Genomic DNA, 57671 nt, shown 5'->3' with positions numbered 1-57671 from the left:
ATTTGCGCCCTTCTTCACGGTTCGCTTAGCCCCTCTCCCCTATCCTTTGCGCGATATGGAACATTGGGTCGTACGGAAGTTTCGACCGTTCCCGCCAAGCGCCTCAGGGCGTCAAAAAATAGATAAACCGCGCCATTGGAGGCCAAATGCTAAGTATTTTTAAGCCAGCTGCGCACCAGCCACGGGTAGATAAGAAGCAAATTGATCCGCTATACCGCAAACTGCGCTGGCAAATTTTCCTGGGAATTTTCTTCGGCTATGCCGCCTATTATCTGGTACGTAAGAACTTTGCGCTGGCAATGCCTTATCTGGTCGATCAGGGCTTCTCGCGCGGCGATCTGGGTTTCGCCCTGTCAGGCATCTCCATTGCCTACGGCATCTCAAAATTCATCATGGGGTCCGTCTCTGACCGTTCCAATCCGCGCGTTTTCCTGCCTGCGGGGCTAATCCTGGCCGCCGCCGTCATGCTGTTTATGGGATTTGTCCCCTGGGCCACCTCCAGCATTATGGTCATGTTTGTGCTGCTGTTTCTCTGTGGCTGGTTCCAGGGAATGGGATGGCCGCCGTGCGGAAGGACCATGGTGCACTGGTGGTCACAGAAGGAGCGCGGGAGAGTGGTTTCCGTCTGGAACTGCGCCCACAACGTCGGTGGCGGTATTCCGCCTCTGCTCTTTCTGTTGGGGATGGCCTGGTTTAACGACTGGAAAGCGGCACTCTATATGCCAGCATTCGGCGCCATCGTCATTGCGATTTTTGCCTTTGCCCTGATGCGCGATACGCCTCAGTCCTGCGGGCTGCCGCCGGTGGAAGAGTACAAAAACGACTATCCCCCTGACTACAACGAAAAGCAGGAGCAGGAGCTGACCGCCCGGCAAATTTTTATGCAGTACATTCTGCCTAACAAACTGCTGTGGTACATCGCGCTGGCGAACGTATTCGTCTATCTGCTGCGTTACGGCATTCTCGACTGGTCGCCCACCTACCTGAAAGAGGTGAAGCATTTCGCCCTGGATAAGTCCTCATGGGCCTATTTTCTCTATGAGTATGCCGGGATCCCTGGCACGCTGCTGTGCGGCTGGATGTCAGACAAAGTCTTTAAAGGGAACCGTGGCGCGACCGGCGTATTTTTTATGGTGCTGGTGACCATTGCCACCGTGGTGTACTGGATGAACCCGGCCGGTAATCCGGGCATTGATATGGCCTGCATGATTATCATTGGCTTCCTGATTTACGGCCCCGTCATGCTAATCGGACTCCATGCGCTGGAGCTGGCACCGAAGAAAGCGGCGGGCACCGCAGCCGGCTTCACCGGCCTGTTTGGCTACCTTGGCGGGTCGGTCGCGGCCAGCGCCATTGTGGGCTACACGGTAGATTACTTCGGCTGGAATGGCGGGTTTATCATTATGGTGGGCGGCTGTGTGATGGCGGTACTTCTGCTGGTGCTGACCATGCTCAGTGAAAAAAAACACAAACAGCAGCTCAGCCAGGCTGACTAACAGCAAAAGGAGAAGCAGATGAAACTGAATACGCTACTGGCCGCCGTGATGATGAGCGCCGCCTTCTGTGCTATGGCTGCGCAGGATAAGGTGGTGATTGCCCATCGCGGCGCAAGCGGTTACTTGCCCGAACACACGCTCCCTGCCAAGGCGATGGCCTACGCGCAGGGTGCCGATTTCCTTGAGCAGGACCTGGTCATGACGCGGGACGATCGGTTGGTGGTGCTGCACGATCACTACCTTGACCGCGTTACCGACGTTGCCGAACGCTATCCTGACCGCGCGCGCAGCGACGGGCGCTATTATGCTATCGACTTCACCCTTGCTGAAATCAAAGGCCTTAAATTTACCGAAGGCTTTAGCATTAAAAACGGCAAGAAGGCGCAGACCTTCCCCGGCCGTTTCCCTATGGGCAAGTCAGATTTCCGCGTACATACCTTTGAAGAAGAGATCGAATTTATTCAGGGACTGAATCACTCAACCGGCAAAAATATTGGCCTCTACACCGAAATCAAAGCCCCCTGGTTTCACCGCAAAGCGGGTAAAGATATCTCCGCGAAGGTGCTCGACGTCCTGAAACAGTACGGCTACACCCGCAAGAGCGACAACGTTTATCTGCAATGCTTTGATTACAACGAAGTGAAGCGGATTAAAACCGAGCTGGAGCCTGCCAGAGGGATGAATCTGCGCATGGTACAGCTGATTGCAGAAACGGCGGATAAAGAGACGCAGGAGCAGCAGAATGGAAAATGGGTGAACTACAGCTACGACTGGATGTTCAAGCCCGGTGCGATGAAAACCATTGCGCAGTATGCTGACGGCATTGGCCCCGACTACCATATGCTGGTGGCAGAGGGGTCAACGCAGGGCCGCGTGCGCCTGACGGATATGGTGAAGGAAGCTCACGAAAGCAATATGGTCGTCCATCCGTATACCGTGCGGGCAGATCAGCTCCCCACCTGGGCCGGTAGCGTCAACGAGCTGTATGACGTGCTCTATAATCAGGCGAACGTCGACGGTCTGTTTACCGACTTCCCGGATAAAGCCGTTAGTTTCCTGCATCGCTAACGCGGTTCGTCGTTAATCCTCTTTCCGCCCCGTCACCGGGGCGGAAAACCGCGCGGCTTAAACCTGATGTAGCTGACGCAGATAGTGGCATACGGCGTTGTCGGCGTTGCTGCCAATCACTTCCAGTTCCGGCAGCAGATCCTTCAGCCGCTGGTGAGAATTGCTCATAATGCAGCCCTTGCCCGCCATACTCAGCATCTCTTTATCGTTCATGCCGTCACCAAACGAAATGCACTCTTTCAGTGAATAGCCCAGAGAGCGGGAAACGGCGTCCAGCGCGTGACCCTTTGATACGCCACCCGCCATCACTTCCAGGCAGGTCGGCAGCGAAAAGCTGACGTTCACGCGATCGCCCCAGCGAGCAATCAGCGCCTCTTCAAGGGGGATCAGCAATTCCGGTTTACCACAGGTGAAGAAGACCTTGCTGATGCCATCCGAGGGCAGTGCGCCAGGCTGATAAACCTGATAGTTGAAGTCTGACTCACGAAAGAAATCCATCTCTTCCGGCCGGTGCCGGTTAAGAAACCACTCTTCATCACGGTAGATATTGGTGAAAATGTCCTGGTGATCGTGGTGCATTGCAAACAGCTCACGGGCGATATCCTCATCCAGATTCTGGCTGAAAACCAGCTCGCCCGCGGTGTTATGTACCCGTGCACCGTTAGAGGTGATCATGAAGGCATCAATACCCAGGCTGTCGCGCATCTGCGCCACATCAATATAATGACGGCCGGTAGCAAAGATAAAATGCACGCCTTTCTGCGTCAGAAGCTGAAGCGTTTCGCGGGCGAAAGAGGATAAACGGTGGTCGGGCGACAGCAGGGTGCCATCAAGATCGGAAGCAACAATAGGGTACATAAAACCTCTGGTTAATCGGTTAGCGGACAGCGTTACCTGTCGGTTAAAAGTGATATCTGAGTGGGGCAATCAGGGATGCCGGGCAAAAAAAGCCACGATGGCATCCAGTGCTTCGGCACGCATGCTGTCTTTTTCAAACAAGATCTCATGACGCGCACCGACAATAACCTTCGGTTTTCCCCCTTCGCAGGGTTGACCCGCGGCAGTCATGGCCCGGCAAAACAGATCCTGGGCCCGGTTATCAACCACCTTATCCTCGCCGGCCTGCAGCAGCAGCAGCGGCGTTGAGATTTCTTTGGCTTTACTGAGAATACTTTTACCGGCCTGAATGCCTTCGCGCACCCAGTGCCAGGTGGGTCCCCCGACGCGCAGTTGGGGATCGTCGGCATAGAAGCGCAAATTTCGCCGGTAGCGTTCGCGGCTATGGGTCAGGTCGTTGATGCCAAACGGCCGCGGCCGCCATTTTCCAGTGCCGGGCGCATAACCTTCGCGCAGACCGGGATGCTTATCCGTCCAGTTCAGAATACGCTGAGCTACCCAGTGAGGCATCGACAGATAGATGCCGAACATCGGCGACGCCAGCGCCACCGCATCAAAGGCTTTGGGCTGGCGGGCCAGCATCAGCGTCAGGATAGCACCGCCCATCGAATGTGCCAGCGCATAGCGATGCCGATAGTGGCGGCTGACAATCTCTTTCAGATAGAGCGTTTCCAGGTCGTCAACATAGTGTTCAAACGCGTCCACATGTCCACGATGGGGATCCGACAGCAGCCGCCCGGATCGTCCCTGACCACGATGATCGGGGATCAGCACGTCATAGCCGCAGTGAAAAAGATCCCAGGCCAGCTCAGGATACTTCACGTAGCTCTCGATACGTCCGGGACAGAGTAAAATAACCTTGTCGTGGTGCGCCGCATGAAAGCGAACGTAGCGGATAGGGATGTTATTTACGCCGGTAAATTCACCCTCTTCACGCGTCTGCCAGAACGCCAGCAGCGGCCCGGTAGCAAATGCCGCAAACGCTTTTTCCCGCGTTGGCCAGCCGTTACGATGGTTTTTCATCCGCTCATCGCTCACATCTTCAAACGCTCTGCATGACCCCGTGTCAGCCCGTAGCGCAACCCTTTAATATGTCGTATTGTGTCATACTTCTGCCTGTCCAGGGAGCCTTAACCAATGACCGTTGAATGGTGGATGACCTACCTTTTAACCACCACTGTTTTAAGCTTGTCGCCGGGTTCCGGCGCGATAAATACCATGAGCACCGGCATCAGCCACCGCTTTCGCGGGGCCGCCGCCTCTATTTCCGGTCTTCAGGTGGGTCTGTCGCTGCACATTCTGCTGGTTGGGATCGGGCTGGGCGCGCTCTTCTCCCATTCGGTACTGGCGTTCGAAATACTCAAGTGGGCCGGTGCCGCTTATCTGGTGTGGCTGGGCATTCAGCAGTGGCGTGCAGGCGGTGGCATCGATCTTCAGGCGGTAGCGAAAGCGATGCCGCGCCGCAGGCTGTTTAAGCGGGCGATCCTCGTCAATCTGACTAATCCGAAGAGTATCGTTTTTCTGGCCGCGCTGTTTCCCCAGTTTATCATTCCCCACCAGCCGCAGCTGATGCAGTACCTGATTCTGGGCGTCACTACCGTGGTGGTCGATATCATCGTGATGATTGGCTACGCCACGCTGGCAACGCGCATTGCGGGCTGGATTAAGGGCCCCCGACAGATGACGCTGCTGAACAGAATTTTTGGCGGAATGTTTATGGCGGTGGGTGTCCTGTTAGCTTCTGCGCGACGCATGGCATAAAGCGAACAGGCTGAACCCGATTGACCTTTTCGTTCCCCGGGTACGCAAACCCGATTAAGCGTCAGTCCTCATCATCAATATGCTCTTTGATCATCATCAGAAAAGACTTTCCAAAACGCTCCAGTTTTCGTTGCCCCACGCCGTTGATACTGAGCATTTCCGAGGCGGTAACGGGCATCTGCTCCGCCATCTCGATAAGCGTGGCATCGTTAAAGACCACGTAGGGCGGGATATTCTCTTCGTCGGCAATCGCTTTGCGTAGCTTTCGCAGTTTGGCAAACAGCTTGCGATCGTAATTACCGCCGAACGACTTCGGACTGCCGCTGCGTGGTTTCACGCTGACCAGGCGCGGCACGGCCAGCATCAGCGGCGTTTCGCCGCGTAACACGGGCCGGGCCGCTTCGGTAAGCTGTAGCGCAGAGTGCATAGCGATATTTTGCGTCACCAGACCCAGATGGATAAGCTGACGCAGCACGCTGACCCAGTGCTCGTTGGACTGCTCCCGCCCGATGCCGTAGACCGGCAGCTTGTCGTGCTGCATGTCGCGGATCCGCTGGTTATTCGATCCGCGCAGCACCTCAACAATGTAGCCCATGCCAAAGCGCTGCCCGACGCGGTAAATCCCTGAGAGGGCTTTCTGCGCCTCTACCAGACCATCGTAGCGACGCGGCGGATCGAGGCAGATATCACAGTTATCACAGGGCTGCTGACGGCCTTCACCAAAATAGTTGAGCAGCACCAGGCGGCGGCAGGTCTGCGCCTCGGCGAAGGCCCCCATCGCATTGAGCTTATGACGCTCAATGTCCTGTAGCGGCCCGGGCGCTTTTTCGTCCAGGCAGCGACGCAGCCACGCCATATCTGCCGGATCGTAAAGCATTAGCGCTTCGGCCGGCAGGCCGTCCCGCCCGGCGCGACCCGTCTCCTGGTAATAGGATTCGATATTGCGGGGGATATCAAAGTGCACCACAAAGCGCACGTTGGGTTTATTGATGCCCATGCCAAAGGCAACCGTTGCCACCACGATTTGCAGATCGTCGCGCTGGAAAGCCTCCTGGACCTGCGCGCGGTGGGCGTTGTCCATACCGGCATGATAGGCACCTACGCTCATACCCCGGCTTTGCAAACGGGCCGCGGTATCCTCAACCTTGGCGCGGCTGTTGCAGTAAATAATCCCGCACTTGCCGCGCTGATCCTGCACGTAGCGGATCAGCTGTTCGGTGGGCTTAAATTTTTCTACCAGCGTATAGCGGATGTTGGGGCGGTCAAAGCTACTGACCTGAATCAGCGGATCGTTAAGCTGAAGCAGCCGGGCAATATCGTTTCTGGTGGTTTCATCGGCGGTGGCGGTCAGCGCCATCACCGGCACGTCCGGTAGCCGCTGGCGCAGCTGCCCCAGCGCGCCATACTCCGGCCGGAAATCGTGCCCCCACTGGGAGATGCAGTGCGCTTCATCCACGGCCAGCATCGCCGGATTCCAGTGCATCAGGCCGTCGAGGAAGTTATCCATCATCAGACGTTCGGGCGCAATATAGAGCAGCCTGATCCGCCCGGTGCGACAGCCCGCCATCACTTCCTGCTGCTCTTCACGCGTCTGCGTTGAATTCAGACAGGCCGCCGCTACGCCGTTGGCCAGCAGCTGGTCCACCTGATCTTTCATCAGTGAAATAAGGGGGGAGACCACCAGCGTCAGGCCTTCGCGGACCAGCGCGGGGATTTGATAGCACAGCGACTTCCCGCCGCCGGTAGGCATGACCACCAGGCAATCTCGCCCTTTCAGCGAGGCCTGAATAATCGTTTGTTGTCCGGGGCGAAACTGCTGGTAGCCGAAGGTATCCTGTAGTACCTGTTCCGCCAACGCTTCCTGATTTATTACTGCTGCCGTAGACACATATTCCCCAAATCTGATGATGAGCGGGCCAGCGCCAGGCGGCCCACCCCGAGAGCATTAAAACAGGTCGTTCAGCATCACGCCGACGCCAATACGCGTCTGGCGATGATTGTAGTCAATCAGTGATTCACCGTAGCCGCTAAACAGCTGGGTGTAGAAGCGCATATGCTCACTGAGTGGATAACTCCAGCCCATCTCCGCGCCGCCGTAACCGGTGTTCCAGTTATAGTTGCTCTTCACGCTGAAGATGCTTTCGCCCCACTGATAGCCTACCGTCAGGCGATAATACCCCATGTACTTAGTGATATCTGGGTTATCATCATTATTTTCACTTTCTGGAATGCGGTACCAGGGTTTCGCTTCCACCATCCAGTTGCCGTTTTGCGCCATCAGCCGGGCGTATACGCGGTTCCAGCTGCGGGAGGTTGGATCAGAACGCCCGTTGGACTCATGGTTCAGGCCCGTTTCCACATCGCGCAGCGTCCAGCCCGCAAACGAATAATCCGTTGCCCAGCCGATGAAAATCTGCGGCTGATAGTTCGTTTCGCGGAAGGGGGATGAGCCGCCCCGGTTGGAGATCTGCCACCAGGAATCCTGAGTATAAGAGGCCGCCAGCACCGAGTTGTCGCCCGCAATTCCGCGCCACAGCGGAAACGCCAGGCTCAGCTGGAATTTCGCCTCATCGTGCTTCGCCTTATTTGCCCAGTTATAAGACTTGATCGCCTCTTTATTGATGCTGCTGGTATCGGTATAAATGATGTAATTACTTTCATAGGGATAAAGCACAAAGGGGTTGTCATGCTTTTCCAGCAGGTTAGCAATGATACTGCCGCGCACGGCTGGCTGGTCATGTACTTCCGTGACCGTCGCTTCCTGTGCCAGCACTAACGAGGGAAACAGGAGTGCTGTCATCAGCAATCCTTTCAGCATAGCCATATGTGTTCTCCAGAATTGAACGTAATGTGGGTAAAAAGCACGCCATTCTACACAGAAACGTCGGGGGGCATTAGTGCTGATTGTGTAAAGTAAAACGCGGCAGGGGCTGAGCGTAAAACAGTGATGCCGTTGCCCTCTCTCTCTGTGCCATTTTGCCACAAAGGAAACGCCTTATGACCTCAGCTGTCTCTCTGCCTCAGGACGCTGCCCGCCGCCTGATCGGAGATATATTTGTCTATGATATGCCGTTCAATCAGGCACTGGGCCTGCGGTTGGATCGTCTGGAACCGGACTATGCCGAACTCAGTTTTGACAACCAGACAAAGCTGGTGGGCAACGTGGCACAACAGATTCTGCACGGTGGGGTGATTGCCGCCGTACTGGACGTTGCCGCAGGGCTAATCTGCGTGAGCAGTGCCCTCACCCGTCAGGAGAGCATCACCGAAGATGAGCTGCGCCAGCGACTTTCGCGCATGGGCACCATTGATATGCGCGTGGATTATCTGCGGCCGGGCCGGGGAGAGCGTTTTATCGCCAGCAGCAGCCTGCTACGCGCGGGGAACAAAGTGGCCGTTGCCCGGGTGGAGCTGCATAACGACACGGGGGTCTACATCGCCAGCGCGACGGCAACCTATCTTGTCGGCTAATAAAAAGTAAACCTTGTCTGCCCGTACAGCTTTTACCAACAAAAACTGCCTCTTATCCACTCATTTAACGGAGTAAATTTTCATGGACGCGCAACAAACGCGACAGGGCGTACTGTTCGCCCTGGGTGCCTATTTTATCTGGGGTATAGCACCCGCCTACTTCAAGCTGATTCAGGAGGTGCCGCCCACTGAAATCATGACGCACCGGGTTATCTGGTCATTTTTCTTTATGCTGCTGTTGGTTAGCCTTTGCCGGAACTGGGAGAGCGTAAAGCTTACGCTTCGTCAGCCGAAGAAATTGCTGCTGCTGGCGCTTTCCGCCACGGTGATAGCCGGTAACTGGCTGCTGTTTATCTGGGCGGTTAATAACCAGCATTTGCTGGAGGCCAGCCTGGGCTATTTCATTAATCCACTGCTCAACGTGCTGGTGGGGATGGTGTTTCTGGGGGAGCGTTTCCGGCGGGCTCAGTGGCTGGCGGTGATGCTGGCCGCCTGCGGCGTCCTGCTTCAGCTGTGGAAGTTTGGCTCGGTACCGGTCATTGCGCTGGGCCTGGCGGTGACCTTTTCCTTTTACGGCCTGCTGCGCAAGAAAATTGGCGTGGATGCCCAGACCGGCATGCTGATTGAGACCACCTGGCTGCTCCCGGCGGCTGCCATTTACCTTTTCGGCGTGGCCGACAGCCACACCAGCCATTTGAGCCAGAATACCTTACATCTCAACCTGCTGCTGATTGCCGCAGGGGTGGTGACCACCGTACCGCTGATGCTATTCACCGCCGCCTGCACGCGCCTGCGCCTCTCCACGGTCGGTTTTTTTCAGTATCTTGGCCCGACGCTAATGTTCCTGCTGGCCGTTATTTTTTACGGCGAACAGATGACGCCCGATAAAGTCCTCTCCTTCAGCTTTATCTGGGCCGCGCTGGCGGTGTTTATTTTTGATGCGATATGGACGTTCAGGCGCAGGCAGCCGCTGCCTGTCTGACAGATGCCATTCACCCTGACCGTCGGGGTGAATGGCATCCGCATGGCGGCGTCAGAGCCAGTTTTTGCGCTTGAAGTAGGCGTAAGGCGCCAGCCCCGCCAGGATCATCAGAGTGATGGCGCCGGGGTAGCCAAAGCTCCACTTCAGCTCAGGCATAAACTCAAAGTTCATGCCGTAGCTGGAGGCCACCAGCGTTGGCGGCAGGAACACCACGGAGACCACCGAGAAGATTTTGATGATGCGGTTCTGTTCGATATTAATAAAGCCCATCGCCGCCTGCATCAGAAAGTTCACCTTCTGGAACAGGGATTCGTTATGCGGCAGCAGCGATTCAATGTCGCGCAGAATTTCCCGCGCCTGTTCCAGCTGATTGCCCGGCAGGCGGGCCTTACGCACCAGGAAGTTAAGCGCGCGCTGGGTATCCATCAGGCAGAGGCGAACCTTCCAGCCGATATCTTCCAGTTCTGCCAGCGTTGACAGCGCAGAGTCAAACTCGTCGCCCTGCTGTCCTTCCATAATGACCCGGCTGAGCTTTTCCAGATCGCTGTAGATGTTTTCAATTTCATCCGCCAGCTGTTCGATTTTCGTTTCAAACAGGTCCAGCAGCAGTTCATACGCATTACCGTCAATCAGCACCTGATTACGCGCGCGCATGCGGTAGAGGCGAAACGCTGGGAGCTCACGTTCACGCAGGGTATAGAGGCGGCCTTCGCGAACGGTAAACGCGACCGTGGAGTTGCCGGCGTGGTCTTCTGCATCTTCATAAAAGAAAAAGGAGTGGATGTGCAGTCCGTCTTCGTCCTCGAAGAAACGTGCGGAGGCCTCAATATCTTCCAGCTCAGGGCGGGTAGCCAGGCTCTGGCCCAGCTCGGACTGGACGCGTGTGCGTTCCTGATCGTCAGGCTCGATCAGATCAACCCATACGGAACTGATCAGTTGATCGTTGGGCTCCTCAAGCTCAAGGCGGGTTAAGCGGCTTTGATCCAGTTTAAATGCGCTCAGCATAGCTGTACTCCCAATCTGCAGTAACATGGGACTAGCGTTGGAACACGGGAAACAAGCGTTTCGGTCAGCGAGTGAATCTGACTCAGAGCGACGGGAGGGCGGTCGCCAACAACCACGAAGGCTATCGGCAGAAGAGGATAGCCTTAGGAGTTGTACCTGTTATCCAGGTCAATGAGCCAGTATCTACTGGGTGTGTCCAAGGCGAATGTCCTCTTAGGGTAATGGTGCGCGCATGTTACGCTGTGCTGAAAATGCCGTCAACCTGTCGCCCACAATCATAGAAGGATCAAAATGAAACAAATTACGCATGCAGACCTGGTGAAAATGAGCGGGCAAGCCGCCAGCGTTCCGCGCCTTCGCGCGCACCGTACGCTGCACGAAGAGCTGAGCGATCCGGTTCAGCGTCTGGCAATTGCCATGGAGCCCGGCACTTACATTCGCCCGCACCGCCACCCCCAGACCTGGGAGCTGCTGACCCCGCTGAAGGGGCGCTTTGTGATGTTGCAATTTGATGATGAAGGCGCGGTGACCCATCGTACCGTGCTGGGTGAAGAAGTCCTGCTACAGGAGATCCCGGCATTGACCTGGCATGCGGTTTTGTCGCTGGATGCGGGCGGCGTTATCTTTGAAGTTAAGCACGGACCGTATCAGCCATTAACGGAAGATGACTGTATGCACTGGGCACCGCCGGAGGGCGCTGAGGGCACGGAAGCGGTGATGGCATGGTATGCACATGCCCAGCCGGGCGATCGGTTCGCCGGGTAAGCTACACCTACAGGTAAGTCGCTGAGATTCGTCGGGTAAGCCACACCTGGGAGTAAGTCGCTGATATTTAACCGTTAAGCAGACAGGCTCGCCCAACGGACAGGGCGCAGAGACTCGCCTTGTCCGTTAAAGCATAGGAGGCAAAGGGAACGTGCAAATCAGACCGTTTCCAGCTTCGCATAGGCGGCCACCAGCCACTTAATACCCTGCCCCTGAAACGCCACCTGGAGACGGCTGTGATCGCCGCTGCCTTCCAGGTTGACGATGGTTCCTTCGCCAAACTTAGCGTGGCGTACCCGCTGGCCCAGCGCAAACCCGCTGTCATTTTGCGTGACCGGCGTCCCCATGCGCTGATGGCTGACCGGACGGCTGATACTGGCGCGCAGGCGAACCTCTTCCACACACTCCTCAGGCAGTTCGCCAACGAAGCGAGAGGGACGGTGGAAAACCTCTTTGCCGTACAGGCGGCGGGTTTCCGCAAAGGTCAGCGTCAGTTTCTGCATGGCGCGCGTGACGCCGACGTAGGCCAGCCGACGCTCCTCTTCCAGCCTGCCGCCCTCTTCCAGCGACATCTGGCTGGGGAACATGCCCTCTTCCATTCCAACGATAAACACCTGCATAAACTCCAGGCCCTTCGCGGCATGCATGGTCATCAGCTGCACCGCGTCCTGCCATTTATCTGCCTGACCTTCGCCCGCCTCCAGCGCGGCATGCGAGAGAAAAGCCTGTAGCGGCATCAGATCTTCATCTTCATCCTGATAGCTGTACTGCCGGGTGGCGTTGACCAGTTCCTCAAGGTTCTCAACTCGCGCCTGGCCTTTTTCGCCCTTCTCCTGTTCGTACATTAACCACAGGCCCGAATCCTTAATCACCCGGTCGGTTTGAACGTGCAGCGGCAGCTCGCTGGTTTCCTGGGCCAGCGAATCCACCAGCTCGCTGAAGCGCTGAAGCGCCGAGGCGGCGCGTCCGGCCAGCGCTTTCTCCTGCAACAGCGCGCGCGTACTCTGCCACAGCGTTAACTGCCGTTCACGGGCGGTCTGTCTGACAACATCAAGTGTGCGATCGCCAATGCCGCGCGTTGGCGTGTTCACCACGCGCTCAAAGGCCGCATCGTCATTACGGTTAGCGATCAGCCGCAGATAGGCCAGCGAGTCTTTGATTTCCTGACGTTCAAAGAAGCGCATTCCGCCATAAATCCGGTAGGGCATGCTGGTTTGCAGCAGGGCTTCTTCCAGTACGCGCGACTGGGCATTGCTGCGATAGAGAATGGCGCAGTCGTTCAGCGCACCGCCGTTTTCCATCCACACCTTGATGCGGTTGACCACAAAGCGGGCTTCATCCAGCTCGTTAAAGGCGCAGTAGAGGGCAATCGGCTCACCGTCGCTGTCGTCGGTCCACAGCTCTTTGCCCAGCCGACCGGTATTGTTGGCGATCAGGGCATTGGCTGCCTTCAGTATGTTATTGGTCGAGCGGTAGTTCTGCTCAAGGCGGATTGTTTCCGCACCCGGGAAGTCGTTGAGGAAGCGCTGGATATTCTCAACCTGCGCGCCGCGCCAGCCGTAGATCGACTGATCGTCGTCACCCACGATAATCACTTTGCCGGTATCGCCCGCCAGCATGCGTATCCAGGCATACTGGATATTGTTGGTATCCTGGAATTCGTCCACCAGAATATTGGTAAAGCGCTCGCGGTAGTGATTGAGGATATGCGGCTTGTTGAGCCACAGCTCATGCGCGCGCAGCAGCAGTTCGGCAAAGTCCACCAATCCTGCCCGATCGCAGGCTTCCTGATAGGCCTGGTAGATGCGCAGCCAGGTCTGTTCAACCGGATTCCCGTAGCTTTCAATATGCTTTGGTCGCAGCCCTTCATCTTTTTTGCCGTTGATGTACCACATCCCCTGACGGGCAGGCCACTGCTTTTCGTCCAGATTCATCGCCTTGATCAGACGCTTGAGCAGGCGCATCTGATCCTCACTGTCGAGGATCTGGAAGTCCTGCGGCAGACTGGCATCCAGATGGTGAGCGCGCAGCAGGCGGTGCGCCAGGCCGTGGAAGGTGCCGATCCACATGCCGCCCTGGCTGGTGCCAATCAGCTGCTCGATGCGGTGGCGCATTTCGGCTGCCGCTTTGTTGGTGAAGGTCACCGCCATGATTGAATAGGGAGAGCAGTTCTCTACCGCCATCAGCCAGGCGATGCGGTGCACCAGCACGCGGGTTTTACCGCTGCCTGCCCCCGCCAGCACCAGTAAGTTGCTGCGCGGCGCGGCAACGGCCTCGCGTTGTTTGTCATTCAAACTGTCCAGCAACTCAGAAACGTCCACAGGCACCACCAGAAAAAGAGAAAAGGAGCGTCACGCGCCCCACTGGATATTTAACCAGCATATTATATCAGCGTGGTCAGCGATGCCAACCGTGAAATTTCCAGCGTGGGCAGCAATCGGGCATCATCAATATGCATCAGATTGCCGCCGTGCAGGTTAATCCAGCAGGCCTGCATGCCGCTGCGCACCGCGCCCGCCACGTCCGTGGTCAGGTCGTCACCCACGTGCAGAATGCTTTCCAGCGGCAGATTAAGCCTTTCTGCAGCCAGGTGATACATGTCCTGGTACGGCTTGGCGCGCCCGTGCGGGCCGGCTCGCAGAATAAAGGTAAAATAGTCTTCCAGGCCAAACAGATGCGGATCGGCATTGCCGTTGGTGATCGCTATCAGCGGCAGCTTTTCCGCCAGTGCGGCAAGCGTGGTGTGGGTTTCGTCCGGCACCGCAATCTGATTTCGCCAGTGGGTGAAATGCGTCATCACCACCCGCGATCCCTTATCCGCTTCGCTGTCGCTCAGTCCTGCCTGGCGCATCGCCAGCTCAATGGCCCGACGACGCCATTCGCTGACGTCATGATAGATGTCCGGCTCCTGCTCGCGCAGGCTGTCGCGCAGCTGCTGGTAGTTCTCTACGCTGAATCCGTTAAGCGCGGGATGATACTGCTGTAAAAAAGCGTGGGATTCCTGGGTCGTACGACGGATAACCGGGTGATTATCGTACAGCGTGTCGTCGAGATCGAACGACATCGCCGCCACAGGTCGCAGCGGGCGGTAAAAGTGCATCAGGATTTTCCTCGTTTCGCACGGGGATGGGCAGCATCGTAGACCGACGCCAGATGTTGGAAGTCGAGATGGGTATAGATTTGCGTCGTGCTCAGGTTGGCGTGTCCCAGCAGCTCCTGTACGGCGCGCAGATCGCCGCTGGACTCCAGCATATGGGTCGCAAAGGAGTGGCGCAGCTTGTGCGGATGAATATGGCTGGAGATGCCCTGCTTTACGCCCCATTCGGCAAAACGCTTCTGCACGTTGCGCGTCGAGATGCGCTTGCCCTGCTTTGACAGGAAGACCGCGCCGTCTTCGGGGGCAAAGAGTTCACGCAGCGCCAGCCAGTGTTCCATCCAGGTTACCGCCGTCCGGCCTATCGGCAGGCGGCGCTCTTTACTGCCCTTGCCCACCACCCAGACTTCACCCGATGCCAGATCAAGATGGCCGGTGTCGATCCCGACCAGTTCAGAGAGACGAAGCCCGGCGCCGTACATGATCTCCAGCATGGCCCGATCGCGCACCGCCAGCGGATCGTTAATGTCGATCTCCAGCAGGCGATTTACATCGTCCACGTCAATATTCTTAGGCAGGTGACGCGGCGCGCGCGGTGTCGCAACGCCTTTTGCCGGGTTGGCTTTTATCACCCCCTGCGCGACCAGCCAGTCGAGAAAGCTGCGCAGCGCGGAGAGGCGAAGCGCCAGGCTGGCAGGCTTTAAACCGGCGCGGCGGCTGTGTGCCGCCAGCGAACGAACCCGGGCGGCATCAAGCTGCTGCCAGTCGGGCAGTTTCATCTCTTCCAGCAGGGCGATGCAGGCGGCCAGCTGGCGCTGGTAGTTGATTTGCGTCAGCGGACTTAGCTGGCGTTCAACCTTAAGATAACGCAGAAAGCCCTCTACGGCGTTAAGTAGAGGCGCGTCGCTACTCATACGCGCTCAACCCACCGCGCCAGCAGTTCGGGCAGCATCAGGGAGAGATGCTGGAGCAGTACCGTCCCCATGCCTGACTGGTAGTGTTGGGTGTCGCGACTGCTGAAAATGAGTACGCCCAGATCGCCCTGCTCGCCCATCAGCGACAGGGCAACCGAGCCAATCGCCTTCGCCTGAGGCAGCAGCAGCAGCAGCTCGGGGCCATTCAGGCTGCCTAAGAAGTGCTGCTTATTGCCGAGCCGCTGAATACGAACGGGTTCAAACGCCTGGCGTGACAGCGCAAGCTGGGTAAAATCCGAAGGTGCGCCTATGCGCCACTTTTCGCTGAACAGACGCACATTCGCCCCGGCCAGTCCCAGTTCACGCGCCCAGCGATGCAGGCGGTTAAGCATCTCATGCAGGTTGGGGGCAGAGGCCAGACGGGCCTGGAGCGTCAGCAGACGATCGAACAGCTGCTGATTGGCGCTGGCCTGCTCCATCAGCAGGGTGATCTCTTCTTCCAGCTGGCTGATATGATGCCGCTGACGGCCCAGCTGCCATTCCACCAGGGATACGCTGCCGCGTACGGGGTGAGGCACCAGCATCTGCTCAACCTGCCGCGCATTGCGAATAAAGAAGTCCGGATTTTGCAGCAGGTAATCGCTAACGGCACGATCGTCCAGCATCAGTTCGCTGGTAACCCGTTGTTCCCCGACATTTTTCATAAGTGGATAAGCCCGTCATAAACGTGAGTGGCAGGGCCGGTCATATAGAGTGGATGACCGGGACCTTTCCAGGCAATATTTAAGCTGCCGCCGGGCAGATCGACCCGAACCTGTTCTGCCAGCAGCGCCTGCTGGATGCCAACCGCCACGGCCGCACAGGCGCCGCTGCCGCAGGCCTGCGTCTCACCCGCGCCGCGCTCATAGACGCGCAGGCGGATATGCCCGCTGTCAACAATCTCCATAAAGCCGACGTTAACCCGCTCGGGAAAACGCTCGTGGCTTTCGAGCACCGGCCCCAGTATCGCAACCTGCGCGGTTTTAACGCTGTCGACCTGGAGCACGCAGTGAGGATTTCCCATCGACACCACGCCGCACATCACCGTCTGCTCGGCCGTGCGCATCAGGTAGAGAATTTCGGCTTTATTGGCGCGAAAAGGCACCTGCTGGGGTTCAAAGTTGGGTTCACCCATATTCACGCAGACCCGTTCATCCTGGGTCACGCTGAGCACCATGCGCCCTGACTGCGTACTGACCTGGATATCTTTTTTATTGGTCAGCCCCTTCAGGCGAACAAAGCGGGCAAAACAGCGCGCGCCATTGCCACACTGGGCGACTTCACTGCCGTCAGCGTTGAAAATGCGATAGTGGAAATCCAGATCGGGATCGTAGGGCGGTTCAACGATCAGCAGCTGATCAAAACCGATCCCCAGATGACGATCGGCCAGACGCCGGATCAGCTCGGGCGAGAAATAGACGTTTTGTGTAACGGCATCGACCACCATAAAGTCATTGCCCAGACCGTGCATCTTCGAGAACTGCATTTTCTGCTCCGACGAATATGTCATAGTTTACTGAGCCGACGTCGTGCCCGATTCAGTGGTCTCTGACGACGTACTGGTCTGCGTCGGGTCGGTGGTGGTTGTCTGCTTCTGCGCATCGGCGCGGGTTGGCTTATAGTCGCTTGCGCTGGTTTGCTTTTTTGGCTGTTCCTGAGGAGGAAAGTAGAGTGGCCCTTTTAGTCCACATCCCGTCAGGCTGGCCACAGCCAGCACCAGCGCCATCCGGCAAATCACTTTGTTCATGCTTATTCTGCTCGTTATCAGTGCCTGTTGGATGTCTATCATCGCAGGTGAAGTGCTAAAAGCAACTGAAATGGTGATCCTGTTTCTCAATTGGCGAAGCGAAGCAGGTTTGGCTTAGTGCATCTGAATGTGCTGGGCGTAATCCCCGCCGGAGGCATTATCTGATACGTTGGCGCAGAGCTGCGCCAGGGTCTGACTGCGGAAGGGGATCACCTGAAAACGATCGTCGACCTGCACAATCTGATAAAACTGCGGCAGATTGAAATTGATAAAGCTGGAACCGTAGGTGAAGCGATCGTGTGAGGAGGAGTAGAAGCGACTGACATCGCGCACCAGCTCCTCTTTGCTGCCTTCACAGTGGTGGTAAATCTCGACCCGGTTGGTTTCATCCAGAATATAGATGTTGAATCCATGGTCGTCTTTGGTGTCCTCAAAGAAGAACTGAATGATGCCTTCGCTGGCATAGCCATTCACCACCGAGGGCAGGCGCGACTGATCCGTTTCCACCTTAATAGACAGGCCGTGCAGCTTGTTGTTGGAGATGGCGCCATAGAACTCCACCGCATTCTCCAGCTTTTGCACCGAGACACTCATGCGCTCGAAGAACAGCCCCCACGTCTGGCCTGCCACGCGGACCGCTTTGAAGCGGCCCGGTTCCTGACGCGTACTGGAAAGACGAAGCTCGATACATTCCGATACCAGCTGCTGAACGCGGGTGCGGATCAGCCCCCTGAGATGCTGGCTGTAGCAGAAGACCTCCACCGCATCCGGCGGGGCCGCATCCTGATGCATTTTGCCCAGAATGGTTTTCAGCGCCTCAATCATCGCCTGCTCGCCGTTAAAGTGCAGCGTACGCACCTCATTCCACGAGTTGCGATAGAGCAGATCGATACTGCCAATTAAACACTGCTGCTGCTGGCCGAAGCTAAACACGTCGAGCTTGCGGAAGTCGAAATGCACCACCTGATTACGGAACGCGGCGGTCGGGTCATATTCCAGATTCACGATAATCGCCAGATGGCGAATCTCGCAGGGGCTATAGAGCGCTTTCGCCGTGGGGGACGGCAGGCGCAGCGGGAAGTGATGGGAGACATCCGCCACCAGCTCCTGCAATCGCGCCAGATCGCATACGGCATTGCCTTTAATGTGCAGCCGCGTATCGCGGGTCAGCAGGCCGTTAAACCATGCCCAGGCCACCAGTTTGTTGAGGTAGCGGTTATATTCCAGCGGCTGGGGGCTGATAATAGACTGCATATCCGGCGACTGATTGTAGAGATACCAGCCAGCACGATTGGCGCGCCCGTTAGGCACGTGAATAAAGGTCAGATGCGCTTCGGAAAGGTCGGGCGAAATCTGCGGGTTGAGCAGCGTCACCTTGCCGGGCAGCGCTTCAAAAGCCGCATAGAGCTTACGCGTCAGGACGCCGATATCCTGCGGGCTGGCGCTAACGCTCAGGTTATTGCGCCGCGCAAAGCGAATCAGGTTGCGATAGCTCTGCATCATCGCATCCAGCAGTTCGTTATGGGCCTCGCGCACGCGGCCAATTTTCCAGTTGGCACGGTTATCAAGAATTTCCAGACGCGCGTCGTCCCAGCCCCACTCCTTCACCAGCTGGCTCAGGATCTCGCGCCGCCAGCCGGACTGCTCTCCCTCAATGGAGAGCTTTTCGCACACCTTAAGGTAAAAGCAGCGGCGCACCAGGTCCAGCCGGGCAGTATCATCAATTTTGGTGAGGTATTGCGTGACCCTTTCCAGCATCATGCAGTAGGGATCAAGCCCGTAAGAGACGATTTCGCCATCATGCAGGCGCTGCTTAATATCCATCGCCAGCAGCCGGGTCGCCGGATACTCCCAGGAGTAGGCTTCCAGCAGCAGCGTTTTCAGCACCGCTTTATACGGGGAATCAATGCTTTTATAGAGCTGCCACAGGCTGGCACCAAAATACTCTTCCGCGGACAGCGTGCCCAGACCACCCAGATCCAGCCACTCATTCGGCGTCAGTACGCCTTTCTGATAAAGCGACATGACATAGTCGTCGTAGTGCTCTTCCTCTTCGCCCGGCACCATATTCCACAGAATACGCTTGCCTGCCATGCGGACGGCAGTACGATAAAATTCGTCCAGCAGCAGTATATGCTGCGTAGAGCCGCAGTCTTCGCCGCCCAGACTGCCGCTTTCATTATGGCGGAAGCGGTTTTCATCAATCAGGAAGAAGCTGACTTCCACGCCCATCGCCGCACACCAGGTTTGCAGCAGGGTGCACTTTTTCTGTAAGCACAGGCGCTCTTCGTTATCCAGCCATGACTGGTGGCACACCCAGATATCCAGATCCGAGGTAAAGTTCTGCCCGACGGAAGAGGTGCTGCCCATAGAGTAAACCCCGGTAATGGGCATTTCACCCTCGGGTGGTAACGCGGCACTGGCACCAGACTCGCCCTCGAGGTCAGCCAACCAGGCACGTTGGCTTTCATCAGGCGCGTAGAAACCGATGCCATGTGGAACGTTACCCTCAAGGTAACCCGGCATCAGTGGGTGATGATAATGTAATAACGTTGGCAGCAGACTGTAAACCTGTTGAAAGGCAGGCCCCATTGCAGCCAGCGCGCGATCAACGCGCAGCTGGTTGATGGCATCCAGTCTCTGTTTCAGTGTCTCTATATAGAGGTACAAGACGTCTCGCCCGATTGTCCCAGTGCATATAAAAAAGCCTGTTTCCGCCATCCGCCGCGTGTTTTTTGAAAATAGTCGTACGGATTTTTGCTGGAAACGTGATCAATCTAACACCTGGTAGCTTGACCGTAAAGAAAGTTGCGCTACAGAACAGTTTAGCACGATTTACGATACCCCCTGCCCATGTGTACGGAATCCGTTTCTTCCCAGCCGTTTAAGGCCGCGGAAACTGACAGCCTTCACGGTTCAATGATAGGATAATCAATGAACGATAAAAACGGTAAGAAGCATGTTAGACAAAATTTTAAGAATTGCTACCAGACAAAGCCCACTTGCACTGTGGCAGGCACATTATGTGCAGCAGCGCCTGATGGCATGCCATCCGGGGCTTAACGTCGAACTGGTGCCTATGGTGACGAAGGGCGACATCATCCTGGACACGCCGCTGGCGAAGGTCGGTGGTAAGGGGCTGTTCGTCAAAGAACTGGAACAGGCTATGCTCGCCGATCGCGCGGATATCGCCGTGCATTCGATGAAAGACGTGCCGGTCGCCTTCCCGGAAGGCCTTGGACTGGTGACGATCTGCGAGCGCGAAGATCCGCTCGACGCCTTCGTTTCTAATAGGTTTGACTCGGTGGACGATCTGCCGCACGGCGCGGTGGTGGGCACCTCCAGCCTGCGACGCCAGTGTCAGCTGAGCGCCCGTCGCCCGGACCTGATTATTCGCTCGCTGCGCGGCAACGTCGGGACGCGGTTAGCGAAGCTGGATGCGGGCAACTATGACGCCATTATCCTTGCCGTCGCGGGCCTTAAGCGCCTGGGGCTGGGTGACCGTATTCGTCACGCCATGCCTGCCGAAGAGTCGCTGCCCGCCGTTGGCCAGGGCGCGGTCGGCATTGAGTGCCGCCTTGAGGATGCGCAAACCATCGCGCTGCTGACGGCGCTCAATGATGAGGATACCGCGACACGCGTCCGGGCCGAGCGGGCGATGAATACCCGCCTTGAAGGGGGCTGTCAGGTGCCGATTGGCAGCTACGCCGTACTTGTGGATGACCAGATCTGGCTACGCGGGCTAATCGGCGCGCCGGACGGTAAAACCATGGTACGCGGTGAGCGGCGCGGTCCGCGCGAGGATGCAGAGAAAATGGGCATTTCCCTGGCGGAAGAGCTGTTAAATAACGGTGGCCGGGAAATCCTCGCTGAGGTTTATCAGGGAAATCCACCCGAATGAGCATCCTGGTAACCCGTCCGGCGCCTGCGGCTGATGAGCTGGTCAGCCGCTTGCGTAAAGCCGGTCAGGTCGCCTGGGCTATGCCCCTGATTGAGTTCACCCCCGGTACGCAGCTGGAGAGCCTCCCGACACAGATAGCCAGCCTGCGCGACGACGATCTGGTGTTTATCCTGTCGCAGCACGCTATTCACTACGCCCAGCCCGCGCTGGTAAAGGCGGGAGGCAGCTGGCCCGCAAATCTCAACTATTATGCGATAGGCCGCTCTACCGCGCTGGCGCTGCACGCCGTCAGCGGGCTGAATGTGGTCTGGCCGCACGAGCGCGAAACCAGCGAGGTGCTGATACAATTACCTGCACTTCAGCAGGTGGCTGGAAAGCGGGCCCTGATATTGCGCGGCAATGGCGGCAGGGAATTACTTGCTGAAACCTTGCAACAGCGCGGGGCTGATGTACAGTTTATCGAGTGCTATCAACGCTGTGCGAAATATTACCACGGCCCGGTAGAGGGACGACGCTGGCGGGGCCGGGGGATTACCACGCTGGTAGTGACCAGCGGCGAGATGTTGCATCAGCTTTTTTCGCTATTCCCCGCAATCGATCGCGAGGAGTGGCTTCTCCACTGTCGGCTGATTGTCGTCAGTGAACGCCTGGCAACCTGCGCCAGGGAACTGGGTTGGCGCGAAATCAGGGTTGCGGATGGTGCTGATAACGACGCATTGCTCCGCGCGTTACAATAAACTTTTAAACGGGAAAGCCACAATGACGGAACACAAAGATCCCTCGGCCAGCCTTGAGGAGACCACGCCAGCGGTCGAGCCCTCTCTGGCTGAGAGTAAAACGCCCCATAAGTCGAAGAATACCGGCACGGCGCTGGCCGTTGTGGCAATTGCTATCGCGCTGGCCGTTGGCGGTGGCCTCTATTTTAACGGCAAGCATCAGGCGCAGCAGCAGGCAGCCGCCAGCAAAGCGCTGGCCGATCAGCTCTCTCAGCTTCAGCAGCAGGCCGTTAGCGATAAACAGACGCTGGGACAGCAGCTGACAACGCAAACCGCCGCGCTGGATGCCGCCAGGCAGCAGCAGGCGGTGATGAGCAAGCAGCTTGATGAGTTAAAACAGAAGGTGGCGACCATTTCCGGGAATGATGCCCATACCTGGCTGCTGGCGCAGGCCGATTATCTGGTGAAGCTGGCGGGTCGTAAACTGTGGAGCGATCGGGATGTGACCACGGCCGCCGCGCTGCTCAAAAGTGCAGATGCCAGCCTGGCCGATATGAACGATCCCAGCCTGATTGAGGTGCGCCGCGCCCTGACGCAGGATATCAGCAGCCTCTCGTCGGTCAGCCAGGTGGACTACGACGGCATTATCCTCAAGCTTAACCAGCTGTCAAACGGTGTGGATAACCTGCGCCTGGCGGATAACGATAACGACGATACGCCGATGGATGCCGATAGCGGCGAGCTAACCTCTTCTCTGCGGGAGTGGCGCCAGAACCTGGTGAAAAGCTGGCACAATTTCATGGATGATTTCATCACCGTGCGTCGCCGTGATACAACGGCAGAACCTCTGCTGGCCCCGAATCAGGACATTTATCTGCGCGAAAATATCCGTTCCCGTCTGCTGATTGCGGCACAGGCGGTTCCCCGCCATCAGGATGAGATCTATAAGCAGTCCATTGATACCGTATCGGCCTGGGTGCGGGCCTGGTTTGATACCAGCGACCCGGCCACGAAGGCTTTCTTAAGCCAGCTGGACGATCTCAGTCAGCAAAGCATCTCGATGGATCTTCCTGAGTCGCTACAGAGCCAGCCAATGCTGGATAAACTGATGCAGACGCGCGTGCGCAACCTGCTGGCACAGCCCAGTGCCGGGCAACAGCAGCAGGGAGAATAAGCATGCTTAAGGTACTGATACTATTCCTTTTACTCATCGCAGGCGTCGTGCTTGGCCCGATGCTGGCGGGTCACCAGGGCTACGTGCTCATTCAGACCGATAACTGGAATATCGAAACCAGCGTCACCGGTTTGGCCATCATTCTGCTGCTTTCGCTGGTGATCATTCTGTTTATTGAGTGGATCCTGCGTCGTGTGTTGCGCACTGGCGTCAGAACACGCGGCTGGTTCCTTGGACGTAAAGGCAAGCGGGCCCGTAAACAGACCAATGCCGCGCTGGTGAAGCTGGCGGAAGGGGATTATCGCCAGGTTGAAAAACTGCTGTCGCGCAATGCCGATCACGCCGAACAGCCGGTGGTGAATTACCTGCTGGCAGCGGAAGCGGCGCAGCAGCGTAACGACGATACGCGCGCCAATCAGCATCTGGAACGTGCTGCCGAACTGGCAGGAGGCGATCAGCTGCCGGTAGAAATCACCCGCGTCCGCATCCAGCTGGCCAGAAATGAAGATCACGCGGCCCGTAACGGGGTAGACCGCCTGCTCGAAGTAGCCCCACGTCATCCGGAAGTGCTGCGTCTTGCCGAACAGGCTTACGTCCGCACCGGTGCCTGGAGCGCCCTGCTTGATATCCTGCCGTCAATGGAAAAAGCGCAGGTTTCAGACGACGTTCACCGTCAGGCGCTCAAACAGGAGGCCTGGCTGGGACTGATGAATCAGGCCATGGCGGATCAGGGCAGCGATGGCCTGAAGCGCTGGTGGCAGTCGCAGAGTCGTAAAACGCGGCATGAAACGGCGCTTCAGGTGGCGATGGCTGACCATCTGATTGTGTGTAACGATCATGAAACGGCGCAGCAAATCGTGCTGGACGGGTTGAAGCGGGCCTATGACGAACGCCTGATACTGCTAATGCCCCGACTGAAAACCGGCAATCCTGAACAGCTGGAGAAAGCGCTGCGTCACCAGATTAAACAGCATGGCGCGACCCCGCTGCTGCACAGCACGCTGGGACAGCTGTTGATGCAGCACGGTGAGTGGGAGCAGGCCAGCGAGGCGTTCAGGGAAGCCCTTAAGCAGCGCCCGGACGCCTTCGACTACGCCTGGCTGGCTGACACGCTGGATCATCAGCATAAGCCGGAAGAAGCCGCCCAGATGCGTCGTGACGGTTTACTGATCACGCTGAAGAATAACCCGTAATCCTCTTTCTCCCGGTGGTTACGCCGGGCAGCCCAAAAAAAACACCTGCCGGTCAGGCAGGTGTGAAATCAGGTCGGTAAGACAATTGGCGGATACCTGACTCAACGTCGTGTCCGGGCTTCCCGTAAGGTCAACAACGATACGGGCAGGTGGACAACAGGTACCATAAAGGGCTCTGCATCATTCCGGGTCTTATGAAGCCTGAGCGAGCATAAGCAGTGGAATGAGCATCTACACCTGCGTTATTGCACACATCATGCCATCCTGCTTATTAACCGAAAAATTTCATTTATTCGTCTGTTTTTTATGCCCTTACTCACCTGAATTTCCGTCTCCTCGCTTTGCATGGTCATAAAAGTGCGACACCCCTCTCCTTTTCTGTCCCTTTTCGGCGACAGCAATCCGATGATTAATTAAATTTCAGGTAATACATCGGCTTATACGTCTCATGCCGGCGACAGTGGGTGAGCGCGTTGCCATTGCAGATGCCCGGGGCATTAACGCACAGTCCGGAACAAGCGCAGCGGGTAGCAGGTAGCGGGTAGCGGGTAGCAGGTAGCAGGTAGCAGGTAGCGGGTAGCGGGTAGCGGGTAGCGAAGCGTAAAGCCTGGTGGGGATATGTTACAGGAATCAGAGGGAGATATTTTGCTGGGGCCAAAGGGACGTGTCACGGAACCAGGGAGAGGTAAGCCGCTGGAGTCAGAGGGACGTGTCACGGAATCAGGGGAGAGGTAAGCCGCTGGAGCGAGAGATATTTTGCTGGCCCAGAGAATGATGCCTTGCCGGAAAGGGTTAGCCGTGTGAGCGACTATGCAAAACAAAAAACCCCGCCGAAGCGGGGTTTCTGAAGATGGTCGGCGAGAGAGGATTCGAACCTCCGACCCACTGGTCCCAAACCAGTTGCGCTACCAAGCTGCGCTACTCGCCGAAATACTGCGGTACTGCCCTGCTCAGATCCTCAGACCTTAAGCAAAAAACCTCGCCACAGCAAGGTCTTGAAAAGTGGTCGGCGAGAGAGGATTCGAACCTCCGACCCACTGGTCCCAAACCAGTTGCGCTACCAAGCTGCGCTACTCGCCGAAATACTGCGACTTCTTTACTGCTGCTGATTTTGTGGTGCGAAGAGAGGGACTTGAACCCTCACGTCCGTTAAGACACTAACACCTGAAGCTAGCGCGTCTACCAATTCCGCCACCTTCGCATNTGGTGCGAAGAGAGGGACTTGAACCCTCACGTCCGTTAAGACACTAACACCTGAAGCTAGCGCGTCTACCAATTCCGCCACCTTCGCATACCGAACAAAATCTGGGGTGGCTAATGGGACTCGAACCCACGACAACTGGAATCACAATCCAGGGCTCTACCAACTGAGCTATAGCCACCACCCCTACTGCTTACTTTTGTACTGCTTACTGCTTTACTAACGCGGTTGTTACCACCGCAGCTCTTGCACACAACTTAATGGTGCGCCCGACAGGATTCGAACCTGAGACCTCTGCCTCCGGAGGGCAGCGCTCTATCCAGCTGAGCTACGGGCGCATAGCGCCGTTGCGGATGGGCATACTACGGATTCGAGCCGATCCTGTCCAGTGCTTTTTTAATAAAAAATCGCGTTTGCTTACGCTTTGTGCGTTCTGTCTAAAGCACGTACGGAATGTATAGAAAACGGACGAAAAATGTTTGCATTCCAACGATTACCGCAGGACAAAAAGTATTTTAAAGATCGCCGCGTAAATGATACTTGAGGTATTTAAGCAGTTTTAACTGCCTGCGCAGCCGGGAAGGTTGCATAAGAAGCCGATACAGCCACTCCAGACCCATCTTCTGCCAGAACAGGGGCGCACGCTTCACCCGACCGGTAAACACGTCATAGGTACCGCCTACGCCCATATACAGGGCATCAGGATTAACCATCTTACAGTCGCGCATCAGCACTTCCTGCCGGGGCGATCCCATGGCTACCGTCACAATTCGGGCACCGCTGGCGGCAACGCGTGCAAACAGCGCATCGCGATCCGCGGGCGCGAAATAGCCATCCTGCGCACCCACGATATTCACATTCCACTGGCGTCGCAGTTTAGCCTGCGTCTGCTCAAGCACTTCAGGCTTGCCGCCAATCAGGAAAACGGGCGTACCTTCACGGCCTGCACGCTCCATCAACGCTTCCCACAGGTCGGCACCGGCGATGCGGGCAATCTGCGCCTCGGGATATTTTTTGCGTACCGAGCGGACAATACTGATGCCGTCAGCATATTTGTATTCCGCCGCCTCAATCAATTCGCGAACCATCGGCTGACTCTCTGCCGTCAGGACTTTTTCGGCATTTATCGCCACCAGCGTTCCGGTCTTCAGGGTGCTTCCCTGATAGAGGTAGTCAAGGAAGCCAGCCATATCGCGAAAACCCAGCAGCGAAAAGCCGCGGATCTGGTAGTGCGGTACAGAAGAAGGGGCATCCATGAGCGTTTCCTTAAGGTAAAAATAGCCTGGCGGACAGACGTGTCCGCTCGGGCTTAATGCGACTGGGGCTGAACCGAGGCCTTTTTCGCCCGGACCACGCCTGCACTATCCAGCAGCCAGTAGAGCAGCTTTGCCACCACGACCGCCGCGACAAAAATCAGGCAAAAGAAGACGACCCGGGATGCAAACGCATCCAGGCCCTCTCTGGCAAGCACAATCATATTGAAAACAGCACCAAAGCAGAAGCTTTGTAATATCGCAGCTTTATAGCGATTACTCTCCTGCTGGCCTTTCTGATACAGCCAGTCAAACCATTTTATAACCATCCCGACTGCGATGGCGCCGGGCAGAATAAACCCTACTCCCCCCATCACCACCAGTGAGCCGATGAGCGTGGGTGAAATCGCCAGNTTATAACCATCCCGACTGCGATGGCGCCGGGCAGAATAAACCCTACTCCCCCCATCACCACCAGTGAGCCGATGAGCGTGGGTGAAATCGCCAGGCCTGAGTGGTTATTAAGCACTTCCCAGGTGAAGTAGTTAGCGCTGTTCAGCACCATTGTCGGCCTGTCCGGCCACAGCCAGCTCGGGATAAATACGTAGAAATCCCGCACTATCGGCGCCAGCCCCTGAAAGTCGATCTTATCGTAGTTTTGCAACAGCAGCCCCAGGTTCTCCCAGGGCGAGAAGGTATCGCGCGTCAGATAGAGGAAGGTATAGAATGCCTCCGCACCGCGGACGTCAAGGTTATAACGTTTCAGCGCCAGCCAGAACATCGCCACCACCCCGGCCACGCCCGCCATCGCCAGCATCCACAGCGTGATCCAGCCGCGAATAATGCCGATAAACAGAAACAGGGCAAAGGCGATGATGATGTTAGCGCGCGTACCGCCTACAATGACGTAGGTCAACAGGCCGAATCCCACCGTCGCCACCAGAAACAGCAGCCAGTTTCGCATTCGCTGATCGAGGAAATAGACCACCAGCATGGCGGGGATAAAAAAGTAGAAAAAGCGCTTAAGCGCCACGCCCGAGACGTCGCTGGAGAAAATCTGGCTGTAGCTGTGCAACCTGAATAACAGAAAGCCGTTATGCAGAAAGAACACCAGCACCGTGCCCAGCGCGATCAGGGCCAGAATCCCCCAGGTCAAATGCGTCTCAACGCGATTCATGGTAAAGACAGGCCTGGAGGGCCGCGCTGAGACCGCCCTCAGGCGCGTTTTATAGCTCACGTAGTAAATTGCGTAAAAGCACGTCGCCGAGAGCAGCGCCTCAAGCAGATTTTCAGGCGGCACCACCTGCACGTTGAATCTGAATACCAGCAGGCAGGTCAGCGGGAAGCCGAAATAGAAGGTCAGCAGGAACAGCAGCGAAAAGAAGACGTTAAAATTAAAACGTACCCGGCGAAACTCACGCCACGTCAGCGTCAGCACCACGCCGAGCGATAACAGCCAGACCACCAGCAGGCCAGCAAACTGCGACAGCGTCATACCTGTTCCTCTTCCGCCAGCGTAAGCGCATGACACCAGCCTTCGATATATGCCGGGTCAAAAAAGGCGATGGCCGACTTATCCAGCAGCGCCATTTGCCGCTGAGCTTCCTTAACCCGTGGCCCATCCAGCGTATCACCAGCGAACAGTACCGGGACGTTTTGCTCAACCAGGTCCTGCCAGAACGGGTTTTTACGGTTCACCACAACGGGAATATTGGCCTGGATCAGCAGGCACAGGGTGCCAATCCCCTGCTGGCGCTCAAAAATAAAGTAGCCTAAATCGCAGCGCGAAATCAGCTCAAGGTAAGCGGTAAAATCGAGTTTTTCAGTAAGGATATGGAGCTTATCCGCGCTGAACAGCCGCTCGCCTGCCTCCCGTACCTGCTGGATCCAGGCATCGTTATTCTCAGGATACCCGAGCGGTACGATGACCGAGGCTTTGTCGCCAAACTGCTGAGCTATCTCCTGTAGCGCCTGAACGTGACGATTGCTGCTATCCCCGGAGTTACCCACCAGAATCGTCAACTCATCCGCTTTTTTCTCTCCGGCGGGCAGGATCGTCTGTGCCATCCGGGTAGGGAAATAGAGCAGCGAGGCGGGCACCCGCGGGCAGCGCTGCTGAAACCAGGTGATGTCGCCACGCGTTGCGAACACCCGCCCCACGCGCTTCTGCGCCAGACGACGCAGCAGGTAAAACAGCCGGAATCGCCAGCCTTTTCCCTGTTCATAGAGATCGGCCCCCCAGATATGCCAGTAGCACTGCGCGGCTTTGATTTTCCCCACCAGCAGCGCCAGCCATAATGCGGCATTGAACTGCCCGAGGAAGAAGAAGCGGGTTTGCCGCGACGCCCTGGCCCTGGCGACGATCGCCTGGGCGATCGCGCGTTTATCCGCGAAGTAGCGAATGTCCAGCTGGCTGAACTCAGACGGCACGGGTGCTTCACCCACTACCCAGAAATGACGCCGCGCCGCGCCGGGCATCCGTACGGAGAGTACATCGTTAAAAAAACGCAGCACGGTCTGATTATGATGGGGAATGGGTGAGCCGAGAACGTAAATCAATGTGGTCATACTTTTCTACGATAGAGAAGAAAGGCGCTGGTGCAGAGCGCAAAATAGACGATGTAGCTGGCCATATAGGCCTGGGCGGCACCTGTTGCACCGTGCAAAGGGATAAGCCAGCGAGCAAACAACGTCAGCAACAGAAACTGGCTGACCTCTGTCAGAATGTAAAATCGTAGCGACGCTTTAGCAATCACCAGATAGCCAAACACATAGGAGCCAACCTTAAAAATATCGCCCGTCAGTTGCCAGATAAACAGGTCGCGCATGGCGTGAAACTGGCTGGAAAACAGCAGCCAGATAGCCATATCCCGCAGCAGCCAGACGGTCAGGCTAACCGCAGCCACCATCGGCAGCACAAAGCTGAGCGAGCGAACGATCTCGCGGGAGATCGCCTGCCGGCTGGTGAGGCGGGAGAGCGTGGGCAGCAGATAAACGCTGAAAGAGGCGGTAATAAATTGCAGATAGGCATCCGAAATACTGGTCACGCCCTGCCAGAGCCCAACCTGATCCCAGCCGCTGTGCGCCGCCAGCAGATTACGCATCATTACCCACGCGATCGGCAGCGTAACCGCGGTGATCAGCGCCATAAGCGTAAATTTGCTCAGGTTCGCGGCTATCGTCGGATCCCAACGGGGGAGCAGAAAGCGCAGGGGCAGATGATCCCGGCGGGCCAGTATTATCGCCGCCGGAAAGACCACCAGCGCGGGAACCATCGCCAGCCCTACCAGCGCACCGCTGTAGCCGCCCAGCCAGTAGCAGATAAACCAGGCTACCACGCCCACCAGGCTGCCCAGGATAAGGGCCAGCGCGTTCCCCCGCGCATCGCGGAAGCCTTTCAACACCGCCAGCGTCAGGTTGGCCCAGGCGATACCCACCTGCAAAAAGGCGACGATCCGCACCACGTTCTGATAATGGTCGTGCCCAAATAGGGCGGTGCTAATCGGTGCGGCGAAGAGTAAAAAGCCCACCGCCAGCAGCGTGGAGAAGCCCAGCACCATTGCCGAAGCCGTTCCGGTAATGGCGCGTAATGCCGGCGTCGGCTGCGACTGTTCCGCAACGTATTTGGTCACGCCATTAAAAATCCCGGCGCCCGCCAGCACGCCCAGCACGGTAATAAGCTGCCGGAAATTACCCGCCTGCCCCACGCCAGCCGGGCCGAACGACACCGCCAGCATCTTCACTACCAGCAGTCCCGCCGTAATCTTGACCAGTGTAGAGGCCGCCGTCCATACCGATGCTTTAGCCAGTGACATATCAGGAAAAGAAGCTCAGCAGCGAGTTGATCACCGTTTTCTGATTATTATCAGAAAGGTTATAAAACAGCGGCAGGCGGAGCAGGCGTTCGCTTTCAAACTGCGTATGATGGTCATCCCCGTGGAAGCGGCCAAAACGCTGACCGGCCGGTGAGGAATGGAGCGGAATGTAATGGAAGACCGCCAGGATCTCAGCCTCATTCAGCCAGTCAATCAGCGCACTGCGATCCTCATTATTGTGCAGCTTAATATAAAACATATGCGCGTTATGCTGGCACTCAGGCGGCATGGAGGGCAGCGTAATGCGTCCAGTCTGTGCAATCGGCTCGAGTGCATCATAGTAGCGCTGCCAGAGCGCAAGACGACGGGCATTAATCTGTTCTGCCGCTTCAAGCTGCGCCCAGAGCCAGGCGGCCTGAAGATCCGACATCAGGTAGCTGGAACCTATATCCCGCCAGGTGTATTTATCGACCTGCCCACGGAAAAACTGGCTGCGATTAGTGCCTTTCTCCCGGATGATCTCCGCACGTTCGATAAGAGCCGCGTCGTTTATCAGCGTCGCGCCGCCCTCGCCTCCGGCGGTGTAATTTTTGGTCTCATGAAAGCTGAAGCAGCCGATGTCGCCAATGGTACCCAGCGGCCTGCCTTTGTAGGTGGACATGATCCCCTGCGCGGCATCTTCAATGACGAACAGCTTGTAACGGCTGGCGAGGGCCATGATGGCATCCATTTCGCAGGCTACACCGGCATAGTGAACGGGCACAATGGCTTTGGTTTTCGGCGTGATCGCCGCTTCAATCAGGGTTTCATCAATGTTCAGCGTGTCGGGGCGAATATCCACAAACACGATTACCGCCCCGCGCAGCACAAAGGCATTGGCGGTCGAGACGAAGGTATAGCTCGGCATAATGACTTCATCGCCAGGCTGAATATTGATTAGCAGGGCCGCCATCTCCAGCGAGGCGGTGCAGGAGGGCGTCATCAGGACCTTTTTACAGCCAAAGCGATGCTCCATCCACTGCTGACAGCGCCGCGTAAAGCCGCCGTCGCCGCTGAGCTTTCCGCTCCCCATTGCCGACTGCATATACGCCAGTTCAGTACCTACAATCGGTGGCGAATTGAAGGGGATCATCATGTTACCTGTCATACCAGTAGGTGAAGCGTTAAACGGATTCATGGTTGTTACCTGTAAAGCCAGTAGGCGGTGCGTTCAACCACGCCACCGCAACGATGATAAAGCCGGAGAGCGGGGAGATTGCTCAGCTGGGTGGCGATATGTAAACGCGACAGGCGGCGAACCCGACACCAGTCTGTGGCAGCCGCAATCATCCGCTGACCGACGCCTAGCCCCTGCGCTTCCGGCAGCGTGGCCAGCAGGCCGACTCTGCCGCTGCCGTCCGGCAGCTCGCGCAATGAAATAAACCCCTGCATATCGCCCTGCTCATTGACGGCAAGCAGGCACTGGTGGTCAAACGTCCCGCGTACGGCGTTTTCTATCCACTGTGCATAAAACCGGCCGCTGTCGGCGGGCTGATACCAGGGCGCACGAAACCGACTGAAGGCAAACGCGGCGCTGGCTGCCTCACGCAGCAGGGGAATATGCTCAGCGCGGGCAATTCGTATGCCGTCCGGGCGCGACGTCGCGGACACGCCCAGCACGCAGTCCACTTCACCTTCAACCAGGCGAAATCCCATCTCGCCCAGTGCATCCAGCTCGGCGGTCTGCTGCGAAAGCACCCGGCACTGGACGATATCAAAGCCCTGCAATCCGTCACTATCAAGCACGGTTCCCCGGGCGTCCAGGCTCAACAGGGCGCTATTCACCGCGAAAAAGTCATTTTCCCATCTCAGGGGCTCAATGCGGCCCAGCACGGTTGCACTCACTGCCAGACGCCTTTGGTATCGACAATCCAGTGCGGTCCGGACTGAGCAACGTCTGCCGTTTTAAAAGCGGCATGGTCAACCAGCATCACCAGCACGTCAGCCTGGTGAAGGGCCTCATCCAGCGGTGCCAGTTCGGCTTTCCCGGCCAGCCGCGCAGGCAGCTGACGAATATGCGGTTCGATTACCAGCGTGGTGCCGAAATGCCAGTTGGCGATCATCTCTGCCACCTCCATGGCCGGGCTTTCGCGCAGATCGTCAATGTCTGGTTTAAACGCCAGTCCAAAGCAGGCGATAGTCACTTCGCTGGCGCGTTTGTCGCTGGCCGTCAGACACTCTGCCAGCGCCTTTTTCACCTGCTCCAGTACCCAGTGAGGCTTACTGTCGTTGACTTCACGCGCAGTACGAATGAGGCGCGCCTGGACCGGGTTCTGTGCCACGATAAACCAGGGATCGACGGCGATGCAGTGGCCGCCGACGCCCGGGCCGGGCTGGAGGATGTTGACCCGGGGATGTCGATTGGCCAGCCGGATCAGTTCCCAGACGTTAATCCCCTGATCGGCGCAGATCAGCGACAGCTCATTGGCGAAAGCGATATTCACATCGCGAAAGCTGTTCTCGGTGAGCTTACACATCTCCGCCGTTCGTGAATTGGTAATCACGCATTCGCCTTCCACGAAGAGCATATAAAGCGCCTTCGCCCGCTCGGAACAGGCTGGCGTCATGCCACCGATAACCCGATCGTTCTTAAACAGCTCAAGCATAATCTTTCCGGGCAGCACGCGCTCGGGGCAGTAGGCAATCTGAATATCGGCTGCCTCACCGGCCTGCTGTGGAAAGCGGAGATCGGGACGTTCCGTGGCCAGCCACTCGGCCATTTGCTCGGTGGCACCCACCGGGGAAGTGGACTCGAGGATCACTAAATCCCCGCGCTTCAGCACCGGGGCAATCGACAGTGCCGCAGCCTTAACCCATGACATATCCGGCTGATGTTCGTCCTGAAACGGCGTTGGGACGGCGATCAGAAAGGCATCAGCCGCTACCGGTTTGGTGGCAGCCCGCAGGTAGCCCTGTCCGACGGCGGTTTTCACCACCTGGTCGAGTTCGGGTTCCACTATATGGATTTCGCCACGGTTAATGGTTTCTACGGCATCGGCATTAATATCAATGCCAACCACGGTGTGGCCCCGCGAAGCAAAGGCAGCAGCGGTAGGCAGGCCAATGTAGCCCAGCCCGATAATTGAGATGGTATTGAACGTCATAAATAAACCCGATTATTTTTTAGCGCCTGCACAATACGCTGACAGGCCTGGCCGTCCCCATAAGGGTTGTGGGCACGACTCATTGAATGGTATGCCAGCTCATCCGTGAGTAAACGCGATACTTCACTGACAATCTTCTGCACGTCAGTTCCCACCAGTCTGACCGTGCCCGCCTCTACCGCTTCCGGACGCTCGGTGGTGTCGCGCATCACCAGAACCGGTTTGCCCAGCGAGGGGGCTTCTTCCTGGATGCCGCCTGAGTCCGTGAGGATAAGCCAGGCATGCACCATCAGCCACACAAAGGGCAGGTACTCCTGCGGCTCGATCAGCACGATGTTATCAATGCCGCGCAGAATGCGATTGACCGGCTCGCTGACGTTGGGGTTCAGGTGCACCGGATAGACGATGAGTACGTCGGGATGTAGCCGGGCGATCTCGGCCAGCGCGCTGCAAATTCGCTCGAATCCGCCGCCGAAGCTCTCCCGCCGGTGGCCAGTAACCAGAATCATCTTCTTACCGGCTTCCAGGAAGGGATAGCGCGCGGTCAGGCTGTTTCTGAGCGTCTCATCGCTCAGCACCCGATCGCGGACCCAGAAAAGGGCATCAATGACCGTATTGCCGGTCACAAACATGCGGTCCCCGCGCAAATTCTCACGCAGGAGGTTATTACGCGCGGTTTCCGTCGGTGTGAAGTGATACGAAGCCAGATGGCCGGTCAGGGTGCGGTTCGCTTCTTCCGGCCAGGGGGAATAGAGATCGCCCGTACGCAGCCCGGCCTCGACGTGTCCCACGGGAATACGGTGATAGAAGGCCGCCAGGCTGGCGGCAAAGGTAGTGGTGGTATCGCCGTGAACCAATACGACATCAGGGGTAAATTCGTCAAAGACGCCTTTCAGCCCCTCCAGAATACGGCTGGTGATTTCGCTTAGCGCCTGGCCGGGACGCATAATATTGAGATCGTAATCCGGTACGATCGCAAAAAGTTTCAGAACCTGATCCAGCATCTCACGATGCTGCGCAGTGACGCACAGACGCGCTTCTATCTCGCTATCCTGTGCGAGTGCATGAACCAGCGGAGCCATTTTAATCGCTTCCGGGCGCGTGCCAAAAACAGTTAGTACTTTCACTGTGACTCTCTTCGTTCGTCTGTTAGGTCGCTGAATGCGCATTACGCGCCCGACCACGAGGGCGGCGTACCAGAGCAGTCCCTGCCCCGGCTAAAGCGCCTACTGCACCCCACATAATCATTAAAAACAGGCGACGCGGGCTGTCGCGTTTCACTGGCTCCTCTGGCGTACGCAGATAGCGATAAGTCTGGAAAGACTCCACCAGGGTGGGACCCACGTTGAGGGTGGACAACATCGCTCTGTTTTGCAGGTAGTCCAGCTCGTAGCCGGGGCCGGTGGCCTGCAAATTCTCCAGCCGCCCCTGTAGCAGAGGGCGTCCCAGCAGGAAGAGTTCAGAGTCAGGCAGCTGCTCGACCGGCGTGGAGGTCTTCGCCTGCTCAAAACCCTGCTGGCGGGCAATTTTTAATGCCTGCTCTACGCTGTTCACCTGACGCTGGTATATCGCGTTGGCAACCGCCTCCTGCCGCTTCACCTGTGCTTTCAGCTGAATAGTGCGCGCTGCCCAGGCACCGGTTACGTCGTCGTTCAGATGCGTGGCCGCCCGCTGATTAGCGAAGGCCACGTACTGGCGCAGCAGCGTATTGGCATCCGCAGAGGTTTCTGCCACCAGCCTGACCGTGTCACTGACATTTTTGGCCGTATCCGCGGGCTGAAACTGTATATTGTTTATCATCTCATCCAGTTTCGTCGCGTCGTCATGCGCGTTGCCGGTTTGCCGCTGTTTGTAGTAGCGGGATTGCAGCCAGAAGTCCCGCCGCGTATCCCAGGCCGAAAGCTGCCTGACGAATTCCTGATAGGCCTGATCCATCACGGACGGCGGCGTGACGCTGCCATTGCTGGCATGAGTATCCAGATTATTCAAAAACTGCTGCTGCGAGTAATAGCCGCCCAGGAGAGTAACCGTTGGGCGATCGGTAATGGCAGTCGTGCTCCACTGTGGCGTCATCAGCAGCGAGCCGAGAAAGGCCAGCAGCGCCAGCGCCAGCGCACCGCCGATAATCCACAGCTTCCCCCTCCAGAGGGCGCAGCAAAGGCCGCGAATATCCAGTTCGTTATCGGCAGCATCAGGATGCGTCATACATAATTTTCCTTTTAATCAGCGTATCGGAATCGTGCAATTGGGCTCAGCGGTAATTACTGCGCCCTGCGCAGGCGTCTTTTTACTCTTTTTATCAGCCGAGCCACGCGCCATGCCCGCTTGATGCAGTAGCCGTAAAGCATAAACGCCAGTAAAAACAGCAGCAGCATGGCCCAGTCCGGGACAAAAGAGAGGGATTCGCCCAACACGCCGACGCCGGCCAGCAGCGCGGCGGCAAGCGTAATTAACAGGCAGGCCTGCCGCGAGGAGAAACCCGCCCGCATAATCAGATGATGAATATGCTGACGGTCAGCGGAGAAGGGGCTCATGCCCTTACTCAGGCGGCGATACATAATGGCCACCATATCCATTAGCGGGATAGCAATCAGCCACAGCGCCGTGACCGGCGTAATCGGATGAGACTGGCCCTGCGTCGCTTCCAGCAGGATCCAGATAATGGTAAAGCCGATTAGCGTGCTGCCTGCATCGCCCATAAACACCTTATACCGGCGACCAAATACGCCGAGATTCAGCAAAATATAGGGCACGATGGCCGCGATCATCGCAAAGCACCACATCGCCAGGCTTTGCTGTCCGTCAAGCAGGAGAATAATGCCCATCGCCAGGAAGGTGACGCAGGAGAGACCACCCAGCAGCCCGTCAATGCCATCGACCATATTGAAAGCGTTGATGGCGGCCCAGACGGCAAACAGCGTCAGCACATAGCCAAACGGCCCGACGATCAGTTCCCAGGGGCCAAAGATATACCCCAGGCTCAGCAGGTAGAGCTTACCGAAGGTCATCATCACCACGGCGATTGCCGCCTGGACGATGGCACGGAATTTCACGCTGATATCAAAACGATCGTCAAGCGCACCGACCAGCACCAGCATGCCCGCGCAGCCCAGATAAAGAACAAAATGAGGGAGATAGTAATTACTGATGGTGTAGCTAAAACAGATTCCTGCAAAAACAGAGATGCCGCCTACCAGGGGAACGACGCCCTGATGACGTTTGCGATAGTTAGGCTTATCAACCAGCCCCACCTTTTTAGCTGCTTTACGGGCAAAAAAGAGAAATACCAGTGAAAACAAAAATATTAAGGCAAGCTCTGTACTCATATTGAGTAAATTCACATTAAACAGCTCTCAGCAAAGAATCTCGCAGTGTTATAAGCAACTATTGTGCCATTAAACATCCGCAGATTTCTGATTTCCATTGTGCTTCCATTCAAAACTCCATCATGCGCTGAAATTTTATCCTGAAAGGCACCTTTATTTAATTCTCCGGTAGCTGAATATCGTATAGCCCACAAACGAAAAACGCCACGTTTGAACGTGGCGTTGCCCGAGTTTTCTTTTTGCCCGTTGACCGCCCATAAAGTTCAAAGCGGTCATAATGGCACCTGTCAACGGCCTGAGGCCGCCGTACAGGCGAAACGCGTTATGAGCGTTTCATCATATCGAAGAACTCATCGTTAGTTTTCGTCATAGCCAGTTTGTTGATGAGGAACTCCATGGCGTCAATTTCACCCATTGGGTGAATGATTTTGCGCAGGATCCACATTTTCTGCAGTTCTTCCGAGCTGGTAAGCAGCTCTTCTTTACGCGTACCGGAACGATTGTAATCAATCGCTGGGAACACACGCTTCTCGGCGATTTTACGCGCCAGATGCAGTTCCATATTACCGGTACCCTTGAATTCTTCGTAAATGACTTCGTCCATTTTTGAACCGGTATCGACCAGCGCTGTCGCGATGATGGTCAGGCTTCCGCCCTCCTCAACGTTACGTGCCGCACCGAAGAAGCGTTTCGGACGATGCAGGGCGTTCGCGTCCACACCACCGGTCAGTACTTTACCGGAAGCCGGTACGACGGTGTTGTAGGCACGGGCCAGGCGGGTAATGGAGTCCAGCAGGATGATCACATCTTTTTTGTGCTCAACCAGGCGCTTGGCCTTCTCAATTACCATCTCCGCAACCTGAACGTGACGGGATGCGGGTTCGTCAAAGGTAGAAGCAATCACTTCACCCTTAACCAGACGCTGCATCTCGGTCACTTCTTCCGGACGCTCGTCAATCAGCAGCACCATCAGCACGCAGTCTGGGTGATTATAGGCGATGCTCTGCGCGATATTTTGCAGCAGCATGGTTTTACCGGCTTTAGGCGGTGCGACGATCAGACCGCGCTGTCCGCGACCGATTGGCGACGCCAGGTCCAGAACGCGAGCGGTCAAATCTTCAGTCGAACCGTTACCGCGCTCCATCCGCAGGCGTGAATTCGCATGCAGTGGGGTTAAGTTTTCGAACAGGATCTTGTTACGCGCATTTTCCGGCTTATCGTAGTTAACTTCGTTAACTTTCAGCAGGGCAAAATAACGCTCACCTTCTTTCGGCGGACGGATCTTGCCGGAAATGGTGTCACCTGTGCGGAGGTTAAAGCGGCGGATCTGGCTGGGGGAAACGTAAATATCATCAGGGCCGGCGAGGTAGGAGCTGTCTCCAGAGCGGAGGAAACCAAATCCATCCTGCAATATCTCCAGTACGCCATCGCCGAAGATATCTTCGCCGCTTTTTGCATGTTGCTTAAGGATGGAGAAAATGATGTCCTGCTTACGCAGACGCGCCAGGTTTTCCAGCCCCATATTTTCGCCGAGTATTATCAGGTCAGAAACCGGCGTATTTTTTAGTTCGGTAAGATTCATAATGGTGGGTTCTTAAACTCGGGGTAAATCTCGAAATGTTTGTCGTAAGTGGAATGGCGAAAAATCCATGCCTGTTAATGGCACTCTTGTCTGGGTCCGCTCGATGATTACGTGCAGGATAACGCAAATCTGAGACGAGGGACGGTAAGGACAAGACGCCGGAAATGCTGATGATGCTAACCGTCAGATTGCTGAATATCTGTAAGATTTAGATGAAAACAGTGTTCAACAAGGAGTAAAACTTAGAGTCTTAGTACAGGTAAGTACAGAGTGCAGTAAAAGTAAGTTAGCACGCTTAATGGCCTGCGTCCAGCGCGGAGCTGAAATTTCGCTCTCTGCCGGACGCAGCCAGACGGTCAGCCCAGATTCGCGTTCAGGAACTCTTTAAGCTGACCTTTAGACAGTGCGCCAACCTTGGTCGCGGCCACTTCACCATCCTTAAACAGCAGCAAAGTAGGAATACCGCGAATACCATACTTTGGTGCCGTGCCCGGATTATCGTCGATATTCAGTTTGGCGATTGTCAGCTTGCCGTCGTACTCTTCGGCCACTTCATCAAGAATGGGGGCGATCATTTTGCAAGGGCCACACCACTCTGCCCAGAAGTCGACCAGCGTCAAACCTTCTGCTTTTAATACGTCGGTTTCGAAGCTGTCATCGGTCAGGTGAACAATTTTATCGCTGCTCATGTCTTACTCCAAAAGATTATGCCTGGCTGGTTGGCGTAAAATCTGCCAACTTAGGTTGACTTTATTTCACCGGATACGCTTTCGTAAAGCAATAGTAAGCTGATATTCTACCACACTATGAGCAAAACACACTTAACTGAACAGAAGTTTTCCGACTTCGCCCTGCACCCTCAGGTCATTGAAGCCCTTGAAACTAAAGGCTTTCATAACTGCACGCCTATACAGGCGCTCGCACTACCTTTCACCCTTCAGGGGCGTGATGTAGCGGGACAGGCGCAAACCGGTACCGGCAAAACGATGGCGTTTCTGACGTCAACGTTCCATCATCTTCTTTCTCACCCTGCACCTGTTGGTCGACAGATTAATCAGCCACGCGCGCTGATCCTGGCGCCAACGCGGGAATTAGCCGTGCAAATTCATGCAGATGCTGAACCGCTGACCCAGGCTACCGGCCTGAAGCTGGGGCTGGCCTACGGCGGCGACGGCTACGACAAACAGCTTAAGGTGCTGGAAAGCGGCGTTGATATCCTGATTGGCACGACCGGTCGGCTGATTGATTACGCCAAACAGAATCACGTTAATTTAGGTGCTATTCAGGTTGTTGTGCTCGACGAAGCCGATCGCATGTTCGACCTCGGCTTTATCAAAGATATTCGCTGGCTGTTCCGCCGCATGCCTGCGGCTAACCAGCGGCTGAACATGCTCTTTTCCGCAACCCTCTCCTTCCGCGTCCGCGAGCTGGCGTTCGAAAATATGAACAACGCCGAGTACGTCGAAGTTGAGCCGGAGCAGAAAACCGGACACCGTATCAAAGAAGAACTTTTCTATCCGTCTAACGAAGAAAAAATGCGTCTTCTGCAAACGCTGCTGGAAGAAGAGTGGCCCGATCGGGCGATTATTTTCGCCAATACCAAGCACCGCTGTGAGGATATCTGGGGCCATCTGGCCGCCGATGGCCATCGCGTTGGCCTGCTAACTGGCGATGTGGCTCAGAAAAAGCGTCTGCGCATTCTGGACGACTTTACCAAAGGTGATGTGGATATTCTGGTCGCCACCGACGTTGCCGCGCGTGGCCTGCATATTCCCGCCGTTACCCACGTCTTTAACTACGACCTGCCGGACGATCGCGAAGACTACGTGCACCGTATTGGACGCACCGGTCGCGCAGGGGCCAACGGGCACTCCATCAGCCTGGCCTGTGAAGAGTACGCGCTGAATCTGCCCGCGATTGAAGAGTATATTGGCCACAGCATTACCGTCAGCCGCTATAACAGCGATGCGCTAATGACCGATCTTCCGCCACCTAAGCGCCTGACGCGTCCCCGCTCTGGCAATGGGCCTCGTCGCGGTGGCAATAACAACCGTCGCAGCGGCGCGCCGCGTAATAGTAACCGTAAACGATCGGGATAAGCCTGCCATGCTGAGCGCATCATCACTTTATGCAGCAATAGATCTGGGATCGAACAGCTTCCATATGCTGGTGGTGCGCGAGGTTGCCGGAGGCATCCAGACGGTGGCGCGCATTAAGCGCAAAGTGCGTCTGGCCGCTGGCCTCGACAGTGACAGTCATCTCTCCAACGAGGCCATGGCCCGCGGCTGGCACTGCCTGAGGCTCTTTTCAGAGCAGCTGCAGGATATTCCCCCACCGCAAATCCGCGTAGTGGCAACCGCCACGCTGCGTCTTGCCGCTAACGCGGGCACCTTTTTGCAAACGGCACAGGAAATTCTTGGCTGCCCGATAAACGTTATTAGTGGTGAAGAAGAAGCCCGTCTGATTTATCAGGGGGTTGCCCATACCACCGGCGGCCCGGATAAGCGCCTGGTGGTGGATATCGGCGGCGGCAGCACCGAACTGGTCACGGGCAGCGGATCGCAAACGACCTCCTTGTTTAGCCTGTCGATGGGCTGCGTCACCTGGCTGGAGCGCTACTTTGCCGATCGCCATTTGGGTAAAGAAAATTTCGAGCAGGCGGAACGGGCGGCGCGCGATATGATCCGCCCTGTCGCCCATTCGCTTCGCGAACAGGGGTGGCAGGTATGCGTGGGGGCGTCCGGCACCGTTCAGGCGTTGCAGGAGATCATGATGGCGCAGGGCATGGATGAGCACATCACGCTGGGTAAACTGCAACAGCTCAGACAGCGCGCCATTCAGTGCGGCAAGCTGGAGGAGCTGGAGATTGAAGGCCTGACCCTCGAGCGGGCGCTGGTGTTTCCCAGCGGGCTGTCGATCCTGATTGCGATTTTCAATGAGCTGAACATCAGCAGCATGACGCTGGCCGGTGGCGCACTGCGTGAAGGTCTGGTGTACGGCATGCTACATCTGCCGGTCGATCGCGATATCCGCAGCCGTACGCTGCGCACTATCCAGCGCCGGTTTGCCATTGATGCCGAGCAGGCCGAACGCGTACGCCACCTTGCCGATAGTTTTGCCCGGCAGGTTGGTGAGAGCTGGAAGCTGGATGAACGATGTCGGGAACTGCTCGACAGCGCCAGTCAGATCCATGAAATCGGACTGAGCGTAGATTTTAAACAGTCCCCTCAGCATGCCGCCTATCTGATCCGCCATCTCGACCTGCCAGGCTTCACGCCCGCCCAGAAGAAACTTATCGCCACGCTGCTAAAAAACCAGGCAAACAGCATCGATCTGGCGCTACTGAGCCAACAAAATGCGTTGCCACCGCGCATGGCGGAGCGCCTCTGTCGTCTGCTGCGGCTGGCAATTATTTTTGCCAGCCGACGCCGTGATAATATGCTGCCAGCGATCACACTGGAGGCCGATGAAGACAATCTGATCGTAACGCTGCCTGACGGCTGGCTGGAGGCGCACCCGCTTCGCGCTGAGCTGCTGGAGCAGGAGTGCCACTGGCAGAGCTACGCGCACTGGTCCCTGACCATTCACTGACAGGATCAGGAACCCGCGCTCCCCTTCGCTTTTTCCAGCATCGCTTTCAGACCGGCTACGCGGCTCTGTCCAGTCTGCATTCGCTGTTGCGGACTGACCACCTTCCGCTCGGTTTCCCAGTTCAGATCATCCTGCGGAAGCTCAAGCAGAAAACGACTGGGTTCAGGACGAATCAGCTCACCGTACTGTCGCCGTTCGCGACAGAGCGTAAAGGTCAGCTCCTTCTGCGCGCGGGTGATACCCACGTAGGCCAGCCGACGCTCCTCCTCGACGTTGTTCTCGTCAATACTGCTCTGATGCGGCAGCAGCCCTTCTTCCATCCCTACCAGATAGACATAGGGAAATTCCAGCCCCTTAGAGGCATGCAGCGTCATTAGCTGTACCTGGTCGGACTCTTCATCGCTTTCGCCCCGCTCCATCATATCGCGCAGCGTAAAACGGGTAACCACCTGGGTTAACGTCATCGGCTCATCAATATCGCTGCCTTCCAGCATTTCGGACATCCACTGGAACAGCGTGTTGACGTTTTTCATGCGCATTTCAGCGGCTTTCGGGCTGGCGGAAGTTTCAAACAGCCAGCTTTCGTAATCAACACCGCGAATCAAATCGCGCACGGCGTTCACCGGCTCACGTTCCGCCAGCTGAGCGATCTCCCGTAGCCAGCCGGTAAAGCGCTGCAACGATTCCAGTCCCCTTCCCGATAGCGTCTGCTCAAGCCCGATGTCAAAGCTGGCGCTAAACAGGCTTTTGTTACGCTGCATCGCCCACTCGCCCAGCTTCTGGAGCGTTGCCGAGCCAATTTCACGTCTCGGCGTGTTAACAATGCGCATAAATGCGCTGTCGTCGTCGGCGTTGGTCAGCACCCGCAGATAGGCCAGCAGATCCTTGATCTCCGGACGGGAGAAAAAGGAGGTACCGCCGGAAATATGGTACGGGATACGGTTCTGCATCAGCATCTTTTCAAAGACGCGGGACTGATGGTTGCCGCGATAGAGAATTGCGTAATCCTTGTACTGGGTTTTATTGACGAAGTGGTGGGCGATCAGCTCGCCGATCACCCGCTCTGCCTCATGATCTTCCTGATTGGCCGTCACCACTTTCAGTTCCGCACCGTAGCCCAGCTCGGAAAAAAGACGCTTTTCAAAGACGTGAGGATTATTGGCAATCAGAATGTTGGCCGCTTTCAGGATCCGTTCAGAGGAGCGATAGTTCTGCTCCAGTTTGATCACCTGTAGCGCCGGGAAATCCTCCTTCAGCAGCACCAGGTTTTGCGGCCTGGCCCCGCGCCAGGAGTAGATTGACTGGTCATCATCGCCCACCACGGTAAAGCGGGCTCGCGCACCCACCAGCAGTTTTACCAGTTCATACTGGCTGGTATTGGTGTCCTGATATTCATCCACCAGCAGATAGCGAATGCGCTGTTGCCAGCGCTCAAGCACCTCGGTATTACGCTGGAACAGCAGCGTGGGCAGCAGGATTAAATCGTCAAAATCCAGCACGTTACAGGACTTAAGATGCCGATCGTACAGGCCGTAGCAGTGCGCAAACAGGCGGTCGCGATCGGTGATCGCGGCGGCCGCAGCGCGTGAGGGATCCATCAGATCGTTTTTCCAGTTACCGATCGTCGAAATCAACTGCTGCAAAAGGTTTTTATCGTTCTCCAGCCACTCTTCCGTCAAATCCTTCAGCAGGGCAAGCTGGTCCTGGTCATCAAACAGTGAGAAGTTCGATTTCATCCCCAGGGCGGCGTATTCACGCTTGATAATTTCCAGGCCCAGCGTATGGAAGGTGGAGATGGTCAGGCCGCGCGCCTCTTTACGTCCGAGCGTCTGCGCCACGCGCTCTTTCATTTCGCGCGAGGCCTTGTTGGTAAAGGTTACCGCAGCAATGTGTCTGGCCTGATAGCCGCATTCGCGGATCAGGTGGGCGATTTTGTTGGTGATAACGCGCGTTTTCCCCGATCCCGCCCCGGCTAATACCAGACAGGGTCCGGTAACGAATTCGACGGCGTGTTGCTGGCCAGGATTAAGACGCATAAGGAAGTCGCTCGATGAAATGACAGAGGGAAAGAAATCACAGCGTGGTAGTATAGCCAGCAGCATCCATACGACTCAAGGTACGATCATGGCAAAAACCGCAGCAGCACTGCATATCCTTGTAAAGGAAGAGAAACAAGCGCAGGACATTCTGGCTCAGCTGGAACAGGGCGCCGATTTTGAAAAGCTGGCAAAGAAGCACTCCATCTGTCCATCGGGCAAAAAGGGTGGGCATCTGGGCGAGTTTAAACAGGGCGCAATGGTCCCCGCTTTCGATAAAGTGGTGTTCTCCTGCCCGCTTATCACCCCTTATGGCCCGCTGCATACTCAGTTCGGTTATCACATCATCAAGGTGCTGTACCGTAACTAACCGGTTCCCGATCCTGTCAGCATAAAAAAACCACCGAAAAGGTGGTTTGATCGAAAGGTGGGTCAGCTGACAGAGCGGCATCATCGGGTCATCATTAAAAGCGCGGAGCTCCGCGCTTTTTTTGTTTTCAGCCCGCCGTACGCAACCGCTCAGACCGCTCCATTAACCGGCCACGGCAATGCGCTTCATATCCGTCATGTAGCCGCGCAGCTTGCGTCCTACGGCTTCAATAGGGTGCTGGCGGATGGCTTCGTTCACATCGCGCAGCTGAGCGTTGTCCACGGTAGCGGAAGCCGCCGCAGATTTACCCAAATCGCCCGCCTGGAGGATGGTCATAAACTCTTTCAGCAGCGGCACCGCAGCATAGGAGAACAGATAGTTGCCGTATTCGGCGGTGTCTGAGATAACCACGTTCATTTCGTACAGGCGCTTACGGGCAATGGTGTTGGCGATCAGCGGCAGTTCGTGCAGCGACTCGTAGTAGGCAGACTCTTCAATGATCCCCGCATCAACCATGGTCTCAAACGCCAGCTCAACGCCCGCTTTCACCATCGCAATCATGACCACGCCTTCATCGAAGTAATCCTGCTCGGCAATCTTACCTTCAAACTGCGGTGCCGTTTCGAACGCGGTTTTACCGGTCTCTTCACGCCAGCCCAGCAGCTTTTTGTCATCGTTCGCCCAGTCGGCCATCATGCCGGAAGAGAACTCACCGGAGATGATGTCATCCATATGCTTCTGGAACAGCGGGGCCATAATGGTTTTCAGCTGTTCAGAGAGCGCAAACGCGCGCAGCTTAGCGGGATTAGACAGGCGATCCATCATCAGGGTGATCCCGCCCTGCTTCAGCGCTTCAGTGACGGTTTCCCAGCCAAACTGAATCAGTTTCTCGGCGTAAGCCGCATCGGTACCTTCAGCCACCAGCTTGTCAAAGCAGAGCAGAGAGCCGGCCTGCAGCATGCCGCACAGGATAGTCTGCTCACCCATCAGGTCGGACTTCACTTCGGCAACGAAGGAGGATTCCAGCACGCCCGCACGATGGCCACCGGTCGCCGCAGCCCAGGCTTTGGCGATCGCCATGCCTTCGCCTTTCGGATCGTTTTCCGGGTGAACCGCGATCAGCGTTGGAACGCCGAAACCACGCTTGTACTCTTCACGCACTTCCGTGCCCGGACATTTCGGCGCAACCATCACCACGGTGATGTCTTTACGCACCTGCTCGCCGACTTCAACGATGTTGAAACCGTGGGAGTAGCCCAGCGCCGCGCCATCTTTCATCAGCGGCTGAACGGCGCGCACCACGGAGGTGTGCTGTTTGTCTGGCGTCAGGTTAACCACCAGGTCAGCCTGCGGGATCAGCTCTTCGTAAGTACCCACTTTGAAACCGTTTTCGGTCGCTTTGCGCCAGGAGGCACGTTTTTCAGCGATGGCTTCAGCCCGCAGCGCATAGGCGATGTCCAGGCCGGAATCGCGCATGTTAAGACCCTGGTTCAGGCCCTGAGCGCCGCAGCCAACGATAACCACTTTTTTGCCTTTCAGGTAGCTGGCTTCATCCGCAAATTCATCGCGCATCATAAAGCGGCATTTGCCTAATTGCGCCAGCTGATTGCGCAGGTTCAGTGTGTTGAAATAGTTAGCCATGGGTACTCCGTATGAGGTTGTGTTCGCATTTTATTTATCGGTGTCGCCGCATCCCGGCTCACCCTGTCTGTTCCCCATCATATGACAGGAAATGCATTGCTGAAATTGATATATTAACAATATCATGTTGCATAAAATGCAACGTTAAAACGAGACCTGAAGCCTATGGATCTGCGTGACCTTAAACTGTTTCTCCACCTTGCCGAAAGCCGTCACTTTGGCCGCAGCGCCCGCGCCATGCACGTCAGCCCGTCCACGCTGTCGCGGCAGATCCAGCGGCTGGAAGAAGATCTCGGCCAGCCGCTTTTCCTGCGTGATAACCGCACCGTTACGCTGACCGATGCGGGTGAGGAGCTGCGCCAGTTCGCCCAGCAGACGCTGCTGCAATATCAGCAGCTTCGCCATACCCTCGGCCAGCATGGGCCGTCGCTCAGCGGCGAGCTAAGGCTGTTCTGTTCGGTGACGGCAGCCTACAGCCATCTGCCGCCGATCCTCGACCGCTTCCGTGCCGAACATCCGCTTGTTGAAATCAAACTCACCACCGGCGATGCGGCGGATGCCGTGGATAAAGTGCAGGGCACCGAGGCGGACATTGCTATTGCTGGTCGCCCGGCAACCCTGCCTGCCAGCATCGGCTTTATGCCGCTGGGGCTTATCCCGCTGATCCTGATAGCGCCCGCGCTACCCTGTCCGGTACGCAGCCAGGCCACCCAGNCCCTGCCTGCCAGCATCGGCTTTATGCCGCTGGGGCTTATCCCGCTGATCCTGATAGCGCCCGCGCTACCCTGTCCGGTACGCAGCCAGGCCACCCAGCCTGACCCGGACTGGTCGCAAATTCCGTTTATCCTGCCCGACCAGGGGCCTGCCCGGCAGCGCATCGACCTGTGGTTCCGCCGCCAGCGCATTCCTAATCCGCTGATTTACGCCACCGTCTCCGGCCACGAAGCCATTGTTTCGATGGTGGCACTGGGCTGCGGCATAGCGCTGCTGCCGGATGTGGTGCTGGAAAACAGCCCGGAGCCGATACGCAATCGCATTCTCGAGCTGGACAACGTCGAGATGGTCGCCCCCTTTGAGCTGGGCATCTGCGTGCAGAAGAAGCGGCTCAACGAACCGCTTATCGACGCGTTCTGGAGCCTGATGTAAGCCTAACCCGCCAGGAAGAAGCGAAACGCAGGGTTACTGGTTTCATCATGGAAATCGTAACCCAGCGCCGCCAGATGCTCCGCAAACTGTGGTTCATTGTCGCTCAGTTCAAAGGCCGCCAGTACGCGACCATAGTCGGTGCCGTGGCTGCGATAGTGGAACAGCGAAATATTCCAGTGTGTCCCCAGCGTTTGCAGGAAGCGCAGAAGCGCGCCAGGCGCTTCGGGAAATTCAAAGCTGAACAGCTTCTCCCGCAGGGGTTTTCCAGGCCGCCCACCCACCATATAGCGGACGTGCAGCTTGGCCATCTCATCATCGGAGAGATCGACCACCTTGTAACCACCCGCCTCAAGCTGATGCAGGATTTCGCTGCGCTCTTCCACACCACGGGACAGCCGTACGCCGACAAAAATGCAGGCGCTATCCGGGCTGGCATAGCGATAGTTGAACTCGGTGACCGCGCGGCCGCCGAGGATCTGGCAAAATCGCAGGAAGCTCCCTTGCTGCTCAGGGATGGTGACCGCCAGCAGCGCTTCGCGCTGCTCACCCAGCTCGCAGCGTTCTGATACATAACGTAAAGCATGGAAGTTAACGTTAGCCCCGGACAGCACGTGGGCCAGCCGCTCACCTTTGATCTGGTGCTGCTGGATATATTTCTTCATTCCCGCCAGCGCCAGCGCCCCTGAGGGTTCCGCTATGGCCCGCGTATCCTCAAACAGATCCTTCACCGCCGCGCAGATCGCATCACTGTCAACGGTGACGATGTCGTCCAGATACTGCTGACAGAGCCGGAAGGTTTCGCTGCCGATACGCCTGACCGCTACGCCCTCGGCAAACAGCCCGACGCGGGACAGATCGACCGGTTCACCGGCCTCAAGCGCCGCTTTCAGGCAGGCAGAATCCTCCGCCTCGACGCCGATCACTTTGATCTGCGGCATCAGCTGTTTGATCAGTACCGCCACGCCCGCTGCCAGGCCGCCGCCGCCCACCGGCACAAATACGCGATCGATATGTGCATCCTGCTGGAGCAGCTCCATTGCCAGCGTGCCCTGACCGGCTATGACCATGGGGTGGTCGAACGGCGGGATAAAGGTGTAGCCGCTCTGTTCCGCCATTTCGAGGGCTTTCCCCCTCGCCTCGTCGAAGTTGGCCCCAAACAGATAAGCCTCACCGCCAAATGCCCTTACCGCCTCAACTTTGATATCGGCGGTAGTCACCGGCATTACGATCAGCGATTTTATCCCCAGACGCGTTGCCGACAGCGCCACGCCCTGGGCATGGTTGCCCGCCGACGCGGTGACGACACCCGCTGCCCGCTGCTGCGCATTCAGAGAGGCGATCATGGCATACGCGCCGCGCAGCTTGAAGCTGTGCACCGGCTGCCTGTCTTCACGCTTCACCAGAATCGTATTGCCGAGCCGGGAAGAGATCTTCTCCATTTTCTGCAACGGGGTGACCTGCGCCACCTCATAAACGGGAGAACGCAGAACCGCACGCAGATACTCAGCCCCACTGGGCTGAGCGGATAGCGGATGAGATTCAGCCATCGTTTTTAGCCTCCCAGCTTGCTCTTATCACGGACAGCGCCTTTATCCGCGCTGGTTGCCAGTAAGGCATAGGCGCGCAGGGCGAAGGAGACTTCACGCTCACGACCATGTGGCGTGTAGGCCTCGCTACCGCGGGCTTCTTCTTCTTCACGACGGGCATGCAGCACGTTATCTGGCACATCAACCCTGATGCCGCGATTAGGAATATTGATATCAATCATATCGCCGTCTCTCACCAGCGCAATGGTTCCGCCGCTGGCAGCTTCTGGTGAAGCATGGCCAATTGACAGGCCGGAGGTCCCGCCCGAGAAGCGTCCATCGGTGATCAGCGCACAGCTTTTACCCAGGCCCATCGATTTCAGATAGGTGGTCGGGTAAAGCATTTCCTGCATGCCCGGTCCGCCTTTAGGCCCTTCGTAACGGATTACAACCACATCACCGGCAACCACTTTGCCACCCAGGATCGCCGCAACGGCATCATCCTGGCTTTCGTAAACTTTGGCCGGACCACGGAAGGTGTGGCTCTCTTTTTCCACGCCCGCAGTTTTAACGATGCAGCCATCTTCAGCGAGGTTACCGTACAGCACGGCCAGACCACCGTCCTGGCTAAAGGCGAATTCACGTGTGCGAATACAGCCTTCTTTACGATCGTCATCCAGCGTTTCCCAACGGCAATCCTGAGAGAACGCCTGAGTGGTGCGGATACCGGCCGGGCCGGCACGGAACATTTTCTTCACGTCTTCATCTTTGGTCAGCATGATGTCGTACTGGTCCAGCGTTTCCTGCAGAGTCAGACCCAGCACGTTACGAACGCTTTGATCCATCAGGCCGGCTCGGCTTAATTCGCCGAGGATACCGAATACGCCACCTGCGCGGTGCACGTCTTCCATATGGTATTTCGGGGTGCTCGGCGCCACTTTACACAGGTGCGGCACTTTGCGTGACAGACGATCGATGTCTGACATATTGAAGTCGATATCACCTTCCAGCGCAGCGGCCAGCAGGTGCAGAACGGTGTTAGTGGAACCGCCCATGGCGATATCCAGCGTCATGGCGTTCTCGAAAGCCGCTTTATTGGCGATGTTACGCGGCAGCGCGCTTTCATCATCCTGCTGATACCAGCGTTTGGTCAGTTCAACAATGCGCTTGCCGGCATTCAGGAACAGATCTTTACGGTCGGCGTGAGTTGCCAGAAGCGAACCGTTACCCGGCTGGGAAAGGCCCAGCGCTTCGGTCAGGCAGTTCATTGAGTTGGCGGTAAACATACCGGAACAGGAACCACAGGTCGGGCACGCGGAGCGTTCGATCTGCTCGCTGTCGGCATCGCTAACGTTCGGGTTAGCGCCCTGGATCATCGCATCGACCAGATCCAGCTTGATGATTTTGTCAGAGAGCTTAGTTTTACCGGCTTCCATCGGGCCGCCAGAAACGAAAATCACTGGGATATTCAGACGCAGGGAAGCCATCAGCATTCCCGGGGTGATTTTGTCGCAGTTGGAGATACAGACCATCGCATCGGCACAGTGCGCATTCACCATGTACTCGACCGAGTCTGCAATCAATTCACGCGACGGCAGGGAGTAAAGCATGCCGCCATGCCCCATCGCAATCCCATCATCCACCGCAATAGTGTTGAACTCTTTTGCCACGCCGCCGGACGCTTCAATCTGCTCAGCGACCAGTTTACCCATGTCGCGCAGGTGAACGTGGCCCGGTACGAACTGGGTAAAGGAGTTAACTACCGCAATGATTGGCTTACCGAAATCATCGTCGGTCATTCCAGTAGCGCGCCAGAGGGCACGGGCACCGGCCATATTGCGGCCATGTGTGGTGGTAGCGGAACGTAACTTAGGCATGCTCATACTCCAGGATCAGATAGTGCGCGGGCGTCATATGCCGCCCGCTCAGGTATTTTTTTATTATGGGTTAACCGAATCCAGCCAGCCCCATTTGTCTTCTGTTTCGCCAGTGAACAGGCCGAAGAAGGCAGACTGAATGCGGGCAGTAACCGGACCGCGCTTGCCTTCACCGACCTGGATACCATCCACGCTACGTACCGGGGTAATTTCAGCAGCCGTACCGGACATAAATACCTCATCGGCCAGGTAGAGGGATTCGCGTGACAGCACCTGCTCGCGCACTTCGATGCCCATATCTTTTGCCAGCTTGATAATGGCGTCGCGGGTGATGCCCGGCAGCGCTGAAGAGGTGAACGGAGGCGTAAACAGAATGCCATCTTTCACTTCAAACAGGTTTTCGCCCGCACCTTCAGAGATATAACCCTGTGTATCCAGCGCAATGCCTTCCTGATAACCGTGACGACGCGCTTCACTGCCGACCAGCAGTGAAGAGAGGTAGTTACCGCCCGCTTTTGCCGCCGTTGGCAGGGTGTTAGGTGCCACGCGGTTCCACGAAGAGACCATCGCATCAATACCCTGTTCCAGCGCTTCAGCACCCAGGTAAGCGCCCCACGGGAAGGCGGCAATGATCACGTCAGTTTCGTAGCCATCCGGCGGGTTCACGCCCAGACCCACGTCACCGACGAACACCAGCGGACGGATATAGGCGCTTTTCAGTTTGTTGACGCGTAGCACCTCGCGACAGGCTTCCATCAGCTCATCCACGCTCTGGCTGACCGGGAAACGATAGATTTTTGCCGAATCGTGCAGGCGCTGCATATGTTCCCGGTGGCGGAAGACGACCGGGCCTTTGTGCGAGTCGTAGCAGCGAACACCTTCAAACACCGACGTACCGTAATGCAGCGCGTGGGACATAACGCTGACTTTCGCCTCTTCCCACTTAACCATCTCGCCATTGAACCAGATAAAGTCAGCTTTCTTCGTCATTCTTATTTCCTTTGCGCTCAGGCGCTGATTTGTTGTGTTGTCTGTTGTTGGATCTGGACGCTCGCGACATCCATCAATTTAGTTAACTGGGTTGACAGTAAATCGACCGGGCGGAGGCTGGCAACGGTCATTTCAATATTAATATTGTCGCTGCCCGTTCCTGCCGCCATATGCATGGTGCAAATTTGAAAGCCACGGTGGCGGATCACGCGGAGAATGCGTTCCAGTATTTCGGGTCGGAAACGCGCTTCGATAGACAATTGATGCTGCATCATGAGGTTTTCTCCATCATATGTTCGTTGCTGGCGCCTGGCGGCACCAGGGGCCAGACGTTTTCATGTTCGTCTATGGCGACATGGAGCAGGTAAGGCCCTTCACTCTGTAGCAAAGCGTCTAATGCCGCATCGACCTCATCTTTACGGGTAATCCGCTGCCCGGGAATATCGAAGGCGCTGGCCAGGGTCAGAAAATCGGGATTGTCAGATAAATTCGTTTCGCTGTAGCGCTCGGAGAAGAACAGCTCCTGCCACTGGCGGACCATTCCTAAGCGTTGGTTATCCAACAGGACGATCTTCACCGGCAGTTTTTTTCGCTTAATCGTACCCAGCTCCTGCACGTTCATCATGAACGAGCCGTCGCCAGAGACGCAGATAACCGTATCGTCGGGACGTGCAACCTGTGCGCCAACGGCTGCGGGCAGGCCAAAGCCCATGGTTCCCAACCCGCTGGAGGTGATGAAGTTTTCGGGGCGGGTGTGGTTTATATGCTGGGCGGCCCACATCTGATGCTGGCCGACGTCGGTGGTCACCACCGCGCTACGGGGTTTACGGTCGGAAAGCTGCCTGAGGAACAGCGGAGCGAAAATGGCATCCCCCGGATGATCGTAGCGCCAGCCATGTTCCGCCTTCAGGGCCTGCACATGTTCACGCCAGGCGTCGATTTCAACCGGGTGGTAGAGATCCGGCAACAGCTTATTGAGGTCACCGCGCAGGGCGATATGCGCCCGGCGCAGCTTGTTCAGTTCGGCAGGATCGACATCCATATGGATTACGCGAGCATGGGGAGCGAACGCGTTAAGTTTACCCGTTACGCGGTCATCAAAGCGTGCGCCAACGGCGATCAGCAGATCGCACTGCTGCACCGCCAGGTTGGCCGCTTTCGTTCCGTGCATCCCTAACATGCCCAGGTAGCAGGAATCGTCACTGTCCGGCGACCCCAGGCCCTTAAGCGTAGCGACAACAGGAATGCCGCTCTCTTTGGCAAAGGTGCGCAGGGCATCTACGGCNCCCGCCATTCCCACACCACCGCCGACGTACAGTACCGGCTTTTCCGCCTGGGCCAGCAGAGTGCGCGCCTGCTGTAATGCCTGATGAGGATGTTCGGCCTCGGCTTCAACCGGAACAAGATGGGCGGTAAGGTCGCCGCTGGCCAGCTGGATATCTTTAGGGATGTCGATCAGCACAGGGCCGGGGCGGCCGGAGGCGGCGATAGCAAATGCCTCAGCCATGATTTCCGGCAGCTCATTAAGTGACTGAACCAGAAAGCTGTGCTTCGTGCAGGAGAGGGACATGCCCAGCACGTCGATTTCCTGAAAGGCATCGGTTCCGATCACGGCGGTTGAAACCTGACCCGTGATGGCAACCAGTGGGACTGAGTCCAGCATCGCATCCGCCAGGCCGGTAATCAGGTTAGTGGCACCGGGACCCGACGTTGCGATACAGACGCCCACTTTACCGGTCGCCCTGGCATAGCCAATGGCAGCCATCGCAGCGCCCTGTTCATGGCGGCAAAGTAGGTGTTCGACGCCACCGTCATAGAGCGCGTCATAGACCGGCATAATCGCACCACCGGGATAGCCGAAAACTGTTTCGACACCCTGCGTACGCAACGCTTGAACCACCCACTGAGCACCATTCATAGTTATTTCCCCGCCTCTTGTGGGGAACAACAGCATTTTATTCTACTGTTCATCTTCTGTTCCTCTGTCGTTGATCAGTTGCAAAAAAAAACCCCCGGACCTTTCGGTGCGGGGGTTCTTTCGAAATCAGGCTTGATTTTTAAGCCTTTCTTCCTCCGAGCGTAGCCCCGCACGGCGTGATAATAATCACGACGACGTTAATGACGACTAGGCTTAGGACGCGTAGGAGGGCTTTCATTTGTATTCTGTATATTCGCTTGTTCGAAGTAATGCCTACAGAGTTATCACAGTTTCTGCGGGTCTTTCAACTTTTTTTACGTTTTAATTTTTGCCACTCATGATAGATTTCCAGAAAAAACCCTATTTTTCAGGAAATAAGCAGACAGTGAGAATTATTCATTACCCACACGCCGTAATGAGTTGTGCGGCGTTTGGGTGGGTTGATTAACGGGATCCGTTTTGAAGATCGTCATGTAATGATGCGAAAAAAAATATAAATTTTTCGGCGTCGCTCGGTGAAACAGATCTTTGCGATCGTTTTACGTACAGCATGGGTGCAGGGTATGACGTCATAAGGAGATGATATGTCGCTATCCATAGCCTGTACCCGTGCCGCAATCGGCGTTGATGCCCCTCTGGTATCCGTAGAAGTTCATCTGAGTAACGGTTTGCCCGCGCTGGTGCTGGTCGGCCTGCCCGAAACCACGGTCAAAGAAGCGCGCGAGCGTGTGCGAAGTGCAATCCTTAACTGTGGCTTCACCTTCCCTGCCCGGCGTATCACCGTTAACCTGGCACCGGCTGACCTGCCTAAAGAGGGCGGACGTTACGATCTCCCCATTGCTATTGCCATTCTGGGCGCCTCTGAACAGATTCCAGCGGACAAACTGAGCCAATATGAGTTCCTGGGTGAACTGGCGCTTACAGGCGCTCTGCGAGGCGTACAGGGCGCAATCCCCGCCGCTCTGGCGGCTTCCGCCGCCCAGCGCCAGCTTATTCTCTCTACTGATAACCTGAGCGAGGTGGGATTAATCAAAAACGGCAATAGCTTAACCGCCGGGCACCTGCTTGAGGTATGTGCCTTCCTCCATGGGCAGTCACCACTTGGGGAAGCACAATATACCCAACAGGATGCTCTGCCTCAGAGCGAAGATTTGCAGGACATTATTGGTCAGCAGCAGGCTAAAAGGGCACTTGAAATCACCGCTGCGGGTGGACATAACCTGCTGCTGATAGGGCCACCCGGCACGGGAAAGACCATGCTTGCAACCAGACTCAACGGGTTAATGCCTCCGCTCAGCGACGCAGAAGCACTTGAAAGCGCTGCGATCACCAGCCTTTCCAGCATCGGCGCAATGCGGCGACAGTGGCGCCAGCGCCCTTTCCGCTCCCCTCATCATACTTCATCACGCTATGCCCTGGTGGGAGGCGGCTCAATCCCCAAGCCCGGAGAGATTTCACTGGCCCATCACGGCGTACTTTTTCTGGATGAGCTTCCCGAGTTTGACCGAAAGACGCTTGAAGCATTGAGAGAACCCCTCGAATCGGGCGAGATCTGTATTTCGCGTGCCCGCGCCCGGGTGACTTACCCCGCCCGCTTTCAACTGGTCGCCGCAATGAACCCCAGCCCCGGCGGTCATTATCACGGCCCTCATAATCTCTGCACCCCGCAGCAAACGTTACGCTATCTGAATCGTCTGTCCGGCCCTTTCCTCGATCGCTTTGATCTTTCACTAGAGGTTCCACTGCTTCCCTCAGGCACCCTGAGTAATCCGCATATCGCGCGCGAAGGAAGCGAAGTCGTTCGTCTAAGGGTGCTGGCGGCGCGGGAAAAGCAGATGATGAGGGGAGGAAAAATCAATGCGCATCTTAATCCCACTGAGATTTATCAATACTGTCAGCTGGAACGGCAGGATGCATTGTGGCTGGAGGAGGTACTTAATCAGCTGGGACTGTCCGTGCGGGCGTGGCAGCGCATCTTAAAAGTGGCCAGAACCATTGCCGATCTCGCGGGAGATGAACAGCTTCAGCGCGAACATCTGCAGGAAGCGGTAAGTTATCGGGGCATTGACCGGTTGCTTATACACCTGCATAAAAGTCTGGAGTAGCACCATCTACTCTCTTAATGCTAACCTGAAGTTGAACCCTCTGCTGCGCCCGGCCAGATCAGCAGGACGCTCTCGGATTTTAGCGCAGTGGGTTAAGGGATACAGACCTAAGCTCAGGCGAAAAAAAAGGGCCTTTTCAGGCCCTTTCTCTTAATCGTCGCTGTCCGTATAATCCTCAGCCCCTTCCGCTTGAGGCTTACCGCCTGAAAGGGTATGAAAACGTTTAGGACGCTTGATACGCGACATGTATTTCGACCAGACGCGCTCTGCTTCGGTTTGTGGCTCGCGAATACCGCGACACACTTCGATGAACAGACGCTCTTCTTCCGTCACAGGTTCACGCTTTACCAGATCCAGCTCGTTAAAAGCGTAACCATAACGCTCAAGCAACTGGGCCTCTTTGATTGTGAAATCACCGTGACGGGAAAAACCGCGTGGATAATGTTTGTTATCAAAAAAACGATTTGTTGTTGCGAAGCTTTCCGCCATTTTACACGCTCCTAACTCTTTTATGGCCGTGCTATTTATGGCGCGGAGTATTAGATACGCTTGACAGAGTGTAAAACAAAACATTTAAATCATAACGACAAATGTTTTTTAGGAGATGGCCGTGGATACGGAATTATTAAAGACCTTTCTTGAAGTGAGCAGAACCCGCCACTTTGGACGTGCCGCTGAAGCGCTCTATCTCACTCAATCTGCCGTTAGCTTTCGCATCAGGCAGCTTGAAACCCAGCTGGGCGTGGATCTCTTCACCCGTCACCGTAATAATATCCGGCTGACATCGGCAGGCGAGCGCCTTCTTCCCTACGCCGAAAGTCTGATGAGCACCTGGATGATGGCGAAGAAAGAGGTGTCGCATACGCCGCAGCATCATGAACTGTCAATTGGAGCCAGCGCCTCGCTGTGGGAAGTCTATCTTACGCCCTGGCTACAGACGCTTTATGAAAGCCGTGAGAGCCTTCACCTTGAGGCGCGTGTGGCGCAGCGCCATTTATTGGTTAAGCAGCTTCATGAACGTCAGTTAGACCTGTTGATAACCACTGAAGCGCCCAAAATGGACGAGCTAACCAGTCAGCAAATTGGTCATATCTCGCTCACGCTGTTTTGTTCACAACAATCTGGCAAGCGTGAGAAATATGATTATATCAAGCTGGAATGGGGGGCAGATTTTCACCAGCATCAAAGCTATATGGCCGGTGCGGATGATGTTCCGGTTTTAACGACTACCTCAGCCCACCTGACGCGCCAGCTCCTGCACACCACTGGAGCCTGTGCCTTCTTACCCGATTTCTGGCAAAACGAATACGCCGATCTCACAGTCATTCCAGATACGCCCGTCGTAGTCAGGCCACTGTATGCAGTTTGGTTACAAAATAGCGACCAGCAATCACACATCCATCAGCTGTTGGCATGCCCGGTAAACACGGAATGATGCGTGAATAACAGAGTTAATTATTGATGGCCAGTAATACTGGTCATTGTTACGGAGATCATAAAGTCAATCGCAGGTAGCAGGTAGAAGGTAGAAGGTAGAAGGTAGAAGGTAGAAGGATACAACATATATAGAGGGAATGAAGGTAGAAAGTAAGGAAGTGAAGAGTGAAGAGTGAAGAGTGAAGAGTGAAGAGTGAAGAGTGAAGAGTGAAGAGTGAAGAGTGAAGAGTGAAGAGTGAAGAGTATGATCGAATAAATGTGTTGGAAGTGCTTTATTTAACGCAAAAAAAATCCTTCGCAAATGCAAAGGATTATTTTCTGGCAGGGGCGGAGGGACTCGAACCCCCAACACCCGGTTTTGGAGACCGGTGCTCTACCAATTGAACTACGCCCCTAAATAGGGTGGCGGAACGGACGGGGCTCGAACCCGCGACCCCCTGCGTGACAGGCAGGTATTCTAACCAACTGAACTACCGCTCCACCGATTCTGT

The 57671-nt window shown here is 56.3% G+C and carries 49 protein-coding genes, 8 tRNA genes and 1 pseudogene; 16 read left to right on the top strand and 42 right to left on the bottom strand.

Features of this window, described 5'->3' with window-relative positions; all coding sequences use genetic code 11:
- Window positions 1–146 precede the first annotated feature (146 nt).
- Window positions 147–1496, top strand: a complete 1350-nt coding sequence (gene glpT, locus A1830_RS18790) for a glycerol-3-phosphate transporter (protein ID WP_067709767.1) — start codon at window positions 147–149, stop codon at window positions 1494–1496.
- Window positions 1497–1514: 18 nt separating this feature from the next.
- The gene (gene glpQ, locus A1830_RS18785; protein WP_067709765.1) at window positions 1515–2564 is read left to right on the top strand and encodes a glycerophosphodiester phosphodiesterase; all 1050 of its coding nucleotides are present in this window, start codon (window positions 1515–1517) and stop codon (window positions 2562–2564) included.
- 57 nt (window positions 2565–2621) lie between these two features.
- Here glpQ and yigL read toward each other — a convergent pair whose 3' ends face one another.
- Entirely contained in the window at window positions 2622–3422 is an 801-nt protein-coding gene (gene yigL, locus A1830_RS18780; protein ID WP_067709762.1) for a sugar/pyridoxal phosphate phosphatase YigL, read from the bottom strand.
- Between the two features lie 69 nt (window positions 3423–3491).
- Window positions 3492–4484 (bottom strand): lysophospholipase L2, encoded by a 993-nt coding sequence (gene pldB, locus A1830_RS18775; protein WP_067709760.1) that lies wholly within the window; start codon window positions 4482–4484, stop codon window positions 3492–3494.
- A 114-nt stretch (window positions 4485–4598) separates the two neighbouring features.
- Here pldB and rhtB point away from each other — a divergent pair, with 114 nt between their 5' ends.
- Window positions 4599–5222: a homoserine/homoserine lactone efflux protein gene (rhtB, locus tag A1830_RS18770; RefSeq protein ID WP_067709757.1), complete on the top strand. Its 624-nt coding sequence runs from the start codon at window positions 4599–4601 to the stop codon at window positions 5220–5222.
- A gap of 61 nt (window positions 5223–5283) precedes the next feature.
- Here rhtB and recQ read toward each other — a convergent pair whose 3' ends face one another.
- Entirely contained in the window at window positions 5284–7110 is a 1827-nt protein-coding gene (recQ, locus tag A1830_RS18765; RefSeq protein WP_067709755.1) for an ATP-dependent DNA helicase RecQ, read from the bottom strand.
- A gap of 57 nt (window positions 7111–7167) precedes the next feature.
- Entirely contained in the window at window positions 7168–8046 is an 879-nt protein-coding gene (gene pldA / locus A1830_RS18760) for a phospholipase A (RefSeq protein ID WP_067709753.1), read from the bottom strand.
- A 173-nt stretch (window positions 8047–8219) separates the two neighbouring features.
- Between pldA and A1830_RS18755 the strand changes: the two genes are divergently transcribed.
- Both A1830_RS18755 and rarD read left to right on the top strand, forming a co-directional pair.
- Entirely contained in the window at window positions 8220–8693 is a 474-nt protein-coding gene (locus tag A1830_RS18755) for a thioesterase family protein (protein ID WP_067709751.1), read from the top strand.
- 82 nt (window positions 8694–8775) lie between these two features.
- Entirely contained in the window at window positions 8776–9675 is a 900-nt protein-coding gene (gene rarD / locus A1830_RS18750; RefSeq protein WP_067709748.1) for an EamA family transporter RarD, read from the top strand.
- A gap of 51 nt (window positions 9676–9726) precedes the next feature.
- On the opposite strand, the gene corA is transcribed toward rarD, so the two are convergent.
- Complete coding sequence (gene corA / locus A1830_RS18745; RefSeq protein WP_067709831.1) at window positions 9727–10680, bottom strand: magnesium/cobalt transporter CorA; 954 nt, start codon at window positions 10678–10680, stop codon at window positions 9727–9729.
- Window positions 10681–10823: 143 nt separating this feature from the next.
- A complete protein-coding gene (gene ysgD, locus A1830_RS24100; protein ID WP_369815727.1) occupies window positions 10824–10880 on the bottom strand; it encodes a YsgD/CorL family protein in 57 nt (18 codons plus the stop codon).
- A gap of 91 nt (window positions 10881–10971) precedes the next feature.
- Here ysgD and A1830_RS18740 point away from each other — a divergent pair, with 91 nt between their 5' ends.
- Window positions 10972–11445: a WbuC family cupin fold metalloprotein gene (locus tag A1830_RS18740; protein WP_067709745.1), complete on the top strand. Its 474-nt coding sequence runs from the start codon at window positions 10972–10974 to the stop codon at window positions 11443–11445.
- Between the two features lie 158 nt (window positions 11446–11603).
- On the opposite strand, the gene uvrD is transcribed toward A1830_RS18740, so the two are convergent.
- The 7 genes from uvrD to A1830_RS18705 all read right to left on the bottom strand — a co-directional run bounded on the left by uvrD (window position 11604) and on the right by A1830_RS18705 (window position 19909).
- Entirely contained in the window at window positions 11604–13766 is a 2163-nt protein-coding gene (gene uvrD / locus A1830_RS18735; protein ID WP_067709743.1) for a DNA helicase II, read from the bottom strand.
- 62 nt (window positions 13767–13828) lie between these two features.
- A complete protein-coding gene (gene yigB / locus A1830_RS18730) occupies window positions 13829–14545 on the bottom strand; it encodes a 5-amino-6-(5-phospho-D-ribitylamino)uracil phosphatase YigB (protein ID WP_067709741.1) in 717 nt (238 codons plus the stop codon).
- A complete protein-coding gene (gene xerC, locus A1830_RS18725) occupies window positions 14545–15453 on the bottom strand; it encodes a tyrosine recombinase XerC (RefSeq protein WP_067709738.1) in 909 nt (302 codons plus the stop codon). The genes yigB and xerC overlap by 1 nt, the downstream gene beginning before the upstream one ends.
- Window positions 15450–16157, bottom strand: coding sequence for a DUF484 domain-containing protein (locus tag A1830_RS18720; protein WP_067709735.1), 708 nt, complete (start codon window positions 16155–16157; stop codon window positions 15450–15452). The genes xerC and A1830_RS18720 overlap by 4 nt, the downstream gene beginning before the upstream one ends.
- Window positions 16154–16978 carry a diaminopimelate epimerase gene (gene dapF, locus A1830_RS18715; protein WP_067709733.1) on the bottom strand — a complete coding sequence of 275 codons (825 nt, stop codon included), beginning with the start codon at window positions 16976–16978 and terminating at the stop codon, window positions 16154–16156. The genes A1830_RS18720 and dapF overlap by 4 nt, the downstream gene beginning before the upstream one ends.
- Window positions 16979–17005: 27 nt before the next feature.
- Window positions 17006–17239, bottom strand: a complete 234-nt coding sequence (locus A1830_RS18710; RefSeq protein ID WP_073981057.1) for an LPS translocon maturation chaperone LptM — start codon at window positions 17237–17239, stop codon at window positions 17006–17008.
- Window positions 17240–17353: 114 nt separating this feature from the next.
- Window positions 17354–19909 (bottom strand): class I adenylate cyclase, encoded by a 2556-nt coding sequence (locus A1830_RS18705; RefSeq protein ID WP_067709728.1) that lies wholly within the window; start codon window positions 19907–19909, stop codon window positions 17354–17356.
- 289 nt (window positions 19910–20198) lie between these two features.
- On the opposite strand from A1830_RS18705, the gene hemC reads away from it, so the two are divergent.
- From hemC to hemY, 4 genes are read left to right on the top strand one after another with little or no spacing between them, the layout of a single operon-like run.
- Complete coding sequence (gene hemC, locus A1830_RS18700; RefSeq protein WP_067709726.1) at window positions 20199–21140, top strand: hydroxymethylbilane synthase; 942 nt, start codon at window positions 20199–20201, stop codon at window positions 21138–21140.
- Complete coding sequence (hemD, locus tag A1830_RS18695; protein ID WP_067709723.1) at window positions 21137–21877, top strand: uroporphyrinogen-III synthase; 741 nt, start codon at window positions 21137–21139, stop codon at window positions 21875–21877. The genes hemC and hemD overlap by 4 nt, the downstream gene beginning before the upstream one ends.
- Window positions 21878–21899: 22 nt before the next feature.
- A complete protein-coding gene (gene hemX / locus A1830_RS18690) occupies window positions 21900–23030 on the top strand; it encodes a uroporphyrinogen-III C-methyltransferase (protein WP_067709721.1) in 1131 nt (376 codons plus the stop codon).
- A 2-nt stretch (window positions 23031–23032) separates the two neighbouring features.
- Complete coding sequence (gene hemY, locus A1830_RS18685; protein ID WP_067709719.1) at window positions 23033–24223, top strand: protoheme IX biogenesis protein HemY; 1191 nt, start codon at window positions 23033–23035, stop codon at window positions 24221–24223.
- A gap of 851 nt (window positions 24224–25074) precedes the next feature.
- On the opposite strand, the gene A1830_RS18680 is transcribed toward hemY, so the two are convergent.
- The 18 genes and pseudogenes from A1830_RS18680 to trxA form a co-directional block, all read right to left on the bottom strand.
- A tRNA-Pro gene (locus A1830_RS18680) sits at window positions 25075–25151 on the bottom strand.
- Between the two features lie 75 nt (window positions 25152–25226).
- Window positions 25227–25303, bottom strand: a tRNA-Pro gene (locus A1830_RS18675).
- Between the two features lie 34 nt (window positions 25304–25337).
- Window positions 25338–25424 (bottom strand) — tRNA-Leu (locus A1830_RS18670).
- A gap of 3 nt (window positions 25425–25427) precedes the next feature.
- Window positions 25428–25514: transfer RNA gene (locus A1830_RS18665), tRNA-Leu, on the bottom strand.
- Between the two features lie 15 nt (window positions 25515–25529).
- Window positions 25530–25605, bottom strand: a tRNA-His gene (locus tag A1830_RS18660).
- A gap of 80 nt (window positions 25606–25685) precedes the next feature.
- Window positions 25686–25762, bottom strand: a tRNA-Arg gene (locus tag A1830_RS18655).
- Between the two features lie 177 nt (window positions 25763–25939).
- The gene (wecG, locus tag A1830_RS18650) at window positions 25940–26680 is read right to left on the bottom strand and encodes a lipopolysaccharide N-acetylmannosaminouronosyltransferase (RefSeq protein WP_067709717.1); all 741 of its coding nucleotides are present in this window, start codon (window positions 26678–26680) and stop codon (window positions 25940–25942) included.
- Between the two features lie 53 nt (window positions 26681–26733).
- Window positions 26734–28172, bottom strand: a pseudogene (wzyE, locus tag A1830_RS18645) (ECA oligosaccharide polymerase).
- Window positions 28169–29245 carry a TDP-N-acetylfucosamine:lipid II N-acetylfucosaminyltransferase gene (locus A1830_RS18640; protein ID WP_067709715.1) on the bottom strand — a complete coding sequence of 359 codons (1077 nt, stop codon included), beginning with the start codon at window positions 29243–29245 and terminating at the stop codon, window positions 28169–28171. Before A1830_RS18640 ends, wzyE begins: the two are co-directional and overlap by 4 nt.
- Window positions 29242–30492 carry a lipid III flippase WzxE gene (gene wzxE, locus A1830_RS18635; protein ID WP_067709712.1) on the bottom strand — a complete coding sequence of 417 codons (1251 nt, stop codon included), beginning with the start codon at window positions 30490–30492 and terminating at the stop codon, window positions 29242–29244. The genes A1830_RS18640 and wzxE overlap by 4 nt, the downstream gene beginning before the upstream one ends.
- Window position 30493: 1 nt before the next feature.
- Complete coding sequence (gene rffA, locus A1830_RS18630; protein WP_067709829.1) at window positions 30494–31624, bottom strand: dTDP-4-amino-4,6-dideoxygalactose transaminase; 1131 nt, start codon at window positions 31622–31624, stop codon at window positions 30494–30496.
- A 50-nt stretch (window positions 31625–31674) separates the two neighbouring features.
- Window positions 31675–32376 carry a dTDP-4-amino-4,6-dideoxy-D-galactose acyltransferase gene (gene rffC / locus A1830_RS18625; RefSeq protein ID WP_067709710.1) on the bottom strand — a complete coding sequence of 234 codons (702 nt, stop codon included), beginning with the start codon at window positions 32374–32376 and terminating at the stop codon, window positions 31675–31677.
- Window positions 32373–33635, bottom strand: coding sequence for a UDP-N-acetyl-D-mannosamine dehydrogenase (gene wecC / locus A1830_RS18620; RefSeq protein ID WP_067709708.1), 1263 nt, complete (start codon window positions 33633–33635; stop codon window positions 32373–32375). Before wecC ends, rffC begins: the two co-directional genes overlap by 4 nt.
- Window positions 33632–34762, bottom strand: coding sequence for a non-hydrolyzing UDP-N-acetylglucosamine 2-epimerase (wecB, locus tag A1830_RS18615; protein WP_156485040.1), 1131 nt, complete (start codon window positions 34760–34762; stop codon window positions 33632–33634). The genes wecC and wecB overlap by 4 nt, the downstream gene beginning before the upstream one ends.
- A 22-nt stretch (window positions 34763–34784) precedes the next feature.
- Window positions 34785–35840, bottom strand: a complete 1056-nt coding sequence (gene wzzE, locus A1830_RS18610; protein WP_067709703.1) for an ECA polysaccharide chain length modulation protein — start codon at window positions 35838–35840, stop codon at window positions 34785–34787.
- A 56-nt stretch (window positions 35841–35896) separates the two neighbouring features.
- Window positions 35897–36976 carry a UDP-N-acetylglucosamine--undecaprenyl-phosphate N-acetylglucosaminephosphotransferase gene (gene wecA, locus A1830_RS18605; protein ID WP_067709701.1) on the bottom strand — a complete coding sequence of 360 codons (1080 nt, stop codon included), beginning with the start codon at window positions 36974–36976 and terminating at the stop codon, window positions 35897–35899.
- A gap of 307 nt (window positions 36977–37283) precedes the next feature.
- Window positions 37284–38543 (bottom strand): transcription termination factor Rho, encoded by a 1260-nt coding sequence (gene rho, locus A1830_RS18600; RefSeq protein WP_067709698.1) that lies wholly within the window; start codon window positions 38541–38543, stop codon window positions 37284–37286.
- 356 nt (window positions 38544–38899) lie between these two features.
- Complete coding sequence (gene trxA, locus A1830_RS18595; protein WP_067709696.1) at window positions 38900–39232, bottom strand: thioredoxin TrxA; 333 nt, start codon at window positions 39230–39232, stop codon at window positions 38900–38902.
- A 117-nt stretch (window positions 39233–39349) separates the two neighbouring features.
- Here trxA and rhlB point away from each other — a divergent pair, with 117 nt between their 5' ends.
- Together rhlB and gppA are read left to right on the top strand one after the other, a co-directional pair.
- The gene (gene rhlB, locus A1830_RS18590; RefSeq protein ID WP_067709694.1) at window positions 39350–40642 is read left to right on the top strand and encodes an ATP-dependent RNA helicase RhlB; all 1293 of its coding nucleotides are present in this window, start codon (window positions 39350–39352) and stop codon (window positions 40640–40642) included.
- Between the two features lie 7 nt (window positions 40643–40649).
- Window positions 40650–42134 (top strand): guanosine-5'-triphosphate,3'-diphosphate diphosphatase, encoded by a 1485-nt coding sequence (gppA, locus tag A1830_RS18585; protein ID WP_067709692.1) that lies wholly within the window; start codon window positions 40650–40652, stop codon window positions 42132–42134.
- Window positions 42135–42139: 5 nt separating this feature from the next.
- Here gppA and rep read toward each other — a convergent pair whose 3' ends face one another.
- Window positions 42140–44170, bottom strand: coding sequence for a DNA helicase Rep (rep, locus tag A1830_RS18580; RefSeq protein WP_067709689.1), 2031 nt, complete (start codon window positions 44168–44170; stop codon window positions 42140–42142).
- A gap of 88 nt (window positions 44171–44258) precedes the next feature.
- Here rep and ppiC point away from each other — a divergent pair, with 88 nt between their 5' ends.
- The gene (ppiC, locus tag A1830_RS18575; RefSeq protein ID WP_034938966.1) at window positions 44259–44540 is read left to right on the top strand and encodes a peptidylprolyl isomerase PpiC; all 282 of its coding nucleotides are present in this window, start codon (window positions 44259–44261) and stop codon (window positions 44538–44540) included.
- 162 nt (window positions 44541–44702) lie between these two features.
- Here ppiC and ilvC read toward each other — a convergent pair whose 3' ends face one another.
- Window positions 44703–46181, bottom strand: coding sequence for a ketol-acid reductoisomerase (gene ilvC / locus A1830_RS18570; RefSeq protein ID WP_067709687.1), 1479 nt, complete (start codon window positions 46179–46181; stop codon window positions 44703–44705).
- Between the two features lie 165 nt (window positions 46182–46346).
- Between ilvC and ilvY the strand changes: the two genes are divergently transcribed.
- Window positions 46347–47327 (top strand): HTH-type transcriptional activator IlvY, encoded by a 981-nt coding sequence (gene ilvY / locus A1830_RS18565; RefSeq protein WP_067709685.1) that lies wholly within the window; start codon window positions 46347–46349, stop codon window positions 47325–47327.
- A 2-nt stretch (window positions 47328–47329) separates the two neighbouring features.
- Here the strand turns inward: ilvY and ilvA are convergent, their stop codons facing one another.
- From ilvA to ilvL, 6 genes are all read right to left on the bottom strand, one after another.
- Window positions 47330–48874, bottom strand: coding sequence for a threonine ammonia-lyase, biosynthetic (ilvA, locus tag A1830_RS18560; protein ID WP_067709683.1), 1545 nt, complete (start codon window positions 48872–48874; stop codon window positions 47330–47332).
- Between the two features lie 5 nt (window positions 48875–48879).
- Window positions 48880–50730, bottom strand: a complete 1851-nt coding sequence (gene ilvD, locus A1830_RS18555; RefSeq protein ID WP_067709681.1) for a dihydroxy-acid dehydratase — start codon at window positions 50728–50730, stop codon at window positions 48880–48882.
- A 63-nt stretch (window positions 50731–50793) separates the two neighbouring features.
- On the bottom strand, window positions 50794–51720 hold the full coding sequence (locus A1830_RS18550; protein ID WP_067709679.1) for a branched-chain amino acid transaminase: 927 nt from the start codon (window positions 51718–51720) through the stop codon (window positions 50794–50796).
- A 17-nt stretch (window positions 51721–51737) separates the two neighbouring features.
- Entirely contained in the window at window positions 51738–51995 is a 258-nt protein-coding gene (gene ilvM / locus A1830_RS18545; RefSeq protein ID WP_067709677.1) for an acetolactate synthase 2 small subunit, read from the bottom strand.
- Window positions 51992–53638, bottom strand: a complete 1647-nt coding sequence (gene ilvG / locus A1830_RS18540) for an acetolactate synthase 2 catalytic subunit (RefSeq protein WP_067709674.1) — start codon at window positions 53636–53638, stop codon at window positions 51992–51994. Before ilvG ends, ilvM begins: the two co-directional genes overlap by 4 nt.
- A gap of 139 nt (window positions 53639–53777) precedes the next feature.
- The gene (ilvL, locus tag A1830_RS22790) at window positions 53778–53876 is read right to left on the bottom strand and encodes an ilv operon leader peptide (RefSeq protein ID WP_124234468.1); all 99 of its coding nucleotides are present in this window, start codon (window positions 53874–53876) and stop codon (window positions 53778–53780) included.
- Window positions 53877–54222: 346 nt separating this feature from the next.
- Here ilvL and A1830_RS18535 point away from each other — a divergent pair, with 346 nt between their 5' ends.
- On the top strand, window positions 54223–55743 hold the full coding sequence (locus A1830_RS18535) for a YifB family Mg chelatase-like AAA ATPase (RefSeq protein WP_067709672.1): 1521 nt from the start codon (window positions 54223–54225) through the stop codon (window positions 55741–55743).
- 150 nt (window positions 55744–55893) lie between these two features.
- Here A1830_RS18535 and A1830_RS18530 read toward each other — a convergent pair whose 3' ends face one another.
- Window positions 55894–56232 (bottom strand): MaoP family protein, encoded by a 339-nt coding sequence (locus A1830_RS18530; protein ID WP_067709670.1) that lies wholly within the window; start codon window positions 56230–56232, stop codon window positions 55894–55896.
- 121 nt (window positions 56233–56353) lie between these two features.
- On the opposite strand from A1830_RS18530, the gene hdfR reads away from it, so the two are divergent.
- Complete coding sequence (hdfR, locus tag A1830_RS18525) at window positions 56354–57178, top strand: HTH-type transcriptional regulator HdfR (protein WP_067709827.1); 825 nt, start codon at window positions 56354–56356, stop codon at window positions 57176–57178.
- A gap of 321 nt (window positions 57179–57499) precedes the next feature.
- Here the strand turns inward: hdfR and A1830_RS18520 are convergent.
- Window positions 57500–57575, bottom strand: a tRNA-Trp gene (locus A1830_RS18520).
- A gap of 8 nt (window positions 57576–57583) precedes the next feature.
- A tRNA-Asp gene (locus A1830_RS18515) sits at window positions 57584–57660 on the bottom strand.
- Window positions 57661–57671: the final 11 nt, after the last annotated feature.

Source organism: Erwinia sp. ErVv1, assembly GCF_900068895.1.
Classification (GTDB): domain Bacteria; phylum Pseudomonadota; class Gammaproteobacteria; order Enterobacterales; family Enterobacteriaceae; genus Erwinia.
Note: the sequence above shows the minus strand (reverse complement) of the source record. Positions and strands in the feature narration are given on the sequence as shown.

Excerpts from the sequence above, each read along its gene's own strand:
- A1830_RS18755 (WP_067709751.1), top strand. The coding sequence starts at position 8,220 with ATGACCTCAGCTGTCTCTCTGCCTCAGGACGCTGCCCGCCGCCTGATC.
- ilvD (WP_067709681.1), bottom strand. The coding sequence starts at position 50,730 with ATGCCTAAGTTACGTTCCGCTACCACCACACATGGCCGCAATATGGCC.
- A1830_RS18535 (WP_067709672.1), top strand. The coding sequence starts at position 54,223 with ATGTCGCTATCCATAGCCTGTACCCGTGCCGCAATCGGCGTTGATGCC.
- gppA (WP_067709692.1), top strand. The coding sequence starts at position 40,650 with ATGCTGAGCGCATCATCACTTTATGCAGCAATAGATCTGGGATCGAAC.
- ilvM (WP_067709677.1), bottom strand. The coding sequence starts at position 51,995 with ATGATGCAGCATCAATTGTCTATCGAAGCGCGTTTCCGACCCGAAATA.
- rep (WP_067709689.1), bottom strand. The coding sequence starts at position 44,170 with ATGCGTCTTAATCCTGGCCAGCAACACGCCGTCGAATTCGTTACCGGA.
- rhlB (WP_067709694.1), top strand. The coding sequence starts at position 39,350 with ATGAGCAAAACACACTTAACTGAACAGAAGTTTTCCGACTTCGCCCTG.
- hemD (WP_067709723.1), top strand. The coding sequence starts at position 21,137 with ATGAGCATCCTGGTAACCCGTCCGGCGCCTGCGGCTGATGAGCTGGTC.
- rho (WP_067709698.1), bottom strand. The coding sequence starts at position 38,543 with ATGAATCTTACCGAACTAAAAAATACGCCGGTTTCTGACCTGATAATA.
- wecG (WP_067709717.1), bottom strand. The coding sequence starts at position 26,680 with ATGGATGCCCCTTCTTCTGTACCGCACTACCAGATCCGCGGCTTTTCG.
- rffA (WP_067709829.1), bottom strand. The coding sequence starts at position 31,624 with ATGATCCCCTTCAATTCGCCACCGATTGTAGGTACTGAACTGGCGTAT.
- xerC (WP_067709738.1), bottom strand. The coding sequence starts at position 15,453 with ATGAGTAGCGACGCGCCTCTACTTAACGCCGTAGAGGGCTTTCTGCGT.
- ilvA (WP_067709683.1), bottom strand. The coding sequence starts at position 48,874 with ATGGCTGAATCTCATCCGCTATCCGCTCAGCCCAGTGGGGCTGAGTAT.
- hemY (WP_067709719.1), top strand. The coding sequence starts at position 23,033 with ATGCTTAAGGTACTGATACTATTCCTTTTACTCATCGCAGGCGTCGTG.
- pldA (WP_067709753.1), bottom strand. The coding sequence starts at position 8,046 with ATGGCTATGCTGAAAGGATTGCTGATGACAGCACTCCTGTTTCCCTCG.
- A1830_RS18740 (WP_067709745.1), top strand. The coding sequence starts at position 10,972 with ATGAAACAAATTACGCATGCAGACCTGGTGAAAATGAGCGGGCAAGCC.
- rhtB (WP_067709757.1), top strand. The coding sequence starts at position 4,599 with ATGACCGTTGAATGGTGGATGACCTACCTTTTAACCACCACTGTTTTA.
- A1830_RS18710 (WP_073981057.1), bottom strand. The coding sequence starts at position 17,239 with ATGAACAAAGTGATTTGCCGGATGGCGCTGGTGCTGGCTGTGGCCAGC.
- rarD (WP_067709748.1), top strand. The coding sequence starts at position 8,776 with ATGGACGCGCAACAAACGCGACAGGGCGTACTGTTCGCCCTGGGTGCC.
- ilvC (WP_067709687.1), bottom strand. The coding sequence starts at position 46,181 with ATGGCTAACTATTTCAACACACTGAACCTGCGCAATCAGCTGGCGCAA.
- yigB (WP_067709741.1), bottom strand. The coding sequence starts at position 14,545 with ATGCACTTTTACCGCCCGCTGCGACCTGTGGCGGCGATGTCGTTCGAT.
- wzzE (WP_067709703.1), bottom strand. The coding sequence starts at position 35,840 with ATGACGCATCCTGATGCTGCCGATAACGAACTGGATATTCGCGGCCTT.
- A1830_RS18530 (WP_067709670.1), bottom strand. The coding sequence starts at position 56,232 with ATGGCGGAAAGCTTCGCAACAACAAATCGTTTTTTTGATAACAAACAT.
- hemC (WP_067709726.1), top strand. The coding sequence starts at position 20,199 with ATGTTAGACAAAATTTTAAGAATTGCTACCAGACAAAGCCCACTTGCA.
- yigL (WP_067709762.1), bottom strand. The coding sequence starts at position 3,422 with ATGTACCCTATTGTTGCTTCCGATCTTGATGGCACCCTGCTGTCGCCC.
- wecC (WP_067709708.1), bottom strand. The coding sequence starts at position 33,635 with ATGACGTTCAATACCATCTCAATTATCGGGCTGGGCTACATTGGCCTG.
- A1830_RS18550 (WP_067709679.1), bottom strand. The coding sequence starts at position 51,720 with ATGACGAAGAAAGCTGACTTTATCTGGTTCAATGGCGAGATGGTTAAG.
- glpQ (WP_067709765.1), top strand. The coding sequence starts at position 1,515 with ATGAAACTGAATACGCTACTGGCCGCCGTGATGATGAGCGCCGCCTTC.
- dapF (WP_067709733.1), bottom strand. The coding sequence starts at position 16,978 with ATGCAGTTCTCGAAGATGCACGGTCTGGGCAATGACTTTATGGTGGTC.
- corA (WP_067709831.1), bottom strand. The coding sequence starts at position 10,680 with ATGCTGAGCGCATTTAAACTGGATCAAAGCCGCTTAACCCGCCTTGAG.
- A1830_RS18640 (WP_067709715.1), bottom strand. The coding sequence starts at position 29,245 with ATGACCACATTGATTTACGTTCTCGGCTCACCCATTCCCCATCATAAT.
- pldB (WP_067709760.1), bottom strand. The coding sequence starts at position 4,484 with ATGAAAAACCATCGTAACGGCTGGCCAACGCGGGAAAAAGCGTTTGCG.
- hemX (WP_067709721.1), top strand. The coding sequence starts at position 21,900 with ATGACGGAACACAAAGATCCCTCGGCCAGCCTTGAGGAGACCACGCCA.
- glpT (WP_067709767.1), top strand. The coding sequence starts at position 147 with ATGCTAAGTATTTTTAAGCCAGCTGCGCACCAGCCACGGGTAGATAAG.
- trxA (WP_067709696.1), bottom strand. The coding sequence starts at position 39,232 with ATGAGCAGCGATAAAATTGTTCACCTGACCGATGACAGCTTCGAAACC.
- A1830_RS18720 (WP_067709735.1), bottom strand. The coding sequence starts at position 16,157 with ATGAAAAATGTCGGGGAACAACGGGTTACCAGCGAACTGATGCTGGAC.
- ilvL (WP_124234468.1), bottom strand. The coding sequence starts at position 53,876 with ATGAAAGCCCTCCTACGCGTCCTAAGCCTAGTCGTCATTAACGTCGTC.
- wzxE (WP_067709712.1), bottom strand. The coding sequence starts at position 30,492 with ATGTCACTGGCTAAAGCATCGGTATGGACGGCGGCCTCTACACTGGTC.
- ppiC (WP_034938966.1), top strand. The coding sequence starts at position 44,259 with ATGGCAAAAACCGCAGCAGCACTGCATATCCTTGTAAAGGAAGAGAAA.